General features: G+C 61.9%; 57 protein-coding genes (1 of these 57 only partly in view). 33 read left to right on the forward strand and 24 right to left on the reverse strand.

Annotated elements, in window-relative coordinates; genetic code table 11:
* Positions 1-149: 149 nt before the first annotated feature.
* Positions 150-1,526, reverse strand: coding sequence for a spinster family MFS transporter (locus AC2ETI_RS19640; RefSeq protein WP_020971108.1), 1,377 nt, complete (start codon positions 1,524-1,526; stop codon positions 150-152).
* Between the two features lie 52 nt (positions 1,527-1,578).
* Positions 1,579-2,454 carry an SGNH/GDSL hydrolase family protein gene (locus AC2ETI_RS19645; protein WP_052740988.1) on the reverse strand — a complete coding sequence of 292 codons (876 nt, stop codon included), beginning with the start codon at positions 2,452-2,454 and terminating at the stop codon, positions 1,579-1,581.
* A 137-nt stretch (positions 2,455-2,591) separates the two neighbouring features.
* Between AC2ETI_RS19645 and AC2ETI_RS19650 the strand changes: the two genes are divergently transcribed.
* Positions 2,592-3,875: a PucR family transcriptional regulator gene (locus AC2ETI_RS19650; RefSeq protein WP_029256487.1), complete on the forward strand. Its 1,284-nt coding sequence runs from the start codon at positions 2,592-2,594 to the stop codon at positions 3,873-3,875.
* 373 nt (positions 3,876-4,248) lie between these two features.
* Entirely contained in the window at positions 4,249-4,977 is a 729-nt protein-coding gene (locus AC2ETI_RS19655) for a YdcF family protein (RefSeq protein ID WP_019745734.1), read from the forward strand.
* A 74-nt stretch (positions 4,978-5,051) separates the two neighbouring features.
* On the opposite strand, the gene AC2ETI_RS19660 is transcribed toward AC2ETI_RS19655, so the two are convergent.
* From AC2ETI_RS19660 to AC2ETI_RS19675, 4 genes are all read right to left on the reverse strand, one after another.
* Positions 5,052-6,659 (reverse strand): DHA2 family efflux MFS transporter permease subunit, encoded by a 1,608-nt coding sequence (locus AC2ETI_RS19660; protein WP_483634371.1) that lies wholly within the window; start codon positions 6,657-6,659, stop codon positions 5,052-5,054.
* 105 nt (positions 6,660-6,764) lie between these two features.
* Positions 6,765-7,223 (reverse strand): MarR family winged helix-turn-helix transcriptional regulator, encoded by a 459-nt coding sequence (locus AC2ETI_RS19665; protein ID WP_020971103.1) that lies wholly within the window; start codon positions 7,221-7,223, stop codon positions 6,765-6,767.
* A gap of 71 nt (positions 7,224-7,294) precedes the next feature.
* Positions 7,295-7,726 carry a MarR family winged helix-turn-helix transcriptional regulator gene (locus AC2ETI_RS19670; protein WP_019745731.1) on the reverse strand — a complete coding sequence of 144 codons (432 nt, stop codon included), beginning with the start codon at positions 7,724-7,726 and terminating at the stop codon, positions 7,295-7,297.
* A 145-nt stretch (positions 7,727-7,871) separates the two neighbouring features.
* Positions 7,872-8,540 carry a DsbA family protein gene (locus tag AC2ETI_RS19675; protein WP_483634283.1) on the reverse strand — a complete coding sequence of 223 codons (669 nt, stop codon included), beginning with the start codon at positions 8,538-8,540 and terminating at the stop codon, positions 7,872-7,874.
* A 139-nt stretch (positions 8,541-8,679) separates the two neighbouring features.
* Between AC2ETI_RS19675 and AC2ETI_RS19680 the strand changes: the two genes are divergently transcribed.
* Positions 8,680-9,507, forward strand: coding sequence for a helix-turn-helix domain-containing protein (locus AC2ETI_RS19680; RefSeq protein ID WP_020971101.1), 828 nt, complete (start codon positions 8,680-8,682; stop codon positions 9,505-9,507).
* Here the strand turns inward: AC2ETI_RS19680 and AC2ETI_RS19685 are convergent.
* Positions 9,494-10,489 carry an ABC transporter substrate-binding protein gene (locus AC2ETI_RS19685; protein WP_019745728.1) on the reverse strand — a complete coding sequence of 332 codons (996 nt, stop codon included), beginning with the start codon at positions 10,487-10,489 and terminating at the stop codon, positions 9,494-9,496. The genes AC2ETI_RS19680 and AC2ETI_RS19685 overlap by 14 nt on opposite strands.
* A 6-nt stretch (positions 10,490-10,495) precedes the next feature.
* On the reverse strand, positions 10,496-11,890 hold the full coding sequence (locus AC2ETI_RS19690; RefSeq protein WP_029537154.1) for an MFS transporter: 1,395 nt from the start codon (positions 11,888-11,890) through the stop codon (positions 10,496-10,498).
* Between the two features lie 119 nt (positions 11,891-12,009).
* Here AC2ETI_RS19690 and AC2ETI_RS19695 point away from each other — a divergent pair, with 119 nt between their 5' ends.
* The gene (locus AC2ETI_RS19695; protein ID WP_019745726.1) at positions 12,010-12,672 is read left to right on the forward strand and encodes a TetR/AcrR family transcriptional regulator; all 663 of its coding nucleotides are present in this window, start codon (positions 12,010-12,012) and stop codon (positions 12,670-12,672) included.
* A 6-nt stretch (positions 12,673-12,678) separates the two neighbouring features.
* Here AC2ETI_RS19695 and AC2ETI_RS19700 read toward each other — a convergent pair whose 3' ends face one another.
* A complete protein-coding gene (locus AC2ETI_RS19700) occupies positions 12,679-13,899 on the reverse strand; it encodes an SfnB family sulfur acquisition oxidoreductase (protein WP_483634284.1) in 1,221 nt (406 codons plus the stop codon).
* A 98-nt stretch (positions 13,900-13,997) separates the two neighbouring features.
* Here AC2ETI_RS19700 and sfnG point away from each other — a divergent pair, with 98 nt between their 5' ends.
* Entirely contained in the window at positions 13,998-15,122 is a 1,125-nt protein-coding gene (gene sfnG / locus AC2ETI_RS19705; protein WP_024487492.1) for a dimethylsulfone monooxygenase SfnG, read from the forward strand.
* 12 nt (positions 15,123-15,134) lie between these two features.
* On the opposite strand, the gene AC2ETI_RS19710 is transcribed toward sfnG, so the two are convergent.
* Positions 15,135-16,661, reverse strand: a complete 1,527-nt coding sequence (locus AC2ETI_RS19710) for an aldehyde dehydrogenase family protein (RefSeq protein WP_046380070.1) — start codon at positions 16,659-16,661, stop codon at positions 15,135-15,137.
* A gap of 127 nt (positions 16,662-16,788) precedes the next feature.
* Between AC2ETI_RS19710 and AC2ETI_RS19715 the strand changes: the two genes are divergently transcribed.
* A complete protein-coding gene (locus tag AC2ETI_RS19715; protein WP_007730792.1) occupies positions 16,789-17,931 on the forward strand; it encodes an acyl-CoA dehydrogenase family protein in 1,143 nt (380 codons plus the stop codon).
* 9 nt (positions 17,932-17,940) lie between these two features.
* Positions 17,941-18,633, forward strand: coding sequence for a GntR family transcriptional regulator (locus AC2ETI_RS19720; protein ID WP_019745722.1), 693 nt, complete (start codon positions 17,941-17,943; stop codon positions 18,631-18,633).
* A gap of 9 nt (positions 18,634-18,642) precedes the next feature.
* Here AC2ETI_RS19720 and AC2ETI_RS19725 read toward each other — a convergent pair whose 3' ends face one another.
* The gene (locus tag AC2ETI_RS19725; RefSeq protein ID WP_019745721.1) at positions 18,643-19,263 is read right to left on the reverse strand and encodes a TetR/AcrR family transcriptional regulator; all 621 of its coding nucleotides are present in this window, start codon (positions 19,261-19,263) and stop codon (positions 18,643-18,645) included.
* 116 nt (positions 19,264-19,379) lie between these two features.
* Between AC2ETI_RS19725 and AC2ETI_RS19730 the strand changes: the two genes are divergently transcribed.
* The 3 genes from AC2ETI_RS19730 to AC2ETI_RS19740 all read left to right on the forward strand — a co-directional run bounded on the left by AC2ETI_RS19730 (position 19,380) and on the right by AC2ETI_RS19740 (position 22,825).
* Positions 19,380-20,249, forward strand: coding sequence for an oxygenase MpaB family protein (locus AC2ETI_RS19730; RefSeq protein WP_046379458.1), 870 nt, complete (start codon positions 19,380-19,382; stop codon positions 20,247-20,249).
* A gap of 104 nt (positions 20,250-20,353) precedes the next feature.
* Complete coding sequence (locus tag AC2ETI_RS19735) at positions 20,354-21,493, forward strand: serine hydrolase domain-containing protein (protein ID WP_483634285.1); 1,140 nt, start codon at positions 20,354-20,356, stop codon at positions 21,491-21,493.
* A 237-nt stretch (positions 21,494-21,730) separates the two neighbouring features.
* Positions 21,731-22,825: a GGDEF domain-containing protein gene (locus AC2ETI_RS19740; protein ID WP_046379456.1), complete on the forward strand. Its 1,095-nt coding sequence runs from the start codon at positions 21,731-21,733 to the stop codon at positions 22,823-22,825.
* A 9-nt stretch (positions 22,826-22,834) separates the two neighbouring features.
* Here AC2ETI_RS19740 and AC2ETI_RS19745 read toward each other — a convergent pair whose 3' ends face one another.
* Positions 22,835-23,047, reverse strand: coding sequence for a helix-hairpin-helix domain-containing protein (locus AC2ETI_RS19745; RefSeq protein ID WP_020971089.1), 213 nt, complete (start codon positions 23,045-23,047; stop codon positions 22,835-22,837).
* Positions 23,048-23,079: 32 nt separating this feature from the next.
* Positions 23,080-24,510: an MFS transporter gene (locus AC2ETI_RS19750; RefSeq protein ID WP_092764819.1), complete on the reverse strand. Its 1,431-nt coding sequence runs from the start codon at positions 24,508-24,510 to the stop codon at positions 23,080-23,082.
* A 63-nt stretch (positions 24,511-24,573) separates the two neighbouring features.
* Between AC2ETI_RS19750 and soxR the strand changes: the two genes are divergently transcribed.
* Positions 24,574-25,014 (forward strand): redox-sensitive transcriptional activator SoxR, encoded by a 441-nt coding sequence (gene soxR / locus AC2ETI_RS19755; RefSeq protein ID WP_020909439.1) that lies wholly within the window; start codon positions 24,574-24,576, stop codon positions 25,012-25,014.
* A 12-nt stretch (positions 25,015-25,026) separates the two neighbouring features.
* Here the strand turns inward: soxR and AC2ETI_RS19760 are convergent, their stop codons facing one another.
* The 3 genes from AC2ETI_RS19760 to AC2ETI_RS19770 all read right to left on the reverse strand — a co-directional run bounded on the left by AC2ETI_RS19760 (position 25,027) and on the right by AC2ETI_RS19770 (position 27,214).
* A complete protein-coding gene (locus AC2ETI_RS19760) occupies positions 25,027-25,833 on the reverse strand; it encodes an ABC transporter ATP-binding protein (RefSeq protein WP_020909438.1) in 807 nt (268 codons plus the stop codon).
* A gap of 14 nt (positions 25,834-25,847) precedes the next feature.
* Positions 25,848-26,552: a FadR/GntR family transcriptional regulator gene (locus tag AC2ETI_RS19765; RefSeq protein ID WP_019745713.1), complete on the reverse strand. Its 705-nt coding sequence runs from the start codon at positions 26,550-26,552 to the stop codon at positions 25,848-25,850.
* Positions 26,553-26,653: 101 nt separating this feature from the next.
* Positions 26,654-27,214, reverse strand: coding sequence for a TetR/AcrR family transcriptional regulator (locus AC2ETI_RS19770; RefSeq protein WP_003943195.1), 561 nt, complete (start codon positions 27,212-27,214; stop codon positions 26,654-26,656).
* Between the two features lie 158 nt (positions 27,215-27,372).
* Here AC2ETI_RS19770 and AC2ETI_RS19775 point away from each other — a divergent pair, with 158 nt between their 5' ends.
* The 6 genes from AC2ETI_RS19775 (at position 27,373) to AC2ETI_RS19800 (ending at position 33,403) form a co-directional block, all read left to right on the forward strand.
* A complete protein-coding gene (locus AC2ETI_RS19775) occupies positions 27,373-28,344 on the forward strand; it encodes a phosphotriesterase family protein (RefSeq protein WP_019745711.1) in 972 nt (323 codons plus the stop codon).
* A 3-nt stretch (positions 28,345-28,347) separates the two neighbouring features.
* Positions 28,348-30,003: an AMP-binding protein gene (locus tag AC2ETI_RS19780; RefSeq protein ID WP_483634286.1), complete on the forward strand. Its 1,656-nt coding sequence runs from the start codon at positions 28,348-28,350 to the stop codon at positions 30,001-30,003.
* 250 nt (positions 30,004-30,253) lie between these two features.
* Entirely contained in the window at positions 30,254-31,645 is a 1,392-nt protein-coding gene (locus AC2ETI_RS19785) for an MFS transporter (protein ID WP_050656979.1), read from the forward strand.
* 68 nt (positions 31,646-31,713) lie between these two features.
* Entirely contained in the window at positions 31,714-32,388 is a 675-nt protein-coding gene (locus tag AC2ETI_RS19790) for a TetR/AcrR family transcriptional regulator (RefSeq protein WP_446695455.1), read from the forward strand.
* 38 nt (positions 32,389-32,426) lie between these two features.
* Positions 32,427-33,059, forward strand: a complete 633-nt coding sequence (locus tag AC2ETI_RS19795) for an HAD family hydrolase (protein ID WP_483634287.1) — start codon at positions 32,427-32,429, stop codon at positions 33,057-33,059.
* Positions 33,060-33,115: 56 nt separating this feature from the next.
* Positions 33,116-33,403, forward strand: coding sequence for a putative quinol monooxygenase (locus AC2ETI_RS19800; RefSeq protein ID WP_019745706.1), 288 nt, complete (start codon positions 33,116-33,118; stop codon positions 33,401-33,403).
* A 52-nt stretch (positions 33,404-33,455) separates the two neighbouring features.
* On the opposite strand, the gene AC2ETI_RS19805 is transcribed toward AC2ETI_RS19800, so the two are convergent.
* Positions 33,456-34,976 carry an AMP-binding protein gene (locus tag AC2ETI_RS19805; RefSeq protein WP_092764811.1) on the reverse strand — a complete coding sequence of 507 codons (1,521 nt, stop codon included), beginning with the start codon at positions 34,974-34,976 and terminating at the stop codon, positions 33,456-33,458.
* Positions 34,977-35,080: 104 nt separating this feature from the next.
* Between AC2ETI_RS19805 and AC2ETI_RS19810 the strand changes: the two genes are divergently transcribed.
* Positions 35,081-35,794 carry a TetR/AcrR family transcriptional regulator gene (locus AC2ETI_RS19810; protein ID WP_019745704.1) on the forward strand — a complete coding sequence of 238 codons (714 nt, stop codon included), beginning with the start codon at positions 35,081-35,083 and terminating at the stop codon, positions 35,792-35,794.
* 90 nt (positions 35,795-35,884) lie between these two features.
* Here AC2ETI_RS19810 and AC2ETI_RS19815 read toward each other — a convergent pair whose 3' ends face one another.
* Positions 35,885-36,361 (reverse strand): MaoC family dehydratase, encoded by a 477-nt coding sequence (locus AC2ETI_RS19815; protein WP_003942878.1) that lies wholly within the window; start codon positions 36,359-36,361, stop codon positions 35,885-35,887.
* A gap of 158 nt (positions 36,362-36,519) precedes the next feature.
* Between AC2ETI_RS19815 and AC2ETI_RS19820 the strand changes: the two genes are divergently transcribed.
* The 12 genes from AC2ETI_RS19820 (at position 36,520) to AC2ETI_RS19875 (ending at position 48,734) form a co-directional block, all read left to right on the forward strand.
* A complete protein-coding gene (locus AC2ETI_RS19820; RefSeq protein WP_020909431.1) occupies positions 36,520-37,341 on the forward strand; it encodes an SDR family oxidoreductase in 822 nt (273 codons plus the stop codon).
* The gene (locus AC2ETI_RS19825) at positions 37,338-38,141 is read left to right on the forward strand and encodes an enoyl-CoA hydratase-related protein (protein WP_019745702.1); all 804 of its coding nucleotides are present in this window, start codon (positions 37,338-37,340) and stop codon (positions 38,139-38,141) included. The genes AC2ETI_RS19820 and AC2ETI_RS19825 overlap by 4 nt, the downstream gene beginning before the upstream one ends.
* Positions 38,128-39,348 carry an acyl-CoA dehydrogenase family protein gene (locus AC2ETI_RS19830; RefSeq protein ID WP_019745701.1) on the forward strand — a complete coding sequence of 407 codons (1,221 nt, stop codon included), beginning with the start codon at positions 38,128-38,130 and terminating at the stop codon, positions 39,346-39,348. The genes AC2ETI_RS19825 and AC2ETI_RS19830 overlap by 14 nt, the downstream gene beginning before the upstream one ends.
* A 1-nt stretch (position 39,349) precedes the next feature.
* Positions 39,350-40,132: an SDR family oxidoreductase gene (locus tag AC2ETI_RS19835; protein WP_483634288.1), complete on the forward strand. Its 783-nt coding sequence runs from the start codon at positions 39,350-39,352 to the stop codon at positions 40,130-40,132.
* Complete coding sequence (locus AC2ETI_RS19840; protein WP_483634289.1) at positions 40,092-41,159, forward strand: phosphotransferase family protein; 1,068 nt, start codon at positions 40,092-40,094, stop codon at positions 41,157-41,159. The genes AC2ETI_RS19835 and AC2ETI_RS19840 overlap by 41 nt, the downstream gene beginning before the upstream one ends.
* Before the next feature lie 45 nt (positions 41,160-41,204).
* Complete coding sequence (gene fabG, locus AC2ETI_RS19845) at positions 41,205-41,963, forward strand: 3-oxoacyl-ACP reductase FabG (RefSeq protein ID WP_020909429.1); 759 nt, start codon at positions 41,205-41,207, stop codon at positions 41,961-41,963.
* 34 nt (positions 41,964-41,997) lie between these two features.
* Positions 41,998-43,191, forward strand: coding sequence for an acyl-CoA dehydrogenase family protein (locus AC2ETI_RS19850; protein ID WP_483634290.1), 1,194 nt, complete (start codon positions 41,998-42,000; stop codon positions 43,189-43,191).
* Positions 43,188-44,285 carry an acyl-CoA dehydrogenase family protein gene (locus AC2ETI_RS19855; RefSeq protein ID WP_021345810.1) on the forward strand — a complete coding sequence of 366 codons (1,098 nt, stop codon included), beginning with the start codon at positions 43,188-43,190 and terminating at the stop codon, positions 44,283-44,285. Before AC2ETI_RS19850 ends, AC2ETI_RS19855 begins: the two co-directional genes overlap by 4 nt.
* 31 nt (positions 44,286-44,316) lie before the next feature.
* On the forward strand, positions 44,317-45,300 hold the full coding sequence (locus AC2ETI_RS19860; RefSeq protein ID WP_003943088.1) for an NADPH:quinone oxidoreductase family protein: 984 nt from the start codon (positions 44,317-44,319) through the stop codon (positions 45,298-45,300).
* A gap of 80 nt (positions 45,301-45,380) precedes the next feature.
* Positions 45,381-46,580 (forward strand): acetyl-CoA C-acyltransferase, encoded by a 1,200-nt coding sequence (locus tag AC2ETI_RS19865; protein ID WP_029256469.1) that lies wholly within the window; start codon positions 45,381-45,383, stop codon positions 46,578-46,580.
* Entirely contained in the window at positions 46,577-47,362 is a 786-nt protein-coding gene (locus AC2ETI_RS19870; RefSeq protein WP_483634291.1) for a RhlG family 3-oxoacyl-ACP reductase, read from the forward strand. The genes AC2ETI_RS19865 and AC2ETI_RS19870 overlap by 4 nt, the downstream gene beginning before the upstream one ends.
* Before the next feature lie 172 nt (positions 47,363-47,534).
* Positions 47,535-48,734: a DUF4185 domain-containing protein gene (locus AC2ETI_RS19875; protein ID WP_483634372.1), complete on the forward strand. Its 1,200-nt coding sequence runs from the start codon at positions 47,535-47,537 to the stop codon at positions 48,732-48,734.
* A 38-nt stretch (positions 48,735-48,772) separates the two neighbouring features.
* Here the strand turns inward: AC2ETI_RS19875 and AC2ETI_RS19880 are convergent, their stop codons facing one another.
* The 6 genes from AC2ETI_RS19880 to AC2ETI_RS19905 all read right to left on the reverse strand — a co-directional run bounded on the left by AC2ETI_RS19880 (position 48,773) and on the right by AC2ETI_RS19905 (position 54,108).
* A complete protein-coding gene (locus tag AC2ETI_RS19880; RefSeq protein ID WP_037133531.1) occupies positions 48,773-50,812 on the reverse strand; it encodes a YhgE/Pip domain-containing protein in 2,040 nt (679 codons plus the stop codon).
* Between the two features lie 133 nt (positions 50,813-50,945).
* Positions 50,946-51,542 carry an SRPBCC domain-containing protein gene (locus AC2ETI_RS19885; protein WP_019745691.1) on the reverse strand — a complete coding sequence of 199 codons (597 nt, stop codon included), beginning with the start codon at positions 51,540-51,542 and terminating at the stop codon, positions 50,946-50,948.
* Positions 51,539-51,916, reverse strand: coding sequence for an ArsR/SmtB family transcription factor (locus AC2ETI_RS19890; RefSeq protein ID WP_019745690.1), 378 nt, complete (start codon positions 51,914-51,916; stop codon positions 51,539-51,541). The genes AC2ETI_RS19885 and AC2ETI_RS19890 overlap by 4 nt, the downstream gene beginning before the upstream one ends.
* Before the next feature lie 62 nt (positions 51,917-51,978).
* Positions 51,979-52,662, reverse strand: coding sequence for a GntR family transcriptional regulator (locus AC2ETI_RS19895; protein WP_019745689.1), 684 nt, complete (start codon positions 52,660-52,662; stop codon positions 51,979-51,981).
* A gap of 36 nt (positions 52,663-52,698) precedes the next feature.
* On the reverse strand, positions 52,699-53,475 hold the full coding sequence (cuyB, locus tag AC2ETI_RS19900; protein WP_232253260.1) for a cysteate racemase: 777 nt from the start codon (positions 53,473-53,475) through the stop codon (positions 52,699-52,701).
* 129 nt (positions 53,476-53,604) lie between these two features.
* Positions 53,605-54,108: a PASTA domain-containing protein gene (locus AC2ETI_RS19905; RefSeq protein WP_019745687.1), complete on the reverse strand. Its 504-nt coding sequence runs from the start codon at positions 54,106-54,108 to the stop codon at positions 53,605-53,607.
* Between the two features lie 130 nt (positions 54,109-54,238).
* On the opposite strand from AC2ETI_RS19905, the gene AC2ETI_RS19910 reads away from it, so the two are divergent.
* The 3 genes from AC2ETI_RS19910 to AC2ETI_RS19920 all read left to right on the forward strand — a co-directional run.
* Complete coding sequence (locus AC2ETI_RS19910) at positions 54,239-54,943, forward strand: type 1 glutamine amidotransferase (RefSeq protein WP_029537140.1); 705 nt, start codon at positions 54,239-54,241, stop codon at positions 54,941-54,943.
* Between the two features lie 119 nt (positions 54,944-55,062).
* Positions 55,063-56,232, forward strand: coding sequence for a glycoside hydrolase family 183 protein (locus tag AC2ETI_RS19915; RefSeq protein WP_019745686.1), 1,170 nt, complete (start codon positions 55,063-55,065; stop codon positions 56,230-56,232).
* 22 nt (positions 56,233-56,254) lie between these two features.
* A protein-coding gene (locus tag AC2ETI_RS19920; RefSeq protein WP_019745685.1) for a helix-turn-helix transcriptional regulator crosses the window boundary here: on the forward strand, positions 56,255-56,430 show its 5' end (the start). The gene runs 1,087 nt beyond the window's last position; only the first 176 of its 1,263 coding nucleotides appear in the window; the start codon lies at positions 56,255-56,257; the stop codon falls past the right edge of the window.

Raw genomic sequence — 56,430 nt, forward strand, 5'->3', positions numbered from 1 at the left:
CCCCCCCCCCCCCCCCCCCCCCCCCCCATCCCCTCCCCCCCCCCCCCCCCCCCATTCCCCCCCCCCCCCCCCCCCCCCTCCCCCCCCCTCCCCCCTCCTCCCCCCCCCCCCCCCCCCCCCCCCCCCCCCCACCGCCGTGAACTCCTGGGTCAGGCCTGGCTCAGCTCCGCTTGCATACGCGCGGCGTCCTTGCCGACAGTGCGAGTGGCTAGGTAGATGAATACCGCAGTGAGCGCCAACATGATCGGCACGAGATACATGGCCGAGTTCAACCCGTCGCCGGCGTACTGAGCCAACTTCCCGGTACCGGCATCGGCAAGCGCACGCTTGGCGAACCAGTCCGAAATCGCGCCCACGGCAACTGGTCCCGAGAATCCGCCGAGAAGATACATGGCAGCGAAGAACAACGCCGTCGCAGTGCCTCGGAGCCTGGGAACCACGACGTCGTGAATGGCAGGGTAGACGCTGATGTAGAAGCCGTAGGCCAACAACCACCCGGCCGAGAACAAGAGCGTGAACATCACGACGTTCCCGCCGTGCTGCAACAGTGCCAGTGCCGTCAAAGGTGCTGCCAATGCCGAGGTTCCGACACCGATCATCAACCGTGCGCGCGGTGAGCGTGCGCTGGCCTTGTCAGCGTAGCGAGCGCCGAGAAGCAATCCGATGAGGCCCGTGATTCCGACGATGATGCCGGTGACCGATGCCGCAGCAGTCAGTTTCAGGTGGTACTGGCGCATCAGAAGCGGGACGACAAACGAATTCACTGCGTAGGCGGCGAAGTTGAACGTCAGTCCGGCAAGGATGAGCCAACGAAGCGTGGGAATTGCGAGCAGACGACGGATCGGACGGGTGATCGGTGCCTGTGAAACAGCGGCTGCGCGGGCCTCCGGACTTTCGGAACCACCACGAACCGGATCTGCCATGCGGTAGAGCACGACTGCCAGCAGGACACCGGGAATCGCCGCGAGGAAGAACGGTGCACGCCAGCTGTCGAATGCCTCGGCGATCTTGCCGACGGTGAAGTAGGCGAGCATGAGGCCAATCGGCAAACCGAGCATGAAGACACCAAGTGCGCGTGAGCGTCGTTCTGCCGGGTAGATATCACCGATCATCGAGTTGGCTGCGGGTGTAAAGGTCGCTTCGCCCACACCGACGCCTAGACGCGCGAGGATGAACAGCACATAGCTGCCGGCGGCACCGGTTGCTGCCGTCAGTCCGCTCCACACCAGGAGTCCGATCCCGATGATCTTGGGACGGTTCTTCGTGTCGGCCAACCGGCCCAGAGGCAACCCTGCGACTGCGTAGACGAGGGTGAATGCAGAGGTGATCAATCCCAATTGCAAGTCGCTGAGCGAAAACTCGTTCTTGATCGGCTCGGCAACGACCGAGGGGATCGCCCGGTCGAAGAAGTTGAGCATGTTTGCGAGAAACAGTGCGACGAGTGTGCCGCCGAGAAGTTTGTCGCGTGTTCCGACAGGGGCGCCGTCGATGGACGGCAGCGGCGGAGCGTCTCGTTGAATTGACATGATTGTTCCACCCTTTTCGCGAGTGCTGAATGAATTGTGTTGGGGGAGAGGCTCAGGACAGAGCGTCGGCGACGGTTTTGCCGATCGCCTGCATCCCGGCCGCAGTGGGATGCAGTGGAACCGCCGGCTGGGTAGGGACGATTCCGGTGTAGTAAGCAGTTGCAGGGTCAGTGCAGATGTCATGCCCGGCAGTGGCTTCGGTGATGTCGATGTACTCGACGCCGTGACGGGCCGCCGTTGCTGCCATGACCGTGTTCCCGTAGTCGATCACACTCTGGAGATAGTCGGCGTCGCGCGGCCAGAACGGCTGGGTGCCGGGGCATCCGTCGGCGGCGATGTATGTTCCGTATCCGATCACGACGATGCGCGCCGAGGGCGCTCGGTCGCGAACCGATTCGAGCATGGAACTCCAACCTGCGGAGGCATTTTCGACCAACTGTCGCTGTTGATCGACGCCGCCTGCGGTGAACTTGTCACGGCAGGACGTTCCGGTGGGTTCGGGGAGCGGGTTTACGCAGCTCAGAACTGTCGGGAACAACGAGATGTCGTTGGCGCCGATTGTGATGGTGACGAGGTCGGTATCGGGCCCCAATGCTGTTTCCTGCGGCGGTACTTGACCGGAGAACGTCGATTGTGCGGTGTCCGTGACGTTGGCGGATCGCGCCGACGAGCAGGTCACATCCGTGAGGTGAGCGTCGAGTCTTTGCGCCACCACGGAAGGGTAGTTGTCGAGTGATCGTAGGCAGCCCGGCGCCGATGAATCTTGTTCGGCGACCAGCGGGCCGGCCGCCGCGGAATCGCCGAGAGCGACGTATTGGATGGGGCTGGCATGCGTTTCGGCATGTGACACACCGGTCCCGAGTGCCGCGATCGAACCGGCAGCCACGACGCCTGCCAGAATGGCTGCGCTGTGCGTTTTCCACGTCACTCGAGGCTCCTATTTGGTCGAAGGTGGGACTTCCAGGTACGCCGCTGATTGTGAATTCGAGAGTGGCGTGGGTTACATAGTGATAGGAAAAAGGCAGGTCGGCCTTGTGGTGGCAATTCAATTCTGTGGAGGGTTTTGTGTCAGGAAACAAAGATCTGCCGTTCGAACCGATAGTGGTTGGCGGCAGATCTCTAGCCGACCGATTGGCGCAACGCACCCATCCGCTGGTCAATGCGACGGTCGATCTGGTCCACCGCGACGTCACCTTCTACCGCTTGCTTCCGGACGAGGCGTTGCGTAACGACGTGACGACCATCGTGAGGCGAAATTTGGAACTGTTCATTTCGATGCTCCGGACGGGCGCAGATCTGGCGCCCGAGTTGCTCGCCGACATCAGCGAATCGGCTCGTCAACGGGCGCAGGAATTGGTTCCGCTCAGTGAGGTGCTGCGCGCATATCACCTGGCAGCAGGGTTGTGGTGGGAGACGATCAGCGAATGGGCGGTCCCGGAAGACGGTGTTGCACTTGCCCGCACCGGACGACTCCTGAATGCATACACCGCGGCCTCCACGTCCGCGGTTCTTGCCGGCTACGGTTCCGACCACGCCACCCAGACGGACGAGGATTCGGCGCGAAGGTCCCTGTTCGTAGCACTTTCGACGGGTGTCGACGTGGATCGGGTCTCCGACGAGGTGGGGATCAGGTTGGCGCGCCTGTACTGGGTGGTGGCTCTGCACGTCGAGCGGAATGACGACGAGTCCTCGACCGAGGTGGACACTGCCGTCGCCGAGCGGAGGAAGGTGCGCCACCTGCAACGAGAGCTCGATCAGGTGGGGCGTGACAAAGCCCTCGGGGTGCTCGGGAGCAGCGGCGGAGCCGTACTGATTCCCATTGTGGAATCGGAACCCGCAGAGGGAAACTGGGCGTCGAGTCCGCAGTATTTGTCATTGTGTCGACGTTTGGGTGATCTCGAGAAGGTCATCGGTGCATCGACGGTTGCCGCTGTACACGTCGCGGCGCCCACGGCAATTCCAGCGGCGGTCACGCAGGCGCGCGAGGTGCTGAACGTTGCCCGAAAGTACGGACGCACCAGTGGGGTCGTCCGTCTCGAGGATCTTGCAGTGGAGTATCAACTGACCCGCTTCAGTGCTGCGCTGCCGATACTCGCAGATGTGTTGTTGCCGTTGGAGTCCGATAGCGCGGTACTCGAGACGCTCGAATCTTTCATCGACTCCGGATTCGATCGAGCCGCCACCGCCCGGCAGCTACACGTACATCCGAACACAGTGGTGTACCGCCTGCGAAAGGCGAGTTCCCTGACGGGACTTGACCTGTCGTCTCCGAAGGATCTTGTGCAAGTCACCATGGCGCTGGGAGCGCGTCGCGCAATCGGTATGGAGGCGGACTCTTCCCAAACGTGATGCGTCTGTGGTTCTCGGTGAACGAGCCGGAGGGCTGGCGATCGGGTGGGGAGACATGGCGAGGCGCCGTATGTCGGGCCACCCACACACGGTTCGGGTGGTCCGCCCGTCGAGACCCGGCAGAGCTTGTCGGTTTCGCGAACCCTGAATTGATCTTCGACACCTCGGCCGGGACGGGACGGGGCAGGAACACCTGGATGCAACATCGTGATCTGTGACAACGAATTGTTGCCGTTCCGCGTTGTCAACCTTCTCGATGACTCTGCTGCTCAGATAGGTAATGCGGCGGGCGCGTCGATACGAGATGCTGGTAGATGACGGTTTCGAACCCGAATTGTTGCCCAATATTTATGTTTAGTCTGTGTGACGGTCAGTGAACAGTAAATTTGAGTCAAATGATGCAACCGTGGCGAAATGTTCGCTACCGTGTGCTGGACAACCGACAATCTGGGGGTTCGGCTACATGGCAAATGTTCGCAGGTCTGTGACGAAGGGATTGATCGCTGCTTCGGTGATCGCCGCAGCTGGCGTGGGCCTTTCGCCGGCGACAGCGAGCGCCGACATCACACCGACCACGGTCGTCAACGGTATCTTGTCGACTGTCGGCGGCTGCCAGACGCCGGTGCGGTCTCTCATCCTTGCGTGCACGGGTGCTGAGACGCTGACGCGCCAGTCGCCCGTGCTGCTCGACCTCAACCCGGTGGGTACCAACATCGTCGTCTTGGGCGCCGGCCTCTTCGACGACGGCACGATGCGTCCGATGCTGGTCGACCGACTTCAGGCGGCGCTGCAGCTGGCTCGTCAGTACCCGCAGTCTCCGATCATCACGAGCGGTGGGGCCCCGAAGGCCGGAGTGACGGAAGCCAGGGCGATGCGCGAGTGGCTCGTCGCCAACGGCGTCGACCCGGGCCGGATCACCGAAGAAGGAACGTCGTGGTCCACGGTGGAGAACGCGCTCAACTCTGCGCGGATTCTCGCCGATCGAGGAGCAACGGGCGTGGTTGTGGTCTCGAGCGCCAATCACGTGGAACGCGCGATGGTGGACTTCCGGGTTGCAGTTCTCGGCCGGATCCCGGTCGCAGGCGTGATCGCTGCGACCTGACGCACCCAGCTGCCCATACAGTTCCGCGTACCGCCGGAATCACCCGGACGGTACGCGGAACTGTTTCTGGGTTGCTACTTTCGTCGTTGCAACTCGTCGTCACCTTCGGTCAGAAGCGCAAGTTCGGCATCGACGGTGTCCGAATCGATCTCACCGGGAACGGCGATCTTCGCCAGGAGTTGCTCGTCACCACTTTCCGTCCGAAGCGCCTTCTCCCTGATGAAGGCGATCGCGATCAGACTCAACAGAGCCAGGATTCCGGCGATGAGGAAGACCCGTGCGGTGGCATCGCCGTACGCAGCGCGGACCACATCCTGGATCGCTTCGGGTAGTTCGTTGAGGTTCGACAGCCCTGCGCCGGATCCTCCGGACGCACTCAGATCGACCCCGATTGCGCTGAGTCCCTTGGTCGTAAGATCTGCAACGTGAGTGGAGAGCACTGCGCCGAGGACGGACACGCCTGCCGCGCCGCCGAGTGAGCGGAAGAACGAGACCGTCGAACTTGCGGTGCCGAGATCGCTAGGCGCGACGGTGTTCTGAACTGCGAGAACAAGATTCTGCATCACCATGCCCATCCCGGCGCCGAGCACGAAGAGGACCAGTCCGACCCAGAACATCGGCGTCGCGTGATCGATGGTCGAGAGGAGGAAGAAGCCTGCCGACATTGCGACGGCACCGGCGATCAGGAAGCCCTTCCAGCGCCCGAACTTCGTGATCATTGCCCCGGACAGGCCGGCGGAGAGCATGGAACCGATCACCATGGGCAGTGTCAGAAGACCTGCGGCAGTGGGAGAGTAGCCGCGGGCAATCTGGAAGTACTGACCCAAGAACACTGCTCCGCCGAACATTGCGACGCCGACGGCGATGCTTGCCAGCGTTGCCAGCGTGGTAGTCCGATCTCGGAAGAGGCGGAGCGGAATGATGGGTTCCTTGACCTTGCTTTCCACCCACAGCGCTGCGGCGAGCAGCACGACGCCGAGTCCGACGAGGAAGAACGACATCGCAGAAGCCCACTCGAAGTTCTTACCTGCCAAAGTGACCCAGATCAAAAGAGTGCTGACACCGGCGGCAATGAGGGTTGCACCGACGTAGTCGATGCTGACGTCCTTCTTGACGATCGGGAGGTTCAACGTACGCTGCACGACGATCAATGCGATGACTGCCAGCGGCACGCCGACGAAGAACGTCCAGCGCCAGCCGAGCCAACTAGTGTCCACGATCAGGCCGCCGATCAGTGGGCCGGCGACTGTCGCGACGGACATGACGGCTGCGATCGGTCCCTGGTATCGGCCACGCTCACGCGGGCTGAACATCGCCGCGATCACGATGATCACGAGGGCTTGCAAGCCGCCGAGGCCCAGTCCCTGAACAGCGCGGAAACCGATCAGCATGCCGACCGATTGCGACATGCCCGCAAGGATCGAGCCGATCGTGAACAGCGTGATGGACAGCTGGACCAACAGCTTCTTACTCACCAGATCCGAGAACTTGCCCCAAATGGGAGTTGTTGCGGTGGAAGCCAACAGCGTTGCCGTCACGACCCAGGTGTACTGATCCTGGGTGCCGTGTAGTTCGGTGATGATGGTGGGGAGTGCATTCGAGACGATCGTCGATGACAGGAATGCGACGAACATGCCGAGTAGGAGCCCGACAAGTGCCTCGATCTTCTGCTTGTGGGTCATCGGCGCATCGGTCGATGACTGAGATGGTGGAACGTCGGTAGACGTGAAAGAACTCATGAATGTCCTTGCATCGGAGAATGATTCGATCTGATCGTGCAGCGTCGGTCAGTGCGCCGCGTGGGACTCTGGGCAGGTCGAGCGTCGTAGTCGATCGAGTGCACATGCGACGTCGACGGCATCCTCTTCGGTCCATCCGTCGAGATGGTCGATGAGTCGCTGCGCCTGGGCGCGGCGATGGAAGACCAGGGTCTGGACGCCGAGTGGAGTCAAGGACAGGAGCGATGCCCGTCCGTCGTCCGGGTCCGGTCGCCGCTGAATGTATCCACAAGATTCGGCGTGTGTGATCTGTCTGCTCAGCGTCGAGACTGTCACTCTCAACTTTTCCGCCAGATCCGTCGATCTCGTGGAATCTGCGGCCGACAACTGCGAGAGGAGGGCGCCCAGTGGGTCCGGCAACATGCCGGGGGACAGTTGGCGTGAGCCGGTCGACGAAACCTCGCGGTGGCGCCGGACTAGGGCGCGAAGGTTGTCGAGGATTGCCTCGGCACTGTCGTGAGTGATCACGGCCACCCCCTCGAATAGTTGATATTTGCAACTATAGATCAAGTTGGTTGCACTGCACAACTACTTTGTTGTCAGTCCTCGGAACTGCCCAGTCGGTGCAGCAAGGCCGTCAGCGTGGTGATGTCGTCAGTTTCCCATTTTGCGAGTCGGGCGCGCCAACGATCGATCTGATGATTACGGATCGTCGTGAGCTTCGTCCGAGCCTCAGGGGTCAGGGTCACCAGCTTCGCGCGAGCGTCGTCGGGGTCGGGGATCCGTTCCACCAGGCCGAGCCGAGCTGCGGCATCAATTTGCCTGGTCAGGGTGGACTTCTCGATATCGAGCGTGGAGATCAAGTCGGACATTCGCACGGCATCGGAACGGTTCAGGATGACAAGAACCGGGTAGAGCGCCGGATCGAGTTTGGGATGAATTGCACGCGCATAGGTGCGCGCCTGGGCGCGTCCTCGTTGCCACATGTCGGCAAGTTCCATCTCCAGGCCCGTGATCGGATCTGAAACCACTGTCGTTCCCCTTTGGTGCGATTCGTTCGGTGTTCATCAAACCAGAAGGGGGGCCGGAGTGATTTGGGTGAAGTCACGCTGAGCGAAAGGTACGTTCGGCGTACTGAAGGCGCTGAACGTACCTTTCGCTCGGAAAGTGGGTGGGTCAAGCCACCGCATACGCCCGCACGCACGTGTTCAGGTCGCGGGTGAGATCGGCTGCTGTACTGGTCGGAGAACCGAATTTCACGACGGACCCGTCGCTCCCGTGGAACAGCAGCGTCGGAAACGAAGTGGCGCCGAGCCTGCGTGCCCGGACGAAATCGGCGTGGGCGGCGTCCTTCGAATCTGCGGTGAACAGGGAAGACACTGCGGCAGATGGGTCGAGCCCGAGCGATTTCGCTATGGCGCGGTAGGTCTCGGGATCGGAGAGGCTGCGACCGTCTCGGTAGAACGCGGTCTGCATGGCCTCCGCGATGTCGAGTGCGCGTGTCGGATCCTCTGTGCGAAGCGCGGCGAGTCCGATCGCAGCATCCGTCGAATCCATGACGAACCGCCCGTCAGACGCCAGTTGTGAATATCCGTCACCGAAAACGGCGCCGGTCTGGGCTGCGATGGTGGCATTGGCTGATTTCAGGTACGGAGCCGAAGACATGGGTGCGACGCGTTCACCGGTGAACAGTCCGCCGCTGACCACGGACAAGTCGATGGAATCGGCATTTTGACGGACGAACTCCGTCAACGCAGGGCCGAAGCCGAAACACCACCCGCAATAGGCGTCGAAGACGTAGGTGAGTTGCGTCGTGCCTGCTGTTTTCGAGCCTGTCGATTGCACTGTTGATTCCTATCCGAGCGCGAACTGATTGATACTCTGACGGTATGTCGCATTCGGGTATTCGGTCACGGTGAAGATGAGTCCCGAACTAGTGAAAAACAGACAAGTACCCGTCCGGGACGTCGGGTACGCGTCTTCGGTGGCTGACGCGACCGAGATCGAAGTACTCAGCCTGGACACCATTCGCATCAACGGGGGTAGTGCAGAGTTCGTCGGCCCCCAACGCCCGCAGTTTCACTTACTCGCACTGGTGACCGAGGGTTCGGCGCTACACACCATCGACTTCGTCAACTACGCGGTGAGCCCGGGGACCGTGTTCTGGGTCAGACCGGGGCAGGTGCAACAGTGGGGGCGAATCCAGGATTTCGAGGCGATGGTTGTTCTGTTCACACCCTCGTCGCTCGATGCCGTCAGCCAGCAGTTGTTGGACGGGAACGCTCACAGTCGGCAGGCAGCGTGGCAGTTGTCCGGCGAGAACCTCGAGACCATCAGCGCAGGTATGAAACACCTGAACTTGAATTACGGTTGTCCGGATACTTCTGCGCCGGTCGTTCGCGCGGCCATTCTGCGGCACACGTTGACGGCAATTCTGTTGAAACTGACCCACCTCGGTGGACAGGAACAGAGTTCCGTGCTGGCACACAATGACGTGTTCGAAAGGTTTCATGCCGTTGTGGAACGTGACTTCGCCACGGTCCGTTCGGTTTCGGAGTACGCCAACAAGATCGGGTACTCCGAGAAGACTGTATTGCGGGCTACCCGAGCTGCTGCCGGAATGACGGCAAAGCAGTACATCGATCAGCGTGTGGTGCTCGAAGCGAAACGTCTGCTGTCTTTCGGCACGGACACGGTCACCCAGGTGGCGTCGAAGCTGGGGTTCGACGATTCTGCGAACTTCACAAAATTCTTCGCCACCCGGGTGGGTGTTTCTCCGCTGACCTTCCGTCAGGACGTCAGAGCGCGCTGAACGCCGCCCATCGCGCGTCGGCGCTGTCGAGGGTTCCGATGCTGTTCTGCCCCTTGCCATGTGCGATGCCGTCCAGATCCTGGATGATCCAGTAGATGGCAAAAGGATGGCTGCCGAACCAGAGATCGCCGCTGACGTCCAATGCGTGCGCCGGGTCGGGTGTCAGGTTGTCGAACAGTGGAGTGTTTCGCACGATGGATGCGTCGTACTGCTGCCCGGAAAGTACGGCGACGGTCTGCGCCGCATGCTCGGGTAGGAGTTCAGGTGAGACGGGCGAAATCGTGCCGGTGTCTTGATTGTTGGTCGCGTTGACTTCCGATACCGGCCTGGTGAATCCGGCCTCGGTGACCAGTGTGGAGATTGGAGTGGTCGGTGGCACGGTGAACAGGTTTCCGCTGTAGCCGAGAAGGATCGCAAGGCTCTGGCCGGCAGCCGCGGACTTGACGTCTTCGAGGCCGGATTCCAGCTTTCCGATCATGGCGGTTGCTTCGCTGCCTCGATCGAGCTGTGCCCCAGCTTGTTCGAGCACGTCACGCCACGGCGCCGAGTACGGGAGGACCAAGGTTGGCGCCACGGAATTGATCTGCGCGAACAGGCTCGGTAGTGGACCGGCATTGCTCATCAGGATCTCATCGGGTTCGACGGACGCGATCTCTTCGACGGCGGGGTTGGCGAAGAAAGTCGGCTTGTCGAGAACTTCGACGCCCTGCTCGCGCAGAATCGACTTGGCGACGTCCGATCGCAGGGTGCTGTAGACCACGGTGGGCTTCACGCCGAGTGCGAGTGCACTCAGCCCCGCGTACTCGTCGAGCGCGAGAATGCGCTGCGGTGAGGCCGGAACTTCGACGGTGCCGAGTTCGTGTGTGACGGAGCGAGTTGCAGAAGCGGTTTCGGACTCGGCGGAGCTGCTGCACGCGCTTGCGCCGGCAACGGTGAGGAGAAGCGCCGAGACGATGCCGAATGCGGTTCGGGTGGTGAACATCTGAGGTCAACGATCCATTCGTGGGAAGAAGAAGGACAGGAGGGTGCCGGCCAGCAGTAGGCCGGAGCAGACGAAGAGGGCTTGGGAGTATCCGGAAACCAGTGCTTCGGTCGGTGCGCTGTCCGAACGCGCCGTCGAGGAAGCGGCGACGCTCACGAGAACGGCTAGTCCGAGTGAACCGCCGATCTGACGCGATGTGCTCAGTAGCCCTGATGCCATGCCGACTTCTTCGGGGGGAGCGTCGGCGGTGGCGACGTTACTGAGCGGCATGAACGACAGACCGATGCCGATGCTTGCCAGAAGCGAAGGCACCAGGATGACGGCCCAGAAGGGACTGTCGAGGTTCATGGTCGAAAACATGAAAGTCCCGATTGCGGCGACTGCTGTTCCGACTACGAGCAGCGGTCGAACTCCGTAGCGCGGAAGGAGTTTGGTGGACGCGAGGATGCCGATCACCAGGCCGAAGCAGAAAGGCAGGAAAGCCAGACCGGTGGTGGTCGGTGAATAGCCCAACCCGCGTTGCAGGAAGAGTGAGACGAAGAAGAACGCGCTGAATTGGGCCGCACACACCAGGCACATGATGGCGTTGGCCAGTCCGATTCGGGGTCGAAGCAGGGTGGACAGTCGTACCAGTGGTGTGGCGCAGCGGCTTTCGACTACGACAAAGGCAGTCAGCAGGGCGACCGTGAGTGCGAATCCACCCAGCACGTAACCCGAAGTCCAGGAATGTGATTCAGTGGCGATCACTGTGCCGACAAGGGCGGTGATTCCGGCCGTCGCCAAGATGGCTCCGGGGAGATCGAGGGAGCCACCTCTGGCGGCTTGGCCGGCCGGCAGGCCACGGGCACCTGCGACCGCGGCGATCAGGGCCACCGGTGCGCCGGCGAACATCACCCATCGCCAACTGAGCCCTTCGGTCAAAATGCCGCTCAGGACGACACCGAGTGCGCCGCCCAGTGCTGACGACATTGCGCCGATGCCGAATGCCTTGGCTCTGGCGCGTCCGGTGGGAAAGGCCTGACTGAGGGCGGCGAGCCCGGCCGGCGCGATCAGTGCAGCGCCGACGCCTTGAAGCGACCGAGCTCCGACAAGCATTTCGGCGGACACGGAGAAGGTGCCGACGATGCTGACGAGGGCGAACAGCAGAAGCCCGGAAACCAGAACTCGACGAGTGCCCATCACGTCGCACAGACGACCGCCGAGAAGCAGCAGCCCGCCGAAGGCGAGGGCGTACGCGTTGACGACCCAGGACAACCCGGCGTCGGAAAAGTTCAGCGATTCCTGGATGTCTGGCAGCGCGACGTTGATGACCGACATGTCGAAGGCCACCAGGAACTGCGCTGCCGCGGCGGCTGTGAGGACCAAAGCCGGTGCGGCTACCGCTCGAGTTGTTGTTGTCATTGCAGGTACCTAATTTGTATACGCGTTCTCATAAGTAGTTAGGTTTACCTTGCTGACGACTGAGATGCAAGGGGTTCCCCGGGCGAGAGCGTCGTAGCAGGGGCGCGCACAATCGACGGATGGCCGAAAAGATGGAACCGAGATCACCGCGGCTCGGACGTCCCCCGACGATCACGTCGGAGCAGATAGTCGACGAGGCGAAACGGCAACTCCAGTCCGGCGGCGCCGACGCGTTGAGCATGCGAGCGTTGGCGAAGTCGCTCGGCACCACGCCGATGGCGCTGTACCGGCACGTGGGCGACAAGGAAGAGCTGATCAGCGCGGTTCTCGATGTGTACTCACAAGATCTCGGCGCGCTGGTCCTGCCGCAGGATCAGGTCGAACGGCTTCGCACGATCTTCACCGCGATCTTCGAAACGCTGGCATCGGAGCGCTGGATCATCGAGTTGCTTCAGCGAGGTGGGCGCGGCGGGGGCGGCGCTGTGGTCTTGGTCGATCGGGCAATGGCCGCGTGTGTCGAACTCGGCATGTCCCCGCGCCGCGCACTGTTGGTCTATCGAGCGCTGTGGAACTACACACTCGGTGCACTGCTCAACATCTACGACACCACCACACGACCGGAAGGCAGTGTGTCACCTCTCGCGGTCAAGATCCGAGAAATCGGTCCCGAGAAACTGCCGGTACTCAGTGAGGTGCTCGAGGACTGGCCGGGAGGGACGACGACTGAGAGTTACCTGGAAGGTCTCGAGGTCTTGATCAGCGGATACACAAATTCCGACTGAGAGTGTTTACAGCAGCCCGTGCCTCGGTGGGATTGTCCCCGACAGCGTCCAGCGGCCGATGTGTTGGACCTTCCACCTCGTCGGATCGTGCAGAGTATGCGTGCGTGCGTCACGCCAGAATCGCGAGAGGTTCGCTGATTCGCCCGCGCTTCTCGTGCCACCGATCTCGAACAGCGTGCTCGTGGCCGCCAATGACGCCCTGGCACCGACCACTTTGGCAGTTGCAGCGTCGATGGATGCTCGGGCCGTGGAGTCCTCGGTGGGATTACGACGCGCCACGTCGATCGATCGCGCCGCTTCCGCCAAGAGGGATCTGGCAGCGCGAACCTCGATTGCCGCTTCGCCGGCGAGTTGAACGAGCAGTGGATCCTCCACCGCTGTATCGACTTTCGCCTCGAAGAAGGGCCGCGCCTTTGCTGCGAGTTTCACGGATTCACGCAATGCGGCCGACGCTATGCCCGTGTCGATCGCGGCGTGCAGAATCTGGGCCTGTGCCCCGTAGGTGGTCGGGTGAGTGAACAACGATGTGAAGGGTACGACGTTGAACCGCGGCACCGACACGGATTCGAGTGTCACGGTTCCGCTCGCAGTTGTCTTCTGCCCCATGCCATCCCAGTCGTCGACGATCGACAGTCCGGGAGTACTCCGGGGTAGGTAGACCGCGGATTTCACCTGTGCGCCGGTCTCGGTGAACTGATCCGCATTGGCGGCACGTACCACGATCCAATCTGCGAAAAGTGCTCCTGTGCAATAGAATTTTCGACCTTCGAGCACAAAGTCTTCCCCGTCGGGGGTGAGAGTGGTGCCGTCGATGTCGATGGTCTTGTTGCCGCGCTCGCTCTGGGCGTTGGCGAACTGCTTACCCGACAATGCTTCGCCGTAGAAGAACTGCTTCTGCTCGTTAGACCCCTGGTACCGGAGCGCTTCCAGGAAAGTGAAGTGGCTGTGCGGAATCTGCGCGATGCTGGGATCGCCCTCGGCGAGTAGGCGGAAGACCTCGGCCAACGTCTCGGTGCTCGCGTCGATGCCACCGAACTCCTTCGGCACCGAGAGCCCCAGCAGACCGGACTGCGCCAGGGTGCGAACCTCGTCGTGGGGAAGGAGGCGCTGCGCATCGCGGACGCCGGCACCTGCCGCGAACTCGTCGGACAGCTGTGACGCTACCGAGAGCGCCTCGTCTTCACTGGTGATGCGGTGCGCGATCTCCTGAATGTCCACAGCAGTCATGCTGCCACCGTTTCACAGTTGCAGCACCCGCCCAACACTTACAACCTGTGTGATCGCTACCCTGGAAACCCCCGGGAACTGCATGTTTGCTGGATTTCATGTCTACTGAACGTATCGCCGACGAGATCAAGTTCGCCTACTGGGTGCCCAATGTCAGTGGTGGTCTGGTCACCTCCGACATCGAGCAGCGGACCAGCTGGGACTACGAGTACAACAAGAAGTTGGCGCAGACCGCCGAGAACAACGGCTTCGAGTACGCCCTGAGTCAGGTTCGTTACGAGGCGAGCTACGGTGCCGAGTTCCAGCACGAATCCACGAGTTTCAGCCTTGCACTGCTCCTGGCCACCGAGAAGCTCAAGGTCATCGCCGCCGTGCATCCCGGACTCTGGCAGCCGGCAGTGTTGGCGAAGCTGGGCGCTACCGCTGACCACCTGTCGAACGGTCGATTTGCCGTCAACGTCGTCAGTGGTTGGTTCAAGGACGAGTTCACTCATCTGGGCGAGCCGTGGCTCGAGCACGACGAGCGCTATCGGCGTAGCGCCGAGTTCCTTCAGGTTCTTCGCAAGATCTGGACCGAGGACGACGTCGATTTCCGCGGCGACTTCTACCGCATTCACGACTTCACATTGAAGCCGAAGCCTCTGAACACCCCGGAGCGCCCCAATCCCGAACTGTTCCAAGGCGGTAACTCGGCGGCAGCCCGTGAGAACGCCGGTCGCTATTCGGATTGGTACTTCAGTAACGGCAAGGACTACGACGGCGTCACGGAACAGTTGGTCGACGTCCGCCGTGTTGCTCGCGAGAACGATCGGGAGGTGAAGTTCGGACTCAACGGGTTCATCATCGCCCGCGACACCGAGGCCGAAGCAAAAGACACGCTGCGCGAGATCATCGCCAAGGCGAACCGTCCCGCAGTCGAGGGTTTCAAGAATGCAGTCCAACAAGCCGGCGCGTCGACCTCGTCCAAGGACGGGATGTGGGCAGATTCGACATTCGAGGACTTGGTTCAGTACAACGACGGCTTCCGCTCACAACTGATCGGCACGCCGGAACAGATCGCCCATCGGATCGTCGAATATCGCCGTCGCGGTGTCGATCTGATTCTCGGCGGATTCCTGCACTTCCAGGAAGAGATCGAGTACTTCGGGGCCAAGGTGCTCCCGCTGGTTCGTGAACTCGAAGCAGCCGACAGTGACGAGCAGGTGCTCGTCACCGCCGGCTGATCGCCTGGCCTCTCAGGACTTTGCGTGGCGCTTCGCCAGCATCCAACGAGAGATCTTCATGTCCCGAGCTTTTCGTTCGATGGTCAGCAGGTCCAACGGAGCGCTGAATTTCTGAACGGCCAGTGATTTCACACTGCTGAACTCACGCAGCCCATCGGCTCCGTGGATACGCCCGAACCCGGAATCGCCGACCCCGCCGAACGGCAGGGCGGCGATTCCGGCGAATCCGAGAACCGAATTGACCGTGACGACACCGCATTCGAGCTTCTCGGCAATCGCTCGACCCTTCGACGAACTCTTGGTGAACACCGAGGCGCCCAAGCCGTACTTCGACGCATTGGCACGCTCGATCCCCTCGTTCATGTCGGCGACCTTGTTCACCACGACGCTCGGGCCGAACGTTTCCTCGGTGATCGCCGTGGAATCCTCCGGAACATCCGTCAGGATGATCGGATCGATGAACGGACCGTTGAACGAATCAAGTCCGCCGAGTACAGCTTTCGCGCCGCGACCGAGAGCGTCTTCGATCTGGCCTCGGACTATCGCAGTCTGCTTTCCCAGCGTCATCGGCCCGTAGGTCGAGCTGTCGGTGGCGCCGGCGTGGGCGTCCTGAAGCGCGGCGGTGAGCTTGGACAAGAAGGCGTCGTACACGGGCGCTGCGACGTAGATTCGTTCGACGCCGGCACAGGTTTGTCCGCCGTTGCCCACTGCCCCGAATGCAGCGAAGCTCACGGCCGCATCGAGGTTGGCGTCGGAGTCCACCAGCATGGCGTCCTTGCCGCCGCATTCGGCGACCAGGGGAGTGAGGGTGTCCGCGCAGGCGGCCATCACGCGCTTTGCGGTAGCCGTCGAGCCGGTGAATGCGATCTTGTCGACACCGGACGAACACAGAAGTGCACCGGTTTTTCCGTCACCGGTAATGGTCTGCAGGACAGGGTGTCCGGGTGCGGCGATGTTCCACAGCCGGGCCAATTCGACGCCGACGCCTGGTGAGAGTTCGCTCGGTTTGAAGACGACAGCGTTGCCGGCGGCCAGTGCGTAGCCGATCGAACCCATCGGTGTGTACAGCGGATAGTTCCAGGGGCCGATCACACCGACGACGCCCATCGGCCGGTAGCCGACGGATGCAGACTGGTTGGCGCTGATCAGTCCTGCACCGACGCGTCTGCGGCGCAATACTTTCTGTGCGTTGCGTGCCGCCCAGTCGAGATGTTCGACGGCCAGCATGACTTCGAGAAGGGCGTCGTCGCTGGGTTTTCCGGTCTCGGCGGAAATGATCGCCGCCATCGATTCGGCGTGAGTGGCGATCGCGGCGCGGAAACTGCCGAGCACCTTCCGGCGGCCTTGGAATCCGAGTTGATCCCACCACTTCGACGCCGTGCGTGCTGCGGCGACCGCTTTCTCGATCTCTTGCTGATCTGCAATGGGGTGCTGCGCGACCACGGAATCGTTGCGAGGGTCGAGGCTCGCGAAGGTGTGATCGTCCGTTTTCGGATCTGTCGACGTGGACGTGCTCTGGCGGCCGAGCTGTTCTGTCATGTTCTTCAGATCCTCCACATGTCGGTGCATCACATATATGTGATGTGATTTACTGTGCTGGTAGTCACAGTATGCGTCGGACCGGGCTCCGACAAGCCTCCAGCCTCATCTCACTCGGGAGTTTTCGATGTACATGGATTTCACGCAGGAGCAGTCTGATTTCGCCAAGTCGGTAGCGTCGTTCTGCAAGAAGGAAAGTGGTACCCGTGAGCAGCGAGACCTGCTGACCGATCATGGCGCCCATAATCACAACCAGGCGTTCTACGAGAAGATGGCGGAATTGGGATGGCTCGGGCTGACCGTCCCGGAGGAATACGGCGGATCTGCCGGAAGCACGGTCGACCTGTGCATCTTCCTTGAGGAAGCCGCCAAGGGCATGGCGCCGATCGGTGGACTGGGCCCGACCGTCATCACCGGGGCTGCATACGAGAAGTTCGGCAGTCCGGCCCAGAAGGAGGCAGTGCTCGGCGGGATCGTCCGTGGCGCGTCTCAGTCGATCTCGATGTCCGAACCCGAAGCGGGCTCCGACGTGGGAAATTTGAGTTGCCGCGCCGAGAAGGTCGACGGTGGGTGGCTGATCAACGGCCAGAAGACGTGGTGTTCCAACGCGCACTTCGCCGAGAACATCCTTCTGGTGGCTCGCACATCCCGAGGTGAAGGCAAGCATGAGGGTCTGACGATGTTCCATGTCCCGGCCGACATCTCCGGATTGAAGATCAGTGGAATCGACACCATGGGCGGCAAGGAGGTCAACGATCTCTACTTCACCGACACATTCCTGCCCGAGGACGCGGTGGTTGGGGAAGTCGGCAACGGCTGGCGTCAACTCATGGCCGGACTCAACATCGAACGCCTCATCCTCGCGGCGATGATGCTCGGGACCGCGCAGCGCGCTTTCGACGACACCCTCGAATTCGTCACCACGCGTAAGCAGTTCGGCCGTCCGGTCGGATCGTTTCAGGCGCTTCGCCACCGGATCGCGGATCTCGCCACGGAGATCGAATGCGGCCGTCTGCTGGTCTACAGCGTTGCCCGAATGGTCGACGCCAACCCGACCAAGATGTTCCCGCGGGAAGCGTCGATGGCCAAGCTGAAGCTGACCGAGACCGCCAAGAAGGTCGCGCTCGAGGGGATGCAGATGATGGGTGGGTACGGTTACGCGACTGAGTTCGACATGGAGCACCATGTGCGAAAGACTCTTGTGTCCTCCATTTATGGTGGTACCAACGAGATTCAGCGAGACATCATCGGCAAAACGTACGGACTGTGAGGATCGGTTGTGGCAACGTCTGCACGCACTCGGAGGGCGACATCTGAGCTGAGGAGACGGCCACAGTTGTCGGAGGACGTGGCCAACCACGTTCGTAACCTGATCATGTCCGGCGCTGTGCGTCCGGGCGAGTTCGTCAGATTGGACGAAACCGCAGCCGACCTCGGTGTCAGCGTGACGCCGGTGCGAGAAGCCCTCGTCGCATTGCGCGGCGAGGGAATGGTCGAGTTGGTTCCGCATCGCGGCTATCTCGTCTCGCCCCTCAGTCGCCAAGACATCGAAGACATCTTCTGGTTGCAGGGGCAGATCGCAGTCAAGCTGGCTTTGCGGGCGATGGACACCATCACAGCTGATCAACTGGTGGAACTCACGGAACTCAACGCCGATTTGCGAGCGGCGGTGGACGCCTCGGATGCAGCTGCGATCGAGCAGTGCGAATTCGAATTCCACCGCTTGATCAATCGCGCTGCGGGTGGTGCGAAGCTGGCATGGTTCCTGTTCGGCGCGATTCGGTACACCCCTGCTCGTCTCTACGCGACGGATCCAGGCTGGGGTGAGCTTGCGGTATCGAGCCACGACGCTTTGATCGAGGCGTTCGAGAAGCACGATCGAGAACAGGTGGACGCGCAGATGAGTCTGCAGTTCTCCGACGGCGCTGCTCGACTTCTCGCTCACCTCGACAACATCGGGATCTGGGACTGAATCAGGAGCTCAAGACGGAGGTAGGGCGGGAGCGAGCAGGATCGCTGCACATTCGGCGACCAGTTCTTCTTCCGTCACGTCGATGTATCCGTCCAGCCATGCACTGAGGGTCTGCGCCAGGCCGCCGACCAGGAAGGTTGCCGTCAGCGTCAAGTGGCCGCTGTCGTTCAATCGGTAGAAGGTCTTGGCGTTGGCGGCCAGGAGACCGATGAATATCGTCGTCGACGCTCGCCGTTTCTCGGCCAGGACAGGGCTCGTCAGGGCGCTGGAGAACAGTAGACGTCCGCGACGGGGATCCTGCGCGATCGTGCGGACGATGTTCGCGATTCCGGCGAGCGCCTTGCCTCGTTCGGTCTCGGCGGCGTCCACCGCGGCCTGGGTTGAAACGGCGATGTCCGTGATGACGGTGTCGTAGACGGCCGACATCAGAGCATCACGATCGGTGAAGCTCTCGTAGAAGTACCGCGCCGCGACACCGGCCTTCTTGCACACTCCGCGGACCGTCAGTTCGGGCTCGGCGGAGCCCATGAGTTCCAGACCGGCCTCGATCAGCGTCTCTCGTCGTTGGGCTACGCGGAGCGCGCCGTCGACGCCACCGTACGAACGCGGTTGGTCATTCATGAAGACCATCTTTGCATCCCGAGATTGCTTGACATCTCGGCATTTCGGCGTTTCACTCATCTGAGAACATGCGTTCGCAGATATCGACTCGAAGGGGTTCTGCCATGACGGTGAGTAGGGATTCGATGGACGGGCGCGAGGAAGCGGTGACGGGCGGCATCGGAGCGGTCGGCGTCCAGGCGGTCGACATCGACGCCGAGGTCGAAAAGGCGATGTCCGGGCTCGGACTGTTGGCCGCCGGCGCCAACGTCATCATGCAGTTGGCGCGCCCGGCGGTGGGGTACGGCGTGTATGAGAGCAAGGTCGAGACGGGTCGGTTGGATCGGCATCCGGTGAAGCGAACCCGGACGACGCTGACGTATCTCGCCGTCGCGAGCCTGGCGACGGACGAAGAAAAGAAGCTGTACCGACGCGCAGTCAACGGCTCTCACAAGCACGTTCGCTCCGATGAGAACAGCGCGGTCGAATACAACGCGTTCGATCCCGAGCTGCAGTTGTGGGTAGCCGCCTGCCTGTACCGAGGCTTCGAGGACGTCTACAAAATCTTGTACGGGGATCTCGATCCGGTCACCCAGGATGCGTTCTATCAGCGAAGCGCCACGTTCGGTACAACCCTTCAGATGCGACGCGACATGTGGCCGGCGGACCGGGATGCGTTCGAGGTCTACTGGAACGAGAACCTCGGCAAGGTGGCGATCGACGAGACGATTCGTGAGCATCTCTACGGGATCGCGTCGGCGACCTTCACGCCGAAGCTGTTGCATCCCGTGGTCGGTCCGCTCAACCGATTTGTCACCACCGGGTTCCTGCCCCAGGCCTTTCGTGACGAAATGCGGCTCCCGTGGTCGGTGCGTCAGCAGCGTAACTTCGACCGATCCATGCGCGTCGCCGCGCTGGTCAATCGGTTCAGCCCGAAGATTCTGCGGATGTTCCCCTATAACTTCTATCTCTGGGATCTGCGTCGGCGCATCGCCAAGGGAATCCCGTTGGTCTGAGCCGACTCTGACACTTGAAGTGATTGACACCACAGGCGAATCGGACACATACTCGACATAGTTGAAGTTGACGTCAAGTTTTAACTTTCCTGTGGAGGCTGTCAGTGGCGAACGTCGAAGGCGTATGTGACCAGCGATTCTCTGGCTTGAAGGAGGCGCTGGCACACAATCTCGATTCCGGCGAGGACGTCGGGGCAGCGATCGCACTGACGATCGACGGCGAATCCGTCGTCGACATGTGGGGCGGTTGGGTCGACGTCGAGCACACTGCTCCTTGGGCCCGCGACACCGTCACCAACGTCTGGTCCTGCAGTAAGACCGTGACCGCACTGGCCGCGCTCATGCTCGTCGACCGCGGGTTGCTGGATCTCGATGCCCCGGTCGCGCAGTACTGGCCCGAGTTCGCAGCAGCGGGTAAGGACCGTATTCAGGTCCGGCAACTGTTGTCGCACACTTCGGGTGTTTCGGGGTGGGATCAACCGTTCACCTTGGAGAACATTTGCGACGACGAATACGCCACAGCCCGGTTGGCGACGCAGGCCCCGTGGTGGGAGCCGGGTACCGCATCCGGATATCACGCCCTCAACTACGGCCACCTGATCGGCGAGGTCGTCAGGCGCATCGACGGTCGAACCCTCGGCCGCTTCATCGACGAGGAAATAGCCGGTCCGCTCGATGCTGATTTCCGCCTGGGCTTGCCGAAGTCGGAATACGGGCGAGTCTCGAATGTGATTGCGCCACCGCCGTTGCCGATAGACATCGCGGCACTCGGGATGGACAACATCATGGTGAAGACCTTCACCGCGCCGCCGGCCGACGCGACAGGTTCGTGGACCGACGGGTGGCGAGCCGCCGAGATCGGTGCGGCCAACGGTCATTCGAATGCGAGGGCGCTCGCAAGGATCCAATCGGTGATTGCGTGCGGGGGCAAGGTCGGTGACGTTCGCCTGCTGTCGGAAGAAACGATCGACAAGATCTTCGAGGAGCAGTCGTACGGGGTCGACCTCGTCCTCGGTGTGCCGGTCCGCTTCGGCGTCGGATTCGGATTGCCGACGCCGGAGTCCGTCCCGTTCATTCCGGAGGGGCGAATCTGCTTCTGGGGAGGTTGGGGTGGCTCGCAGATCATCATCGACACCGAGAAGCGCATGACCTTCTCGTACGTGATGAACAAGATGGGGCCGGGCCTGCTCGGTTCCGAGAGATCGGCGCAGTACGTATCGGCTGCCTACGACGCACTGAGCTGATCGATGTGACTGCGTTTGATCGATATGACAGGGAGGGCGAAACGCTACTCAAATCCTTGCTGAGTAGTAGCCGGCGGGGCTGGTTGTAGGCTCGATCGCTAATCCGGCGGAACGGTTGGTTCGTCCACTGCAGCTGACTATGCTGCCGGATATGCCAGTGTGCTCCGGGGGGAAATCAGCTTGTCCGCTACGTCGAAGTATGCCCGAAAGTTGCAGACCTGAATCGGCTGACCGGCGATGAACGGTTTCGTCGAAGTTGTCATGCGCTGGTGGCAGTTGCCGGACCAGTTCCATAGTTTCAGCAGGTACCTCGAAGATCGTGGGTTCTTGACTTCCTGCCGGGCGCTGGTCGGCGGAACGGCACTCTGGATGGGGTTGGTGCTGCTGTCGGCGCGATTCAGTGACGTCGGTCCGCAAGGTACGTTCTGGCGAGCGGTCAATCTGACGGTTATCGTGTTGTGCCTCGGCGCTGCCCTGATCTGGTGGCTGTTTCCGCCGACGCCGCTGTGGTCGTACACCTTTGTCGTGGGTTCCGACGCTGCGATTGCGGCGGCCGCCGCAACCGACTCGGAACCGCTGGGACGGCTCATCGCGTGCGTCGTGTTTGCGTCGATCGGCGGCTATATTGCGTTCTTCCACAATCCGAAACTCCAAGTCGGTCACTTGGTCTTCGCCTCGATGGTCACGGTGTTTTCGGGGTGGACTTTGTTGTTCGGGCCAGCAGCGGACGTCGGCTTGGGGTTGGCGAAAATCGCGGTCGTGATGGCCACCATCATTGTGATTCCCGTGGTGTCCCAAATTGTCTTGGCAGTTCTGGGATCTGACGCCACTACTTCCGACATAGACCCGTTGACCGGTCTGCTCAACCGTCGCGGGCTTTCGCGTCGGGTGAAGGATCTGATGGGGCCTCCGGTGACCGAGGCCGACGCGGTTCTCGTGGTGGTGATCGATCTCGACCGATTCAAGACGATCAACGACGTTCACGGCCACGACGTGGGGGACAGCACGATCCTGCGAACGGCGCTGCGTATTCGCCTGTGGACAACCAAAGCTGCACTGACCGCCCGCGTGGGTGGTGACGAGTTCGTCGTGGTCGAGCGGGTGCCGGTCAGCGTGATAGCGAGGCTGGAAGGACAGATCCGCTCGGCAATGGACGGGGCGACCGATGATCCACCGACGAGCGCGAGCATCGGAATGGCGGTCCGCACCGCGCCCCGGCATCCGGGTGAGTCCGTCGACGAAGTCTTTGCCGAACTCTTCCGCGTCGCGGACACGGTGATGTACGAAGCGAAGCGCGAAGGTGGCAACCAGGTTCGGGCGAGCCTGGTCTGATGTGAGAGCTCAGTCGGCGAAGCTCAGGCCGCGCTCGGCGAGTGCTTCACGCAGAATCCTCAGAGCCTTCGGTCCCATCCCGTGCAGAGCGCCGAGTTCCTTCTCGGACACGGACGTCAATTGCGCGAGATGGGTGTAGCCCGCTCCGATCAGCGCGCGCTGTGCGGGAGCTCCCGTTTTCGGGAAGTCGGTTTCCACTGTGCCCGGATCCGGTTCTGTCACTGGCCAACTCCTCCGTGTGGGTTTTCCACAGTTTAGCGAGCGTCGTGAACGATTTCGGGGCTGTCGATTTTGTCGGGCGTTCGCGGAAGTGCGCGAGCTGCCACGGCAATGCCGATGATCGCGATAGCGGCGAAGGTGAAGAGAAGCAATTGCGCAGAACGAAGCGTCGACGGTTCGCCGATGTTCACCAGCACTCCGGCCAGGGCTGCGCCGAAGGCATTTGCGATCAGCTGAACGGTGTTGATGGCAGCGGAGGCACGCGCACCTTCTCCGGGATCGGTGACCGAGGTCATCGCACCGACTGCAAGATGGGGCCAGGCGATGCCGATTCCGACACCGGCGACCAGCAGTCCGATCACCCACGCGACCATCGCACCGGCGCCGGCGTGTTCGGTGAGAAATGCTGCCATGATGCCCAACCCGATCGCGACGAGGATCGGACCGCTGACAACGATTCGTCGCACGATACGAGGGGTAGTCGCCGAGGCGCTCGGGATTTCGCCGAGAGTCCAGCCGAGAGCGAGTGCGGCCCCGAGGAATCCGGCCGCGAGCGGTGCCAGTCCGGCAAGTCGTTGGCCGAAGAGTGGAATGAACGTCTCGACGGTCGACGCAACAGCGAGGACGACGATGGTCAGGTACACCCATTTGAGCGACGACGCGTTGAACGTCGACGGCGGTAGTACGCCGTGGCGCGAGCGACGGTCAGCGGCGACAAAGGCGATCAGTAGCAGCACAGCGGCGAGAACCATTGCTGCGGTCACAGCGAGGTTGGACAGAATTCCGGCAACGCTGACCAGCAAAGCTGCCGCAGTCAGCAATGCCAGTGAGAGGACCGGCACCGGGCTACTGGTGGTGCTGCCCGGTTCATGTGCCGGTAGCGCGCCGGGGACGAGAGCTGCGACTGCGATCGTCGCGATGACCAGAACGCCGAAAGCCCATCGCCAGGCTCCGAATTGAGCAAAGACGCCGCCGATTGCAGGGCCGGCGAAGGTGCCGACTCCCCACATTGCCGAAACCAGCGCGGCCCCGCGGGTCCACAGATGTCTGGGGAGCGCGGCATTGATGACGGCGTAACCGAGACCAGCCAGGAGGCCACCTCCCGAACCCTGGATCGTGCGGCCGACCAACAGCAATTCCATGGTCGGGCTGACCGCACAGACGACGGTGCCGAGCGCGAAGATCGCGAGGCCGATCAGGTAGGCCCCGCGCGGTCCCCTGGCGGCGAGGACGTTGGTGACCAACATCGAGGAGATGACGGAAGCGATGAGGAAGACCGTCGCGGTCCAGGCGTAGTACTGCTGACCGCCGATGTCGTCGATGGCAGTCGGAAGCAGGCTGGTCGTCAGGTAGACGTTGGTCGCGTACAGCGCGACGCCGCCTGCGAGGACGGTAGCGGTGCCGAGGTATCGACCGCTCAGGAGCTGCCGCCAGGTTCCGGCGGGAGCATCGGTGGGGGAGTGCATGGTGTCGAAGGTAGAATCTCAAGTGCGCTTCAGGTCAATGTCGCGCAGCCATTGGGAGGCAGAATGATCCGTAAGAGTGACGAACTTCTCTCGATCGGTGAGGTATCGGCGCGCACCGGCGTCGCCGTGTCGGCGGTGCGCTACTACGAAACACTCGGTCTGGTTCCTGCAGAGCGGACGGCAGGAAATATGAGGAAGTTCCCGCGCCACTCGATCCGGCGGGTGTCGCTCATCCAGTTGGCAGTCAGGTTCGGGATACCTCTGGCCGAAGTTGCCGAAGTATTCGGGTCGTTGCCGCAGGGGCGAACTCCGACGAAGAAGGACTGGCGCAAGATTTCGACGGAGTGGAATCAGCGCCTCGAGGATCGCAAGCAGGCCATCAGCCGGATGCAGGACGAACTGACGGGCTGTATCGGCTGTGGGTGTCTGTCACTCAAGACATGCAACCTGCTCAACCCTGGAGACGAACTGGGCCGGGAGGGGCCCGGCGCCAGACGTCTCTGAAACTACTGTCGGTCAAACTCTTTCGCGTGGCCGCGACTGAGCATTCCACCGACCACCACGACGCTCGATCTCGATGGGATGCGAGAAGCACTCGCTGATGTTCTGGGTGGTGATCACATTCTCGGCGAGGCCGCTGGCGGTCACGACGCCGTCCTTGATCAGGAGAGCATGTGTGGTGGTGCTCGGAATCTCTTCGATGTGATGCGTCACGAGGATGCTGGCAAGTGACGGGTTCTGATTGCGGAGATCGTCCAGAGCCGTCAAGAGCTGTTCGCGCGCAGCAAGATCGAGCCCGGTCGCCGGTTCGTCGAGCAGGAGCAGGCGTGGTTCCACCATGAGTGCACGGGCGATCAGGGCTCGCCCTCGTTCGCCCTGGGACAAGTTGGGCCACAGTGCGTCCGAACGCGGACTCATCCCGAGTAGATCGATCAGTGCGTCGGCATGAGCCTCTTGCTCCGGCGTCGGTGACCACCGCGGCATTACCTCGGTGGTGTTGGTGAGGCCGGTGATCACGACGTTGCGGACGGTGATCGGAATTCCGATCGTGTGGCGCGGGTTCACGTGCCCGATGTCCATCCGCAGTTCCCTCATGTCGACTCGGCCCAGCTTGTGCCCGAGGACGTAGACGGAACCGCGAGTGGGGTGGGCGGTTGCTCCGAGAAGGCTCAGTAGGGTGCTCTTGCCTGCACCGTTCGCGCCGAGGAGCACCCAGTGTTGCCCGGGTTCGATCGAAATGTTGATGTCTTTCAACAAGTATCGGCCGTCGCGGACGAGATCCACGTGTTCGGTCGACAGAACGGTGCCATTGGGGTGTTGCACGAGAACTACCTCTCTTAGGCGTCGAGCACACGCAACCGCCGTAAGACGGTGTCGATATTTGCTCGGGTTGCCGCTACCGCGGCTTCTGGGTCGGCGTCTTGAAGGGCCTCGACCAACTGATCATGGGCATGTGAGGTGTCGGGGACGCCGGCCTCGTGGGCCATCATCTCGACGAGGGATTCACGAAGGAGTGGACGCACCGACGTGAACAGCGAGAGCAGAACCGCGTTTCCGGACAACCGAACGACTTCGGTGTGGAAGTCGAGGTCGACGTCGACGAACTTCTCGACGTCACCCTCGAAATGACTGTGTCGCATGGTCAGTCGCCGCCGCAGGCCGTCGAGGTCCTCGGGTTGTACCCGCTCCGCGGCCAGTCTGGCGGCCTCGATCTCGAGTGCGCGACGGACTTCGAAGACCTCCAGGATGCGTGAGCGTCGAAGTAGCTTGGTGAATTCGTCGACGTGCTCGAGTTCAGACGCGGCAGCCACGAAGGTGCCGACGCCGTGTCGGACTTCGAGTAGTCCGTCGCGAGCGAGGAGGCGGATTGCCTCGCGAATCGAGGAACGCCCGACACCGAGTTCGACGGCAAGGGCCGCCTCGCTCGGTATGCGCTCGGACGGCGCCCACGTTCCTTGCCTGATTCGCCCGCGAAGCAACTGTTCGAGTTGCGGCACCAGCGGACCACTGCGAAGTGTGAATCCTGTGTGGTCGTCGGACACGGCTTGCCTCTCGTGGGGGTACCGACAGCGTAACAACTCATCAGACGTCTGAGGACTCGGGTGGGCCGTGTGTCGGAGCAGTGCTCACGCAGTCGATACCGTCAGTTACGGGTGACGCCGAGGAGCAGTGCGATCAGGTCGAGGGCCGTCTCGATCTCCGCCTTTTCCCGCCCGAGTAGAGGGGCGTAGAGGTGTACGTCGCAGATGCGAACGAGAGCTTCGCCCAGCACTTGCGGCGAGAGCGTGATCGTCAGTTGGCCGGCGTCGACCTGGGACTGCAAGATTTCGGCGGTGATGGAGGCGGAGATCGATTCGATGGAGCCGGGCATCATCGCGAGTTTGATGAACACCATTGGTTCGCGTTTGGTCAGCGCTCGCAGTTCGGTCGACGATTCCACCGACCGCATGACGCGTCCGAAGACGTCGAGGATGTACTCCGGACCTTGCCCCGACGCCTGTGACATCGCCTTCCGGTATGTCCGTTCGGTGGCCTCGGCCAGCACTGTTCCGAGCAGTTCGTCGCGATTGCCGACCCAGCGGTAGAGCGTCGCGCGGCCTACTCCGAGACGTTCGGCGAGCAGTGACATGTCGAGTGGTTCCTCCGCGAGGTACATGCTCGCGGCGGTGTCGATCGCGCGTCGGCGTTCGAGGTCGGTAGGCATCGGGACATTCTCTCCGGTTGTCCGGTACTGCACAATTTCGGCGGTCGAACAGAGGTGGGCTTCGGGTGGATCGAACCTATTGACGAACCAAGCGACGTGAGACACACTAGCTCATTGTCTCATGTTAGTGATGGCGATCACAGTCAGGGGTTCGATCGATGAGTTCAGTACAAACCGTTCGTGGGCCGGTGGACACAGCCGATCTGGGAAAGGTGTTGATGCACGAGCATGTCTTCGTTCTGGGGGAGGAGATGCGTCAGAACTATCCCGACTACCCGGAGCCTTGGGACGAGGAGGCTCGAGTAGCCGATGCGGTGACCAAGCTGTCCGAACTGAAGTCGCGAGGGATCAGCACGATCGTCGATCCCACGGTCATCGGACTCGGTCGCTACATCCCGCGTATTGCGCGGATCAACGAGCAGGTCGATCTCAACATCATCGTCGCCACCGGCGTCTACACGTACAACGACATTCCGTTCCAATTCCATTACACCGGTCCAGGTTTGCTGTTCGACGTGCGCGAGCCGATGGTTGATCTATTTGTGAAGGACATCAAGGACGGCATTGCCGGCACAGACATCCGCGCGTCATTCCTCAAGTGCGCCATCGAAGAACCTGGTCTGACTCCCGGTGTCGAGCGTGTGATGCGAGCGGTCGGTCAGGCGCAGGTCGAAACCGGGGTACCGATCACGGTTCACACGAACCCGCACACGGAATCGGGCCTCGTTGCGCAGAAGGTTCTGGCCGAGGAAGGTGCAGATCTGAGCAAGGTCGTCATCGGGCACTCGGGTGATTCGACCGACCTGGACTACCTGTGTGCACTTGCCGATGCGGGTTCGCTACTCGGGATGGACCGTTTCGGTCTCGATGTTCTGCTCCCGTTCGAAGAGCGGGTGAACACCGTCGTGGAACTGGCCCGCCGAGGCTATGCCGAGAAAATGGTTCTGGCACATGATGCCTCGTGCTTCATCGACTGGTTCTCGAGTGAGGCCAAGGCAGCCGCAGTGCCGAACTGGAATTTCACCCACATCAGCGATCAGGTCATTCCCACGCTGCTCGAACGTGGCGTCACCGAAGATCAGATCAACACCATGCTGGTGGACAATCCGCGTCGGTACTTCGAGAGCTGAGTTATGACCAACGTGTACGAGAGCAAGCCATGGCTCGCCAATTACGACGCCGACACTCCGCCGAATGTGGACATCGAGCATGTCAATGCCCTCGCGATGTTCCGTGCGTCGCTGGAGCGCGATCGCACCGCCCCGATCATCAGGTACTTCGACAGGACCGTCAGCTTTGCCGAGCTCGACGAGATGTCGGACGCGCTTGCGGTAGCCCTCGCCGTGGACGGAATCGGGTTCGGCGACAGAGTTTCCTTTGTCCTGCAGAATGTTCCGCAGTTCGTCATCGCGACGGTCGCAGTCTGGAAACTCGGCGCTGTCGTCGTTCCGGTCAATCCGATGTACCGGGACCGTGAGCTGTCCACCGTACTCTCGGACAGCGGCGCGGTAGCAGTCATCTGTCTCGAGTCCTCGGCCGAGACCGTGGCGACTGCGTCCGAGGGCACCGAAGTGCGACGGGTCATCACTACGTCGGAACAGGATTTTCAGTCGCGCGACGATGAACGGATCTTCGGTTCGGCGTCCAGGATTCGTCATGATGGATTTCCGGACCTATTGGAACTGATCGAGGCTCATCGAGGACAGAAGCCCGAGAAGGTCGATCTGTCCCCGGAAGACCTTGCCTACCTTCCTTATACGTCGGGGACGACCGGCCCGCCGAAGGGGTCGATGAACACGCACGCAAATGTCGTGTTCGCAGCGCAGATCTATCGGGACTGGTTGGGGCTGCGCCCCGGCGGCGCGATGTTCGCGGTGGCGCCACTGTTCCATATCACCGGGTTGGTCGGGCACGTCGCGGCTCCACTCCTGGCCGGCGCGCCCACGATTCTGACCTGCCGATTCCATCCCATCGTTGCAGCGGAGTCGATTTCGGAGCATCGGGCTACCGCGATCATCGGAGCGATCACCGTATTCATCGCGTGGACGGACAGCGCCGCAGTCTCGAAGGAATCGTTGAGCTCTCTCGAGTCGGTGTATTCAGGTGGCGCGCCGATCCCGCACGCGGCGTTGGAAGCGTTCCGGGCGAAGTTCGGTCACTACATTCACAACGGCTACGGGCTGACCGAGACGAACAGCCCGGCGATCGTGGTGCCGAATTCGCGTGAAGCGCCGGTAGATCCGGCGTCGGGGGCCGTTGCTGTCGGCGTTCCGGTATCGAATACGTACGCCGAGGTGGTGGACGAGAACGACAGGCCGGTACAGATCGGGGAGTACGGCGAGATCGTGGTCTCCGGTCCCCAGGTTGCACTCGGATACTGGAACAAGCCGGACGAGACCGCACATGCGATGCCGGACGGGCGTTTTCACACCGGCGACATCGGATTCATGGACGGCGACGGTTGGTTTTACATCGTCGACCGGATGAAGGATCAGATAAATGCCTCGGGCTTCAAAGTGTGGCCACGCGAAGTGGAAGATGTTCTCTACGAACACCCTGCCGTACGAGAGGCTGCCGTCGTCGGTGTCATGGATCCGTATCGCGGCGAAACCGTGAAGGCCTTCGTGTCTTTCAAGGACGGTGCCGAGGCGACCACCGAGGATCTGGTCGAGTTCTGCAAGGAAAGGCTTGCAGCATACAAGTATCCACGCATCGTCGAGGTCATGAATGACCTGCCGAAAACAGTGAGCGGCAAGATTCTTCGTCGTGAACTGCGGGTACCGAACTAGATCTGCCTGACAAACGAATTGCCGGCCGCCGACAAGGTGAGCCGGCCATTCGTCGTGGTGATCGGCGAGCATCGATAGGGGATTTAGTCCCTTATGCGGCAATGCATTTCAGTGATTGACATCACTCTTTTTGTATCGCAGACTGATCGCAACGCCACCGAGTTGAAGTTGGTGTCAGTTTCTACTTCTGGCCCGGTTTCACTTCTCAACTCCCGGCGCGACGAGCGTCCGACCCATCGAGGAGTAACCCATGACGAGATCGGCAGTGGATTCGAACACGCAGGCAGGGGGCCTGTCCGATCAGGAACGGAAGAAGAAGAAAGCGCACCGCAAACTTCTCGGCGCGGGACTGCTCGGCAGTTCCATCGAGTGGTACGACTTCTTCTTGTACGGAACGGCTGCGGCACTGGTCTTTCCGCATGTGTTCTTCCCCGATTCATCCGCACTGATGGGCACATTGCTCTCGTTCAGTACGTTCTGGGCCGGCTTCGTTGCCCGCCCCATCGGCGGTTTGGTCGCCGGACACTTCGGCGACAAGTACGGACGCAAGCCCGCCGTCGTCACCTGCCTGTTGCTGATGGCTGTCGCGACATTCCTGATCGGCGCGATTCCGAGTGCGTCGGCAATCGGCGTCGTCGCTCCGATTCTTCTGGTGACACTGCGATTCATCCAAGGTCTCGCCTGCGGTGGCCAGTGGGGCGGAATCGTCCTTCTCCTCACCGAATCCGCGAGTCCCAAGAAGCGTGGATTCTCAGGCACTTTCGGTCAGATGGGTGTCTCGTTCGGTGTAGTGCTGGGCAACCTGGTCTTCCTCGTCGCGACCGCGACCATTTCCAACGAAGCATTCCTGAGCTGGGGTTGGCGGGTTCCGTTCTTCGCCAGCGCGCTGCTCTTCCCCGTGGTTCTGTACATCCAGACGAAGGTCGAGGACACGCCGGAATTCCTCGAGTTGCAGGAAGACGCCAAGAAGAACCAAAAGGATGTCGTCGTTCAGGCTCCACTGGCGCAGGCGCTCAAGGATCACTGGCGCAAGATCCTGCTTGGCTGCGGACTTCTGGCCGCCACCAATGCACTGTTCTACATCAGCATTGCCGGCGTACTCAGCTACGGCACAACTGAACTGGGGTTGAAGCGGAACTCACTGCTCATCATCTCGCTCCTGAGCGCGTTGCTGACAGTCGGCGTGGTGCTGTGGTCCGGGAAGATGTCCGACAAGATCGGTCGTCGTCCGATGATCCTGATCGGCGCCGCGGCGATCGTGGTCTGGGCATTCCCGTACTTCTGGTTGATCAACACCAAGTCCCTGCCGCTGTTCTTCATCGCAGTCACGGTCGGCAGCGTGTTCCAGTCGATGACCTACGGGCCTATCGCGGCATACATGGGTGAACTGTTCGCACCCAACGTGCGCTACTCGGCAGCATCGTTGGCCTACCAGTTGGCTGCGATCACGGTCAGCGGCGGCACCCCGTTCATCATGACAGCACTTATCGCGAAGACCGGAACCACGACATGGGTTGCCGTGTTCGTGGCACTCATGGGCTTGGTGACCTTCTTCAGCGCTTGGGTGCTGAAAGAGACCAATCCGAAGGAAGTTCGGGACGATCCGAACGCAATTCCGGGCGCGCACCTCTACGCCAAGTAATACCTTCGGTCTCGAACAGGCGCCCGCTATCGGTCACCGGTAGCGGGCGTCTGACGTATAACTGGAGCATGGCTGCAGCACGCACAGGCTCCGAAGATGCTTCGTCGACAGTGTCACGGGAACTCCCCTCCACTCGGCGTGGTTTGCGTACGCGTCGAGCGTTGATCGATGCGGCTCGCACCGTCTTCGAACGGACCGGTTATCTGGACTCGCGTCTGATCGACATCACGGTGGAGGCGCAGTGCTCGGCCGGTACGTTCTACACCTACTTCGCAAGCAAGGAGGAGATCTTCGCGGCTGTGATGGAGCTGGCGCGCGAAGACATGATGCATCCGGGCATGCCGCACACTCCGAAAGGAGCGGATCCCGCTGAGGTCATCGCGGCGAGCAACCGCGCGTACCTCGAGGCGTACCGACGTAACGCGAAGCTGATGGGACTGCTCGAGCAGGTCGCAAGTATCGATCCGGAGTTCCGGGTTCTCCGCCTCGAGCGTGCTGACGCGTTTGTTCGACGCAACGCGCGCAGTATCGAGAAGCTGCAGAAAGCCGGTCTGGCGGACGCGAACCTGGATCCGCTACTGACGTCTCGGGCACTCTCCGGGATGATCAGTCGACTTGCGTTCGGGTACTTCGTATCCCGCGGCGGCGAGGACGGCGCCGCCGGAGTGACCTTCGATGGTCTGCTCGATACGGTCAACCGGTTGTGGATCAACACTTTACAATTCTCGCTGCGCCAAAACTGATGTTGACGCCGGGTTCATGTTTGGTGTCTGATGGAGCAATGACACCTACGCGTACGGCAGTGCTCGTCGATTTCGGTGGAGTTCTCACCTCCAGTGTTCTTCAGGCCTTCGAAGATTTCGGGGCCTCGCTTGGGGGAGACCCACGACTTCCGTTGACGCTGCTCTCCCGCGACGACGTCTCGAAGAGGCTGCTCTCCGATCACGAATCCGGAAAGATCGACCAGGAGGCCTTCGAGGCCGGATTCGGAGAACGTCTACGAGCGCACGGCGCAGTCGTCGACAGCGTTGGATTGGTCGACCGTATGCAAGCCGGGCTGATTCGAGACGAGGAGATGGTGCGTCTGCTCGCGGACGTGCGGGCGGCGGGACACCCTGTTGCGCTCGTGTCCAATGCTTTCGGGCGTGATTGTTATTCGGGTTTTGTCCTCGAGGACCTGGCCGACGAAGTGGTGATCTCCTCGGAAGTCGGGATTCGTAAGCCCTCCCGTCAGATCTACATCATCGCGTGTGAGCGCCTGGGCGTCGCGCCCGAAGATGCCGTCATGATCGACGATCTGCAACAGAATCTCGACGGTGCGGCACGATTGGGGATCGCCGGCATTCTCCACACCGACGCGGAAAGCACTCGCAGGCAATTGGCATCGACGTTCGGACTACTGCCCACGCTGTGAAACTGTAGGTTTCTCGGTAACACTCGAATACTGCTGGAACACTTTTGGAGGAACGAATGATTGCTGTCATCGCGGATATCACCGTCAAGGACGGAAGCGGCGAGCAGTTCGAAGCCGTAATCGCCGAACTTGCGGAGAAGGTGCGCACGGAGGAGCCCGGAACGGTTCTGTATCAACTGATCCGATCGAAAACGGATGCGAATTCCTACAAGTTCATGGAGCTGTATCAGGACGGTGCTGCCATCAAGGCTCACGGAACGTCCGAGCATTTCCAGGCTGCAGGAAAGGCGATGGCGCCCTTCCTCGCCGGCGCCCCGCAGATCGAGTACTTCGACGCTCTCTGAGCGAGTGAACAGGTGAGCCCCGGCGAAATCTGGCCGGGGCTCACCTGTGTTTTCAGTTCTGCTTCTGGGCGAGGAGTTCGGTTCGGTCGATCGATCGCTTGAGGATCTTTCCCGTCGAACCCTTCGGGAGTGCGTCGATGAACTGGACGACTCGGGGAATCTTGTAGGCGGAGAGACGTTCCCGAGCCCACGAAGTGACGGCGTCTGCCTCGAGGTCGGAGCCTGGACGCACGGCCACCACTGCGGCAACTTCCTCCCCGTAGTAGTCGTCGGGTATGCCGATCACTGCGGCTTCGATGATGTCGGGGTGCTGGTAGAGCACCTCTTCGACCTCGCCCGGATAGACGTTGTATCCACCACGGATGATGAGGTCCTTCACTCGGTCGACGATGCGAAGGTCCCCGTCGGGATCGGTCTCACCGAGGTCTCCGGTGCGGAACCATCCGTCGTCGGAAAGAACGGCGGCGGTGTCTTCAGGGCGCTTCCAGTAACCCTTCATGACCGTCGGTCCTTTGATGAACACCTCGCCCACTGTGCCTGCCTCGCAGACATTTCCGTCGTGATCACGCACCTCGACCTCGGTGCGCGGTACGGCGCGGCCGGTGTATCCGATCTTTGCGACGCGGTCGATGCTGTTGAAAGTCCCGAACGCGCTCGTCTCGGTCAGGCCGTAGCCCTCGAGGATCGTGCAGTTGAACCGTGCTTCGAAGGCGCGAGCGACTTCACCGGGAAGTGATGCGCCACCGGAGATTGCGATCCTGAGTTGTTCGAAGTCGGAGCTGTCCACGTCGGCGGCGGCGTGCAGCATGGCATTCCACATGGTGGGGACACCGGCCATGATGGTGAGCTTGTCCCGGCGGACCAGGTCGAGCATGGCAGCGGGGTCGAACCGGGCGAGCAGGGACAGTGATCCGCCGCCGGTGAAGGTTGCCATCATGACCGAACCCTGGCCGAAGATATGGAAGAGCGGCAGTCCGGTTCCGGTGCGGTCCGAAGGGTTTCCGCGGCTGCTCTCGGCGCCGATCTCACCGGCGGACAACAAATTCCCGACGGTCAGCTGAGCGCCCTTCGGGCGTCCGGTGGTGCCGGAGGTGTAGAGAATCGCCGTTGTGTCTGCTGCGTCACGGTCGACCACAGTTGCGGGTGCATGATCGGCCTTCGCCGATTCTTCGGTGAGTGTCCACACCGGGACACCGCGCGCACTCCCTGCATCCTGGACTGCGGGACCGAGTTGATGCCACGCGATGGCCAGGGAAATCTCCGCGTCGTCCAGAACGTACTCGACTTCGGGTTGCGCCGACATCGTGTTGATCGGTACCACGACACAACCTGCGGCCTGAATTCCCATGTACGCCACGACGAATTCCGCTACCGACGGCGCCGCTAGGAGAACCCGATCGCCTACGCTCAACCCGGCATCGCGAATGCGGCCGGCGAACGCCAGGGATGCGTCGTGGAGCTGCCGGTAAGTCCAGTGTTCATCCGTGCCGCGGATCGCAGTGCTGTTTCGAATTGCGATGTTGTCCGGAGTGACTTCCGCGTGACGGGTCACCGGGTCGAGAACGCTAACCATGGTTCTGCCTTTCGGGAGGAATCGACCGATTGTGTGTCCTGGGTCTCACCAGAGCGTACACTTGAATCCGGCGTCAACATCGAGTCTGCTGGGATTGTCCCGAAATGATGTTGGCTCGGAAGGATGGGGAGCGCACCGTGCTCGATGACGAATCGCGAATTGCCGCCCTGCCGGTGGCTCCGCCTGCGCTGCTCCGAGATCGGCCGACCACCGAGCGGGGAACCCGCACGCGCGCAGCGCTGATTGCCGCTGCCCGCACGGTATTCGAGCGTAGTGGCTATCTCGATGCCCGTCTGATCGACATCGCCAAAGAAGCCGGCTGCGCGACGGGATCGTTCTACACCTACTTCGCGAACAAGGAAGAGGTCTTCGCCGCCGTCCTCGAGGTCGCGCGAGACGACATGATGCACCCGGGCATGGGACGCGTGGCGGGCGCAGACGATCCGTACGCCGTGCTCGAGGCAAGTAATCGAGCGTATCTGGCGGCGTATCAACGCAATGCGAAATTGATGGGGCTGATGGAGCAGGTTGCTCACATCGACCCGGAGTTCCGGAAGTTCCGCAGCGAGCGTGCCAATGCGTTCATACGCCGTAATGCCCGCGGGATTGCAGATCTGCAGAGTCGTGGTATCGCGGACACGACGCTGGATCCAATGACAGCGTCAATTGCTCTGTCCGGCATGGTGAGTCGGCTCGCCTACAGTCTGTTCACCCTCCATGAGGGTGAGGTGGACGGGCGTTCGCCGGAGTTCGATCAGATTGTCGCCACGGTGACAGACCTGTGGGCTAACGCGCTGAAGTTCCCTGACCGATCCTGAAGCGGCAGGTCGCCCCGGCCGTATCGACGTTCGAGCGGCCGGGACGTGCCGAGTCTTGTTTCAGCTTTTCTCTAGTCAGCTTTTCTCTGTTCAGCTTTTCTCGACGACGCGAGCGACGGATTCGGCCACGACGACTGGCTTGTCGGAACCTTCGCGCTCAACCACCTGGCTCATCTTCACCTGGATTCCGCCGGGCAACTGCTCCGCGGACACGACGGTTGCACGCATGCGGACCCGGGATCCCACGGGAACGGGAGCGGGGAAGCGAACCTTGTCGTAGCCGTAATTGAGGCTGTGGGCGAAGCCGTCGAAGTGGATGAGTTGGTAGGAGAACTGTGGGCCCAGCGAGAGGCTGAAGAGTCCGTGCGCGATCGTGCTGCCGAGCGGGCTCGATGCGGCTCGTTCCGGGTCGACGTGAATCCACTGATGATCGTTTGTGGCTTCGGCGAACGCGTTGATGCGCTCCTGGGTGATGTCGTACCACTCCGTCGGGCCAAGTTCCTGGCCGATGAGCTTCTCGAGCTCGGCGAAGGTGGACGGGCGGACGGGCAATTGGTTTTCAGTCATCGTTGATCCCTTTACTCGCAGTTCAGGAGGACGGAACGGGCCGTTCGGGTGACCGTCGCGATTCGACGGTTGAAACTGACGCCGGATTCAACTATACATGAGGGGAGACGTGGATCACTGTCAGCGCGTAGGTATGACGCAAGCGAGAGGAATCGCTCATGAAGGTTGCCCAGAAGGTAGCAATTGTCACCGGTGGCGGCGGGGGGATCGGCGGTGCGTTGGCGCAGCGACTGGCCGCAGAGGGCGCTCGCGTCGTAGTAGCCGACCTCGACGGGGCGGCAGCTTCGGCAGTGGCAGAGGCGATCAACATGGAGCATCCCGGCGCAGCAGTGTCTGCGGGTGGCGACGTCTCCGACGAGACGGTCATTGCGGGCCTCATCGCGCAGGCGGAAAAGGAATTCGGCCCGGTCGACCTCTACTTCGCCAATGCCGGCGTCACCGGAGGCATGGGCCTCGACATCAGTGAGGACGTCTGGGACACGACGATCGACGTCAACGTTCGCGCCCACATTCGTGCCGCCAGGCTCCTCGTCCCTGGTTGGACCGAGCGCGGGGAAGGCTACTTCATCAGCACTGCCTCTGCTGCCGGCTTGCTCAGTCAGGTCGGGTCCGCCGCGTACTCGGTGACCAAACATGCCGCGGTCGCGTTTGCCGAGTGGCTCTCGATCACCTACGGAGATCAGGGCGTTCGCGTCAGTTGCCTGTGTCCGATGGGTGTCAACACCAAGCTTCTCTACGAAGGCGAGAACTCCGGCGATCCGGTCGGCAAGGCCGCAACCGGGGCCGTGCTTGCGGCAGGCAATGTTCTCGAGCCTGCTGAATGCGCCGAAATCGTTCTTGCCGCAGTAGATGCCGAGGAATTCCTCATCCTTCCGCACAAGAACGTTCTGGACATGTACCGGCAGAAGGGCGCCGACTACGACCGTTGGCTGCGCGGGATGCGCCGGTACCAGGCGTCGCTGCTCGCGGGAACGCGATGACCGAGGAACTCGTCCTCTCCGAGCAGAGAGGAGCGGTGCTGGTCCTGACATTCAATCGGCCCCGCGTTCTCAACGCGTGGACCAACGAGCTCGAAGATCAGTACTACGACCTTTTGGCCGCAGCAGACGAAGATCCCAGTGTCCGAGCAATTGTTGTCACCGGCTCTGGTCGAGGATTCTGCTCGGGGGCTGACCTCGGCAATTTGAAGAACGTCGGCGACGTCTCCGAAAGTGATCTTGTCCGACCACGGGACCGTGATTTCCCGACCACCGTTCGCAAGCCGCTGATCGCTGCCGTCAACGGCGTCGCCGCAGGGCTCGGAATGGTCGAGGCTCTGTACTGTGACGTTCGTTTCGGTTCGAGCGCAACGCGATTCACTACCGCGTTCGCACGTCGAGGCCTGATTGCGGAGTACGGCATCTCCTGGATGTTGCCCCGCTTGGTCGGTCACAGTCGCGCAGTCGATCTTCTGCTTTCCAGCCGGATGGTGGATGCCGACGAGGCGTACCGTATCGGTTTGATCGACCACCTGGTCAGCGGCGGTGACGTTCTGGATGCGGCGATTGCTTACGCCGAGGACATCGCGGCCAACTGCTCGCCGACGTCCCTCTCCGTCATCAAGTCTCAGATGAGTGCCGACGCACACTCGACCTTCACCGATTCCGCCAGGCGTGCGGAATCACTGATGCTGAATGCATTTCACGGCCCGGATGTCGTCGAGGGCGTCAACAGCCATCTCGAACATCGAGCCCCCAATTTTCCTTCCCTCTCTGTCAGGAGTTCACATGTCAGTGTTTGAGTTCTCGGATCGCACCAAGAAGTACCAGGCCGAACTGCTCGATTTCATGGACAAGCACGTTTACCCGGCCGAAGCGGTCTACGAAGAGCAGATGCGTGAGTCCGGTAACCCGCACTTCCAGCCGCCGATCATCGACGACTTGAAGAAGGAAGCCAAGGCGCGCGGGCTGTGGAACCTCTTTCACCCGCATCCCGAATGGGGCCCCGGGCTGACCAACCTGGAATACGCACCGCTCGCGGAGATCATGGGCCGCAGCCACCTGGCTTCCGAAGCCACCAACTGCGCCGCTCCGGACACGGGAAACATGGAGGTGCTCACGCTCTTCGGCACCGACGAGCACAAGGAGAAGTACCTCAAGCCGCTTCTCGAAGGCGAAATCCGTTCTGCTTTCGCGATGACCGAGCCCGAGGTTGCCAGTTCCGACGCCACCAACATCCAGCTTCGTATGGACCGTGACGGCGACGAGTACGTACTGAACGGCCGTAAGTGGTTCGCTTCCAACGCTTTGCACCAGAACTGCAAGGTTCTGATCGTCATGGGCAAGACCGACTTCAATGCCGCCACCCACCGTCAGCAGTCGATGATGGTCGTTCCGATCGATGCTCCCGGCGTCACGATCCTGCGCAACCTGCCGGTCTTCGGCTACCAGGACCGCGAAGGACACGGCGAGATCACTTTCGAGGACGTGCGCGTCCCGGCCAAGGACATTCTCGCGGGCGAGGGCGAAGGATTCGCGATCAGCCAGGCCCGCCTCGGCCCCGGCCGCATCCACCACTGCATGCGTGCAATCGGAATGGCCGAGCGCGCACTGGAACTGATGTGCAAGCGCGCATCCACCCGCATCACCTTCGGAAAGCCTGTCAGCGACAACGCGAATATCCAGGACTGGATCGCCGAGGCTCGTATCGACATCGAGATGGTTCGACTCCTCACGCTCAAGGCCGCACACATGATGGACACGGTGGGCAACAAGGAAGCGCGCACCGAGATCGCAGCCATCAAGGTTGCAGCGCCGAACATCGCGCTCAAGATCATCGACCGCGCCATCCAGGTTCACGGCGGCGGCGGCGTCACGGACGACTTCCCGCTCGCGATGGCTTACGCCCACATGCGCACCCTTCGCCTGGCTGACGGCCCGGACGAGGTGCACAAGCGCGCCATCGCCAAGCAGGAACTGCGCAAGTACCGCGAAGTCAAGGCGAACTGACATGGCAGGACTGGATCTCACCGGTAAGACGGCAATCGTCACCGGCGCATCGCGGGGCATCGGCCTCGCGACCGCGCAGGCGATTGCGGCGGCGGGCGGAAACGTCGTACTGACTTCGCGCTCACAGGAATCCGCAGATGCGGCTGCCGCGCAGGTGAACGGCAACGCGATCGGCGTCGGCGCTCACGCGACGGACGAGGATGCTGCCAGCAAGTGCGTCGAGCAGACGATCGAGCGTTTCGGCAGTCTCGACATCTTGGTGAACAACGCGGGCACCAACCCGTCGTTCGGGCCGATCATCAACCAGGATCACTCGCGCTTCGCCAAGACCTTCGACGTCAACGTGTGGGCTCCAGTCCTGTGGACCGGCCTGGCAGCGCGGGCCTGGATGGGCGAGCACGGTGGTTCCGTGGTCAACACCGCCTCGATCGGCGGCATGGCGTTCGAGGCCGGGATCGGTACGTACAACGCGTCGAAGGCTGCTCTGATCCACATCACCAAGCAGTTGGCGCTCGAGTTGTCACCGAAGATTCGTGTCAACGCCGTTGCTCCGGGAGTGGTGAGAACCAAACTCGCCGAAGCTCTGTGGAAAGAACATGAAGAAGCGGTGTCCGCGTCGACCGCTCTCGGACGCATCGGTGAACCCGAGGACGTGGCCGCTGCCATCGCCTTCCTGGTTTCGGATGCAGCTCAGTGGATCACCGGCGAGATCATGACCATCGACGGTGGCCAGTTGTTGGGTGATGCACTCCCGTTCCGGCTGGGAGCGTCCGTCGGTGGCTAGCGTCGGAGTAGTGGGACTCGATACCGAAGCGGTCACCGGGTGGATAGCAGGCCTGGGGATCGACTTCACCGGGCCGTTGTCCTTCGATCGAATCGGCCTGGGGCAGTCGAATCTCACGTACCTGGTTCGCGATCAAGACGGCAATCGCTGGGTGCTACGACGCCCACCGCTGGGGCACCTGCTGGCCTCGGCTCACGACGTGGCGCGTGAGGCTCGAATCCTGAGCGCTCTCGAATCCACCGACGTGCCTTCGCCGCGAGTATTCGGGTTGACCGAGGATCCAGCCGTCACCGAAGTTCCGCTGCTCCTCATGGAATTCGTGGACGGCGAAGTGGTGGACCGAATGCCTCTTGCTGAGGCGTTGTCGGAAGATCGTCGCCGGGCAATCGGAATCTCGCTCGCTCAGACGCTGGCGAAGATACACGCCGTCGACCTCGGGAAGGCCGGTCTCGACGACCTGGCAAGCCACAAGCCTTACGCTGCACGGCAGCTGAAGCGCTGGGGCGGACAGTGGGAACAGTCGAAGACGCGGGAATGCCCTGACCTGGACGATCTCACCCGACGTCTCATTGCAGCTCAGCCGGCTCACACCGAAACCACGTTGGTGCACGGCGACTTTCACCTACGCAACGTGATCACCTCCGCTGAGAACGGCGAAGTTGTCGCGGCCCTCGACTGGGAACTCTGCACACTCGGTGATCCGTTGGCCGATGTCGGAAGCTTGTTGGCGTACTGGCCGGCGGCAGGGGAGGACACTGGTGGCGATTTCCCGGCGTCAGCGCTCCCGGGATTCCCTTCGCGAGAGGAGATCTCCCGGATCTATTTCGAGGCCACCGGACGGGATCCGGCTGCGCTGAAGTTCTGGCACACCTTGGGGCTGTGGAAGATCGCCGTGATCGCCGAGGGCGTGATGCGTCGCGCCCGCGACGAACCGCAGAATGCCGCCGAGAGCGGAACTCCCACAGTGGAACGTATTGACGCCTTGGTAGCCAAAGCCAGGGAAATTGCAGATCAGGCCGGGATCTGACGAGATCGTCCGGTGTCCGTCGAATCACGAAATTATGGAGGGCCAGTGAGCCAGGAACGTAGAACCGCAATTGTCACGGGTGCAGCACGCGGAATCGGTGCGGCAGTGGCCAAGCGACTGTCGGAAGACGGCTTTGCCGTTGCCGTGCTGGACCTCGACGAAGCAGCGTGTGCCGGAACCGTCGACGCGATCAAGGCCGCAGGCGGCCAAGCACTGGCCGTGGGCGCTGACGTCTCCGACGAGGCTTCGGTTGCTGCAGCGGTGGATCGTGTGGCCGCAGAACTCGGTGCACCTACCGTGCTGATCAACAATGCCGGCATCACTCGCGACAACCTTCTGTTCAAGATGAGCGTCGCCGAGTGGGATTCGGTGATGAACGTCCATCTGCGCGGAGCGTTCCTCATGTCGCGTGCGGTGCAGAAGTACATGGTGGAAGCGAAGTTCGGCCGCATCGTGAACCTCTCGAGCACGTCGGCTCTCGGCAACCGCGGACAGGTCAACTACTCCGCAGCCAAGGCCGGCATGCAGGGATTCACCAAGACATTGGCCTTCGAATTGGGCAAGTTCGGCGTCACCGCCAACGCCATTGCCCCCGGATTCATCGAAACCGAGATGACCGCCGCAACGGCAGAGCGCATGGGAGTCGGCTTCGAGGACTTCAAGACCGCTGCCGCTTCGCAGATTCCGGTCAACCGCGTCGGTCAGCCCGAGGACATCGCGCACACCGCGTCGTTCTTCGTCAGTGAAGGCGCGGGCTTCGTTTCCGGTCAGGTCGTCTACGTCGCCGGTGGACCCAAGGACTGACCGTCCGCTCACCGCTCGAACCGAAGGAATGGGCATGGCTTTCGACGAAGAGGCAGTATCGCGTGATCTCACCGAAAAGGTGAACACGCTTCTCGCGGAGAACGATCCGAACAGTGTGTCGGTATCGGATTTCCTCGGCGCACGATTCGACGCCGGACTGGCGTGGGTTCATTTCCCCGAAGGTCATGGGGGACTCGGTGTACCGCAGAGCTTTCAGCGTCAGGTGAACGCTCAGCTGGAGGCCGCCGGCGCACCCGGCCCGGCCACCGGCAAGAACGGGATCGGACTCGGCATGGCGGCACCGACCATCGCCACCTTCGGTACCGAGGAGCAGAAGCAGAAGTTCCTGCGCCCGTTGTGGACTGCGGAGACGGTCTACTGCCAGCTGTTCAGTGAACCGGGCGCAGGGTCGGACCTCGCGGCCGTCGCTACCCGCGCCGTCCTCGACGACGACGACTGGATAGTCAACGGGCAGAAGGTATGGACGTCGGGCGCGCAGAATGCGCAGCTGGCGATTCTCGTGGCCAGGACCGATCCGTCACGTTCCAAGCATGCGGGTCTGAGCTACTTCATCTGCGACATGACCGACCCGGGCGTCGATGTCCGGCCGCTGCGTCAGATCACCGGCGAGGCCGAATTCAACGAGGTATTCCTCACGGACGTCCGGATTCCGGACGCCAATCGCCTCGGAGCCGAAGGCCAGGGGTGGAAGGTTGCGACCACCACCCTGAACAACGAGCGTGTTGCCATCGGTTCGGGCGCACCGCGTGAGGGAGGCATGATCGGAAAGGTCGCTCAGGCCTGGCGTGACGAGCCCGAGCTGCGTAATCCGGCAATGCACGACGAGTTGATGCGGCTCTGGACCGAATCCGAAGTTGCGCGTCTGACCGGTGAGCGACTGCGCCAGCAGCTCGCCGCCGGCCAGCCCGGCCCCGAAGGCTCGGGAATGAAGCTCGCGTTTGCCGGTTTGGCCCAGCAGATTTCGGGTTTCGACCTCGAGCTGCACGGCGAAGCCGGTCTGCGCTACGACGACTGGACGCTGCGTCGACCGGATTCCGTCGACTTCACCGGGCGCGAACCCGGATACCGGTACCTGCGAGCCAAGGGCAATTCGATCGAGGGCGGAACGTCGGAGATCCTGCGCAACGTCATCGCAGAACGTGTACTCGGGTTGCCGCCCGAGCATCGCGTCGACAAGGACATCGCCTGGAAGGACTTACCCCGATGAGCGCCGATCTGCTGTACTCCGAGACCGAACAAGATCTGCGAGCCAGCGTCAGACGACTGCTGAGCGAGCGGGCCGGCGCCGACACCGTGGTCACGGCGTACGACGACGTGTCCGCCGACTTCACCGGGCTGTGGAAGTCGCTGGCGTCGGAACTCGGTTTGGCGGGACTGCTGGTACCCGAGGAACTGGGCGGGGCAGGTGCGTCGACGCGTGAGGCGGCGGTCGTGATGGAGGAGATCGGACGTGCGGTCGCTCCCGTTCCGTTCTTCACCAGCGCGGTGCTGGCGACGACGGCGTTGCTGAAGGCCGGCGAGACCGAGGTGCTCGGTCAATTGGCAGCGGGGGATTCGACGGCTGCTCTGGTCGTCCCGTTGTCCACTGCACCAGGAACTTTCACACCTACTGTCAAGGTAACGGCGAGTGGACTCGTCGGCAGCGTCACGACGGTTGCCGGCGTCGCCGAGTCCGATGTTCTTGTTGTTCCGGTTGCCGGTGAGAGCGGCCTGGAGCTGCATACAGTTCGGATTGCCGACGCTACCGTCACGCCGGTTCTGTCCCTGGACATGACGCGCCGATTGGCGGACGTCGAGTTCTCGGGGTCGTCGTCGGTCCGTGTCGACAGCGGCAATGCGGCGCAAGCGGTCGAGGAAGCGTTGCTCTGCGGAAGCGCACTTCTGGCGTCCGAACAGTTCGCTGTAGCTCAGTGGTGCCTCGAAACGACTCTCGCGTATGTGAAGGAGCGCAAGCAGTTCGGCCGGGCGATCGGTTCGTACCAGGCGATCAAGCACCGCCTCGCCGATCTCTGGCTCGAAGTCAGCTCTTCGGGAGCGGCAGCACGATATGCGGCGGACACCTATGCGCGCGGCGACGCCGATGCGGCGATCGCAGCGACGGTGGCCCAGGCATTCTGCAGCGGCGTCGCGGTTCATGCTGCGGAGGAATGCGTCCAACTTCATGGTGGTATCGGAATGACGTGGGAGTATCCGGCGCACCTGTACCTCAAACGGGCGAAGAGCGATCAGCTGTCGCTGGGAACCGCGTATCAGCATCGGGCGCGCCTCGCCGAGTTGGTCGACCTCCCGATCTCGTCCTGAAACTCACCCCCTATCTGTCTGGAGAATTGCTGTGAAGGCTTGGCGCGTCAACGAACTCGGTCAACCCCGCGATGTGCTCGCGTTGGAGGAGACCGCGGATCCCACCCCGAATGCGACGGAGATGTTGGTCAAGGTGCTGGCGGCTCCGGCCAACTTCCCCGACGTCCTCATGTGCCGGGGTGAGTACCAGATCAAGCCGCCGCTGCCCTTCACACCCGGTGTCGAACTGTGTGGTGAAGTGGTCTCGGTCGGTGAATCGGTGACCAAGTTCGCAGTGGGGGACCGGGTGATCGGTAATCCGAGTCTGCCGTCCGGCGGATTCGCCGAGTACTCGGTACTGGATCAGAACAACACGTTCCCGGCGCCGTCGGCTCTCGACGACGCGGAAGCATCCGCTCTGAGCATCGGCTATCAGACAGCGTGGTTCGCTCTGCATCGCCGCACCCAACTGCTCGAGGGTGAGACGTTGTTGGTCCACGCTGCTGCGGGTGGTGTCGGTAGTGCGGCAGTGCAACTCGGCAAGGCGGCAGGCGCCAAGGTCATCGGTGTGGTCGGCGGCCCGGACAAGGCCGAGTACGCGCGCAAGCTCGGCGCAGACCTCGTCGTAGACCGTCACAGTGAGGACTTCGTGGCAGCGGTCAAGGAGTTCACCGGCGGCAAGGGCGCCGACGTGGTCTTCGATCCGGTCGGCGGCGACGCCTACGCGAAGTCCACCAAGTGCATCGCCTTCGAGGGACGGATCGTCATCATCGGCTTCGCCGGTGGCACGATCCCGCAGCCGGCACTCAATCACGCTCTCATCAAGAACTATTCGATCATCGGACTGCACTGGGGGCTGTACAAGGCCTACAACCAGCAGGCCATCGACGACTGCCACGTCGAGCTCACCAGGCTCGCCGATGCCGGCTTGGTCAAACCACTGATCAGTGAGCGGTTGTCGTTGACGGACGTTGCCGACGGTATCGGTCGCCTCGGCGACGGCACCACTGTCGGTCGCGTCGTTTTCCAGCCCTGATTCTTTGCTGTGCGCCTTTATTAACCCCCGGCGGTTAATAAAGGCGCACAGCACTTCGTGTTCGACGAAAGGTTTCCCCGATGAGGCAAGCTGTCATCGTTTCCACCGCCCGTACCCCGATCGGTAAGGCGTACCGCGGCGCGTTCAACAACACTCAGGCTCAAGAGCTTGCTGCACATGCTATTTCGAATGCAGTTCAGCGCGCGGGCCTCGAGGGCGGCGAGGTCGAGGACGTCATCCTCGGCGCCGCGCTGCAGCAGGGATCTTCCGGCGGCAACGTCGCACGGCAAGCGGTGCTGCGGGCCGGGCTTCCGGACTCGGTTTCCGGAATGACGATCGATCGTCAGTGCTCGTCCGGGCTCATGGCCATCGCGACCGCAGCAAAGCAGATCGTGGACGACGGAATGCAGATCGCGGTCGGCGGCGGAGTCGAATCGATCTCGTTGGTCCAGAACGATCATATGAACAACTTCCGCGCGGCTGATCCGTGGCTGAAGGAAAACAAGCCGTCGATCTACATGCCGATGCTGCACACGGCCGAGATCGTCGCCGAGCGCTACGGAGTGACCCGCGAGCAGCAGGACGAGTTCGCGCTCGTCTCGCAGCAGCGAACCGCAGCAGCTCAGAACGCAGGTCGGTTCGATCTCGAGATCGTCCCGCTGCCCTCGATCAAGCAGGTGCAGGACAAGGAGACGGGTGAGATCCGCAGCGAGTCCGTGACGCTGACCCTGGACGAAGGCAACCGCGCTTCCACCACGTTGGAAGGGCTGTCGAGTTTGCGACCGGTTCTGGCCGACGGGACTGTCAGTGCGCATTCCTCCATCACTGCGGGCAACTCGTCTCAGCTCTCGGACGGTGCCTCCGCTTCGGTGCTGATGGAGGCAGGCGAGGCGGAACGCCGCGGGTTGGCTCCTCTCGGTATCTACCGTGGGATGGCTGTCGCGGGTTGTGCTCCCGACGAGATGGGCATCGGACCGGTGTTCGCGATTCCGCGTCTGCTGGATCTTCACGGACTGAAGGTCGACGACATCGATCTCTGGGAACTCAACGAGGCCTTCGCCTCTCAGGCCCTGTACTGCCGCGACAAGCTCGGGATCGATCCCGAGAAGTACAACGTCGACGGCGGCGGTATTTCCGTCGGCCATCCGTACGGAATGACGGGTGCTCGTCTGGTCGGCCATGCTCTGCTGGAAGGAAAACGGCGCGGAGCCAAGCTCGTGGTGGTGACCATGTGCATCGGCGGCGGCATGGGTGCTGCCGGGCTTTTCGAGGTCGCATGAGCTTGATCGAGGGACTGTTCGACGTCAGTGGCAAGACCGTTGTGGTCACCGGTGGATCACGCGGCATCGGATACATGATCGCTCGTGGATTCGTCGAAGGCGGAGCGACGGTCGTCATTTCGGCCCGAAAAGCCGAAGCCTGTGACGAAGCCGCGCGAGAGCTTTCGGAGTTCGGCACCTGCATCTCGCAACCGGCCGATCTGTCCACGGACGAGGGGATCGAGAGCCTCGCTGCGAAGGTCGCCGAGATTTCGCCGACGCTCGACGTACTGGTCAACAACGCCGGTGCCACGTGGGGAGCTCCCGTCGACGATTTTCCGGCTGCCGGCTTCGACAAGATTTTCGACATCAATGTCAAGGCAATCTTCCTCTTGACGCAGAAGCTGTTGCCGCAGCTGCGTTCTGCGGCCACTGCGGAAGATCCCGCGCGCGTGATCAATATCGGATCGATCGACGGACTCGTGGTGTCGGGGTCGGAGAACTTCTCGTACGGAGCCAGTAAGGCTGCGGTGCACATGTTGACGCGCAAGCTCGCGGCAACGCTTGCGGGGGAACAGATCACGGTCAATGCCATTGCGCCGGGCCCGTTCCCGTCGAAGATGATGGCATTCCTCCTCGAGGACGAGCAAAGTGCAAAGGCTGTGGCGGACTCGGTCCCGTTGGGCAGGGTCGGAACTCCCCAGGATGCTGCAGGTCTTGCCATTTTCCTGGCTTCACGTGCCGGGGCTTATCTGACCGGCGCGGTGATTCCACTCGACGGCGGTGCGAGCGGAGCGCGCTGACCTACTGACTGATCTTCTCTGTCCGAAAAGGCCTGAAAGTCTGAACTGCTATGACTTTCAGGCCTTTTCGCGTCTTTGTCTGATTGGGTTATCTGTGACTGCAGTTGCTAGATTGTCCGAGGTTCGGGGGAACGACGACGACAACACCAACAATCCCGGCCATGGGGGAGTCATGTTTCGCGCGGGGAGATCGTTGGGGGTGTTCGGGGTAGTTGCTGCTCTGGCAGCTGCTGCCGTCACGGCGGTGGCTTCGCCGGCGATGGCTGCGCCGGGATGCGTCGGAGTCAGTGGCGTCGGTAGTAGTGGAGGTCCGGCCAATGCGGCGCCGTGGCTCAACGGCAACACCGGAGGGTTGCCAGGTCTGTCCGGTCGTACTACCGCGGTCGAAAAGATCACCGGCACATACAGTCCCAACAAGACGGTTGATCGCTTCAATGTCCTGGGAACCGACCTGGGCATCATGTGGGACAACGGTGCGGGGCAGATTCTGACCGCTTTCGGCGATACCACCGGGCTCAGTCGTAACCCCACCTGCGACGGTTTGGTGGGCGAGTGGCGAAGTAATGTGCTCTTCCGCAGCTCGGATCGGGTACTCGCCGACGGGATGCGCATCGACAGCGCGCCGAAGGACGGTACCGGTCAGGCGCGTGAGATCATCTCCGGTCTGAAGATTCCGGGCGTCGAGGCTTCCAGTATCCCTACGAGCGGCATAGCAGTGAACGGTGTGCAGTATCTGAGCTACATGTCGGTGCGCAACTGGGGCGAGGCCGGGCAGTGGAGTACAAACTACTCACAGATTGCCACCTCCTCGGACAACGGCGAGACGTGGACCATGCGTCCGGAGACGCTGCGCCCCAACATCGGTGGGGTTCTTCCCGCGGGTGTCGCCCCCGTCGCCGGTAGCGAGAACTTTCAGATGAGCTCGATGGTGAAGGACGGCGGGTTCGTCTACAACTACGGAACCCCCGCGGGACGATCCGGCGAGGTTCGACTTTCTCGCGTGCCCGAGGGGGCGATCCTCGATCTTTCCGCCTACGAGTACTGGAACGGAAACGGCTGGATCCGAGCTGATCCCGCTGCGGCCGTACCCGTCATGGGCGGCCGCATCGGGGAGATCTCCGTTCAGTACAACGAGTTCCTCGGCAAGTTCGTGGCGATGTACGCCGACGCGTTCAGTTCGATCGTGATGCGAACCGCTCCCAGTCCGGTCGGTCCGTGGACGGCACCGGAAACATTGGTCAATCTGGTCGAGGTTCCCGGTATCTACGCTGCATACATCCACCCGTGGTCCAGTGGTTCGGATCTGTACTTCCTTGCCACCACGTGGGCCGACTACAACGTCATGTTGATGCGTACGACGCTCGTTCGCTGATCCGACTCACGTTTGCGCTGACTCAGGTTTGCGCCGAGTTACATTTGCGTTGGTTGGAGGTACACGATCTCCTCGGTGATCGGCGCGTCGTCATCGGCGTCGGTCGGCGGTTCTTGTCGGCGGCGCCACCAGATTGTGAACAGGACGGCTCCGATCACCAAGGCAGCCAGAGCGATTACCGCCACCCAGAATTTCGGGCCGTAGTATCCGACAAGGACCATGCGCATGGCGTTGCGCGCCCACGTGAGTGGCATCAGAGCGTGCAGCCACTGCAGAACCGTCGGCATCTGTTCGATGGGGTATACCGCGCCGAAGGCGAAGATCTGAATCATCAAGGCGCCCAAAGCGATGAAGGTTCCGTTGACGGCTCCGAACACAACGGTGAAGAGCCTGCCCGAGCTGACCGCGGCGGCACCCACCAGGATCATCACTGCGATCATCGCCAGAACACTAGGTGGTTCGACGTTTGCCACGGTCAGTGACACCACCGACAACACGAGCGCCGCGACCAAGGTGACCAGGGCGGGAATGCGGTAGCGGCGCAGCCCCTCACGCACCACGCTGGTGTGCGAGTTCAGTGAACGTCCGCGTCGTGGACGGACGACGAACCACGTGAGAATTCCGCACAGGAACAGTGCCACCGAGATCACGGCAGGGACGGCTCCCGGTCCGAAACCGGCTGCGGGATAGTTGTTCCGCGCGTCGACGGCAACCGGGGACGAGAGCAGATTGGCTGTGGTGGCGCGTTCGTCGTCCGAGAACTGCGGCACCTGGGCGGCGCCGTCGGACAAACCGGTGGCGAGTTCTGCGCTGCCCGCGTCGAGTTCGCCGACGCCGGCCGATAGCTGCCCGAGACCGTCACGGAGCGCAATACTTCCGGTGTCCAACTGCCCGAGGCCGGTGGAGAGTTCCTGTGCGCCGGTAGCGAGTTGGCCTGCGCCGTCGGACAGTTGGCCTAGTCCCGTGTTGAGTTCACCTGCACCGGCCGCCGCGGCAAGAAGCCCGCCACGGTAGTCGCTGCTCGGATCGGTGAGTTGGCGCGAGATCTCCCGCGCACCGTCGCGAAGCTGGCCGAGCTGACCGATCACGTCGTCGTCCGACGGTTGTGCAGCCAGGGAAGCCCGCAGTCCACCCAGGGCTTCGACGAGTCCGGCGGAGACCGGATCAGCCGAGTTTCGAAGCATCGACGTGAGGGCGTCGATCTGACCGACGACGGCGTCCGAGGACCCCGCGAGGTCGAGTACCGGGGTGGTGACCATGTCGACCACTTCGCTGATCTGAAGGGCTCCTGCGCCGAGTTCGTCGGTTCCCCCGACCAACTGGTTGAGTCCGCTGCTCAGCTCGCCCGAGCCTGCAGCAGCTTCGTTCGCTCCAGCAGCCAGCTCGCCGGCTCCGGCGGCCAGCTCCTTGCCGCCTTGATTCGCTTCACCCATGCCGGTGGCGAGTTCCTTGCTTCCGGCGTAGAGCTCGTTGGTTCCGGCGAGTGCCTCGGAGGATCCGTCGGAGAGTTGTTGCGCGCCAGCGGCTGCTTCACCGAATCCTGTTCCGAGTTCACCCAACCCGACCAGCACCTGGTCGATGGACTGCTCGCCGATCGACTCGGAGACCGCCGAGCGCACCTGAGCGATGATGCTTTCACCGACCGGGCCGGCGACCAGACTGTTGTAATCGTTGTACAAGACGTCGAGTTCGGCCTTGCGGCCCGAACCCGATGCGGCACTGGCCACGTCTGCGCTGAAAGTCTTGGGAATGACGACCGAGAAGTAGTAGGTGCCGTCGTTGACGCCGTCGGCGGCTTCCTGTTCCGAGACGACCTTCCATGCAACGTCTCCGCTCTCGACGAGCGCGGCAACAACTTCATCGCCGGCTTGCAGACGTGTTCCGTCGAGTTCTGTGCCGGCATCGGCGTTGACGATGGCGACGGGCAAGCGGTTGACCGTGTCGCCCGGATCCCACAGTGCCCACATGTAGAACGCCGCAATCGACAGCGGTGCGATGACGAGGACAGCGAGAACTGTCCGGATGATGTGCGTGCGTCGCGTCGTGGCCGCGTTGTCGACTACGGGTTGTGGCGCCATGTGGAGCTCTCTTCTCGTGGACCGAAGCAGTTGTGGCACGAAAGAAAGCCACCAAAACTGCTGGACATACGTCCAGCTCGGTCACGATACAAAGCAAACGGCCATCCTGTGACCGTTTTCGAAGAATTGGGCGTTATCGGCCGCCGTGCTCTGCCTCGATCTTTGCCCACTCCCACCCGCGGAAGTTGGCCAGACGAAGCTCCTCTGCTTCGTCGAAGGTGTACCACTCGGTGCTCGGCGCATCAGGGAGAGTGCCGCGCAAGTATTCGCCCAGGTAGTGAAGTGGGCCTTCCCAGCCGGTTCCGACGCCGTAGCAGCCGGTGTCCGGGTCGTTGCGGAAGACATCGGCGACGGAGGCGTGCTCCAACTCGAGCCAGGTGGCGTCGGGGCCGTCTGCAGTCAGCCTGATCTCGACCTGATCGCTGTATCCGCGTTCGCCGGGCGGTGTCCACTGCAGTCGCAGCAGGCGTGGGGCGTCGCAGGCCAGGATCTCGCCACTTGCCTGGCCTTCGAAGGCGTACGAGCCGCCCACCTGGAAGTCTCCGCTCACCGGAAGGAAGAAACGGTTGATGCGGTCAGGGGTCGTGATGGCGTCCCAGACGTCGTCGACCGACGCGTTGTAGCGGCGCTTGAGTACGGCAGTTCGAGCCGCACCTTCTGCGATGTCGCGGTTGCCCATGCTCCGCTCCACCGCGGTGAGGCTGGTGTCCTGGTTCGCGATCTCGGTCATTGTGAGTCTCCTTCGTCGGAAGAATTCGATTGTGAAGATCTGCTCCGCTCGGAGCCGCGTCGTTTCCCTCGTGCGAGTTCTGTGGCCAATGCGTCGAGAGGACCGCTCCAGAACTGCCGGAATCCGTCGAGCCATTGGTCCACTTCCTGCAATGGCGCGGGCTCGACGGCATAGAGACGCCTGGTGCCTTCGCTGCGGACTGTGGCGAATCCGTTTTCTCGGAGCACTCGCAGGTGCCCGGACGCGGTCGGTTGCGAGATTCCGAACTCCGCTGCCACGACTTCGGCGATCTGACCCGCCGAGCGCTCGCCGCTGGACAGGATTTCCATGATTCTTCGCCGAACTGGGTCTCCGAGAACGTCGAACGCATGCACCAGTCATTTATATCGGCAATGGCCAATATAGGCAAGCGCCGAAACTTGTATTCGGGCGTCGGTCAGTCCGAGAGCGCGAACTCGTCGGCGTCGAAGAGTTCACCGATCAGCCCGCCGAGATGGCGTCGATGTTCGGCCGACAGTGTCGCTGCCGCCTCGGCATCGTGGTCTGCGCACAGCTCGATCAGCTTGTTGTGATGGTCGACGGAGTCCTGGCTGCCGAGAAGGCTCGAGAACTTGCGGTAGTAGATGCGGTGAATTTGTGGGTGAACCTGGTGAATCAGCTTCTTCAACAGCGGATTTGCCGCAGCGTCGATGATGACGCTGTGTAGGCGATCGTCCGCGGTCAGCGCTCGGCCTATGTCGTTTCGCTTGACGGCAGCGGCGAAGTCTTTGTTGGCGGAGCGCATCGCCCCGATCATCTCGTCGGTGAGGTTCGGTACAGCGGTGACGACGGCCAGTTGGTCGAGAGCTTCGATGACTGCGAGTGTTGCCTCGACGTCGCCGCGGTCGAGGGTGGTGATGCGTGTGTACGCACCGGGCTTCGCTTCCACGAGTCCGGTGTCGACCAGCCTTGCGAGCGCTTCGCGGACCGGAGTTCTGCTCAATCCCAGATACTCGGCGAGTTCGCTGTCCTTGATCTTCGAGCCCGGCGCCAGTTCACCGGTGACGATCGCTTCGCGAATGCGTTCGAGAGCGATGTCGCTCATTCGTGCTCGCTCAACCGGTTTACCGCCACGCAACATACTGGATATCGTACTCTGCACGTTGCTTGTCGCAGGTCAGCCCAGGTCGGCCAACGACGCGTGTTTCCGGGCATCCGCAACGCGTAGGAGCAGCGCGCGGGCGAGAATTGTTGCCGGATCGATGATCTGACAGGTTGTGGCGTCGGCGGGCAGTCCGAGCGGAATCTCGGTGCATCCGGCCACGACGACCTGCGCGCCCGATTCGACGAGAAGATCAGCGGCCCTGACGAGTTTGTCGGTGGTCTCGTCTCCGACGTTGCCACTCTTGATTGCTCGGATCGCCGGCATCACCAGTTCGTCCTGGATCGCAGGTCCTGGCACCAGGACGTCAATCGAGTATTCCGACAGCCATTGTTGATACAACCCGGTGCGGACCGTCCCCGTGGTGGCCAACAGTCCGACGGATGTGACGGCGGGTGAGAGCGTCCGGATGTGCCGAGCAACTTCGTCGATCATGTGGACGACGGGAAGTCCCAGTTGGGATGAGATGGCGGGCAGGAAGGCGTGGGCGGTATTGCATGGGATGGCGAGCGTCGTTGCGCCCGACTCTCGGAGGACGCGCGCACCTCGGAGCAGCCAGGGGGTGGGGTCCGGGCCGTCCTCGGTGAGTGCCAATGTCCGGTCGGGAACCGTGGGATCGGCCCAGATGACAACTTTGGGGTGCTCCTGATCCGTCGAACCTGGCGTCAGGGCAACGAGTTTGGAGTAGAAGTCCGCAGTAGCGGCCGGCCCCATGCCTCCGAGTATTCCGATGACGGGTTCGCTCATGCCCGCCGGAGAGTTGGCGCGCTGCCGTATTCGTTGCACCTTCATGTTGCAATCCAACCTTTCGCATCCAATATATTGGATACTCGTAATGTTGACTACAGTGAAGGAGGTTGAAGGTAGTTGTCAAGTAGGGCGCGGCGTTCCCGGAATTGCGAAGTTCGAGATCTCGCTCGATCAGCAGGGGTTGGGTTCGCCGATCTTGACGGCTGAGAGCACGGCTTCAATTTCACCGAAAGGGCTTCCGGCAGAAGGTGTCTGATCGACAACAATCCAGTTGGAATCGACCAGTTGGCGTCGACCCGCGCCAGTTGCGTCAGCACTTCTGGAGAAGAAGACTCCGGCCGACTGAATGGTGTCCTGCGCGTCTTGAAGATTCATGCACACGACGTTGGGCATGATCGCAGGAGTTGCAGGGGGCGTCACTTCTGCGGTGACTGGGGTGGTGGCCAGTGGAGTATTCGTCGGACCGGCCACCGAGGTGGTCAATGGAGCCTGAGTCGTCGTGGGTTGAGTTGTCGAGGTTGCAGTGGTGGTCGCGGTGGATGTTGATTCGGCCTCGCTGTCGGTGCTTGTTCCTGAGCATGCGGCAAGTGACGCCAAGGCGAATGCGCTGAGTCCGATGCGAACGGCAGTTGAGGACGGGCGAATCGATGTCGAAAAGAGTTGTGGTGCGCGCACAGACGTTCCTTGTCGGTAAAGGGGCGATGAAAAGGGGAGATTCGAGTCAGAGCACATCCGACGCCGTCGATGTGCCTTATGTCGAATAGAACCATAGGCTTTCGGCACCGGATTCGAGAGGAATTGCCTAATGCATTTTCTGGAACTACGACACGCGCAGTGTGAACCCCCAGCGGCGTATTCGCCTGTCCTGGAGAGCTACGGAGATGTGCAGACCGTTCTTCTGGGAACCGACCCGCTTCCCGCCCATCGACGGTTCGACGCCGTGATCGTGATGGGCGGGCCGATGGGCGTCGGCGATCAGGGCGAGGTCGAGTGGTTGGCATCCGAGATCGAATACATTCGCGATCTGGTCGAGAACGACGTCCCGGTGTGGGGAGTGTGTCTGGGTTCGCAGTTGCTCGCCGCGGCGCTGGGTGCTCGCGTCTACACGGGCGCTGTGCCCGAAGTCGGAGTTGAGGAGATCACCTTGACTGTCGAGGGCCGGCAAGATCCCGTGTGGGGAGATCTGCCCTCCACATTTCCTGCAATGCAATGGCATTCGGATACCTTCGACATTCCGAACGGCGCGGTGCGGCTCGCTGGTTCTGCCAAGTATCCGAATCAACTCTTCCGATACAAGCAGAGTTACGCCGTTCAGTTTCACCTCGAAGCGTCCTCCGAGGTGGCGCGCGAATGGATGGAACTGGCCGAGTACCGCGACTCGCTGCATGCTTCACTGGGAGCGGACGGTCCGCGCATCTTCATGCATCAGTTGAGTGCTGCCGAGTCTCAGGGGCTCGAGATTGCCGCAGCGGTGATGGAGAAGTGGTTGAAATCGATCTCTGTTGAATAAGGCCGTTTTGTCCTGATTGACTGATTTACCTGTTACCTTGTGTTGTCGTGGGTGGATGAACCGATCCGGTCGAGCAAGACACCTCGTAGAGTCCGGATCTCCCCCGCGAAAGGGGAGCGATGCGCCGGATACGGAAGATATCGACAGCTGCAGTGACGTGTGTACTCGCGTCGACCGCGGTCTTGGGGGCGACCCAGGCTCATGCATCCCCGTGGGATTGCAACGTCACCGGCAGCTTGGATCAATCAGGTGGGCCGACCAATCCGATTCCCTGGCTCAACGGAACGGACGGGAAACTTCCGGAATTGCAGGGCCGCACCTCGGCGGTCGAGTACATCACCGGCGCGCTCAGCCCCAACCAAACCGTCGAGCGTTTCAACGTTCTCGGCACGGATCTCGGCATCATGTGGGACAACGGCGCAGGTCAGGTCCTGACAGCCTTCGGCGACACCGTCGGCATCGGATCTGACCCCCTGTGTTCCGGGGTGGTCGGTGACTGGCGCAGCAACGTCCTGTTCCGTAGCTCGGACGGAAATCTGTCCGACGGCATGAACATCGACTCCTCACCGACCGACCGGCCGAATCACTCACGCGAGATCATCGGAAGTCTGAAAGTCACCGGCGTCGAAACCAGCAGCATTCCGACGACGGGTATCTCGGTGGGTGGCGTTCAATACGTCAATTACATGTCGATTCGCTCGTGGGGAGGGTCGGGCGAGTGGGTCACCAACTTCTCGCAGATCGCGTCCTCGCACGACAACGGTGAGACCTGGCAGGTCGAACCGGCCTCGTCCCGGCCCAATCTGCCGTTGACGGGTAACGACAACTTCCAGATGGGTTCCTTTGTCAAAGACGGTGGTTACGTCTACAACTTCGGTACCCCCGCGGGACGTTTCGGCGAGGGGCGCCTCTCGCGGGTCAAGGAAGCCTCCATCGCGGACGTCGCGGCGTACGAATACTGGGACGGAAAAGCATGGGTCCCCAACAATCCCGCTGCCGCTGCAGTAGTTCTCGACGGGGATGTCAGCGAACTGTCGGTGCAGTACAACGACTATCTCGGCAAGTTCGTCGCGATGTACTCCAACGAGTGGGGAGCGCTGGTGCTGCGGACGGCGTCGGACCTGACCGGCCCGTGGAGTGCGCCCGACGTAGTGATCGGCACCGACGAGGTTCCGGGACTCTACGGCGCGTACATGCACCCCTGGTCACAGGGGCAGGACCTCTACTTTCTCGCCACCACCTGGTCCGACTACAACGTGATGCTCATGAAGACCACGCTGCACCAGTGAACCGGATGGTTATCGTTGAACGGTGAGCACCACCGACAATGCGCTACTGATCACCGCCCTTCGAGACGTGTTGGTGGGACCACTACCCGAAATCGGCCGACGATTTTCGACGTTGATCGCGGACATGGCGCCGCACACTTCCCTGGTGATCTTCACCCGTGAATGCACCGGTAGGCCGCGCAAGGTCGCCGGGGATCC

It is taken from the genome of Rhodococcus sp. MurmanLake-1 (assembly GCF_056945715.1).

Excerpts from the sequence above, each read along its gene's own strand:
- AC2ETI_RS19855 (WP_021345810.1), top strand. The coding sequence starts at position 43,188 with ATGAGCGCCGATCTGCTGTACTCCGAGACCGAACAAGATCTGCGAGCC.
- AC2ETI_RS19685 (WP_019745728.1), bottom strand. The coding sequence starts at position 10,489 with ATGTTCACCACCCGAACCGCATTCGGCATCGTCTCGGCGCTTCTCCTC.
- AC2ETI_RS19740 (WP_046379456.1), top strand. The coding sequence starts at position 21,731 with ATGAACGGTTTCGTCGAAGTTGTCATGCGCTGGTGGCAGTTGCCGGAC.
- AC2ETI_RS19835 (WP_483634288.1), top strand. The coding sequence starts at position 39,350 with ATGGCAGGACTGGATCTCACCGGTAAGACGGCAATCGTCACCGGCGCA.
- AC2ETI_RS19865 (WP_029256469.1), top strand. The coding sequence starts at position 45,381 with ATGAGGCAAGCTGTCATCGTTTCCACCGCCCGTACCCCGATCGGTAAG.
- AC2ETI_RS19700 (WP_483634284.1), bottom strand. The coding sequence starts at position 13,899 with ATGACTGCTGTGGACATTCAGGAGATCGCGCACCGCATCACCAGTGAA.
- AC2ETI_RS19820 (WP_020909431.1), top strand. The coding sequence starts at position 36,520 with ATGAAGGTTGCCCAGAAGGTAGCAATTGTCACCGGTGGCGGCGGGGGG.
- AC2ETI_RS19790 (WP_446695455.1), top strand. The coding sequence starts at position 31,714 with ATGGCTGCAGCACGCACAGGCTCCGAAGATGCTTCGTCGACAGTGTCA.
- sfnG (WP_024487492.1), top strand. The coding sequence starts at position 13,998 with ATGTCTACTGAACGTATCGCCGACGAGATCAAGTTCGCCTACTGGGTG.
- AC2ETI_RS19885 (WP_019745691.1), bottom strand. The coding sequence starts at position 51,542 with ATGACCGAGATCGCGAACCAGGACACCAGCCTCACCGCGGTGGAGCGG.
- AC2ETI_RS19770 (WP_003943195.1), bottom strand. The coding sequence starts at position 27,214 with ATGCCTACCGACCTCGAACGCCGACGCGCGATCGACACCGCCGCGAGC.
- AC2ETI_RS19895 (WP_019745689.1), bottom strand. The coding sequence starts at position 52,662 with ATGTTGCGTGGCGGTAAACCGGTTGAGCGAGCACGAATGAGCGACATC.
- cuyB (WP_232253260.1), bottom strand. The coding sequence starts at position 53,475 with ATGAAGGTGCAACGAATACGGCAGCGCGCCAACTCTCCGGCGGGCATG.
- AC2ETI_RS19750 (WP_092764819.1), bottom strand. The coding sequence starts at position 24,510 with ATGCACTCCCCCACCGATGCTCCCGCCGGAACCTGGCGGCAGCTCCTG.
- AC2ETI_RS19730 (WP_046379458.1), top strand. The coding sequence starts at position 19,380 with ATGGACGGGCGCGAGGAAGCGGTGACGGGCGGCATCGGAGCGGTCGGC.
- AC2ETI_RS19715 (WP_007730792.1), top strand. The coding sequence starts at position 16,789 with ATGTACATGGATTTCACGCAGGAGCAGTCTGATTTCGCCAAGTCGGTA.
- AC2ETI_RS19810 (WP_019745704.1), top strand. The coding sequence starts at position 35,081 with ATGATGTTGGCTCGGAAGGATGGGGAGCGCACCGTGCTCGATGACGAA.
- AC2ETI_RS19910 (WP_029537140.1), top strand. The coding sequence starts at position 54,239 with ATGCATTTTCTGGAACTACGACACGCGCAGTGTGAACCCCCAGCGGCG.
- AC2ETI_RS19805 (WP_092764811.1), bottom strand. The coding sequence starts at position 34,976 with ATGGTTAGCGTTCTCGACCCGGTGACCCGTCACGCGGAAGTCACTCCG.
- AC2ETI_RS19870 (WP_483634291.1), top strand. The coding sequence starts at position 46,577 with ATGAGCTTGATCGAGGGACTGTTCGACGTCAGTGGCAAGACCGTTGTG.
- AC2ETI_RS19775 (WP_019745711.1), top strand. The coding sequence starts at position 27,373 with ATGAGTTCAGTACAAACCGTTCGTGGGCCGGTGGACACAGCCGATCTG.
- AC2ETI_RS19875 (WP_483634372.1), top strand. The coding sequence starts at position 47,535 with ATGTTTCGCGCGGGGAGATCGTTGGGGGTGTTCGGGGTAGTTGCTGCT.
- AC2ETI_RS19800 (WP_019745706.1), top strand. The coding sequence starts at position 33,116 with ATGATTGCTGTCATCGCGGATATCACCGTCAAGGACGGAAGCGGCGAG.
- AC2ETI_RS19690 (WP_029537154.1), bottom strand. The coding sequence starts at position 11,890 with ATGACAACAACAACTCGAGCGGTAGCCGCACCGGCTTTGGTCCTCACA.
- AC2ETI_RS19725 (WP_019745721.1), bottom strand. The coding sequence starts at position 19,263 with ATGGTCTTCATGAATGACCAACCGCGTTCGTACGGTGGCGTCGACGGC.
- AC2ETI_RS19850 (WP_483634290.1), top strand. The coding sequence starts at position 41,998 with ATGGCTTTCGACGAAGAGGCAGTATCGCGTGATCTCACCGAAAAGGTG.
- AC2ETI_RS19660 (WP_483634371.1), bottom strand. The coding sequence starts at position 6,659 with ATGACCCACAAGCAGAAGATCGAGGCACTTGTCGGGCTCCTACTCGGC.
- AC2ETI_RS19825 (WP_019745702.1), top strand. The coding sequence starts at position 37,338 with ATGACCGAGGAACTCGTCCTCTCCGAGCAGAGAGGAGCGGTGCTGGTC.
- AC2ETI_RS19815 (WP_003942878.1), bottom strand. The coding sequence starts at position 36,361 with ATGACTGAAAACCAATTGCCCGTCCGCCCGTCCACCTTCGCCGAGCTC.
- soxR (WP_020909439.1), top strand. The coding sequence starts at position 24,574 with ATGATCCGTAAGAGTGACGAACTTCTCTCGATCGGTGAGGTATCGGCG.
- AC2ETI_RS19830 (WP_019745701.1), top strand. The coding sequence starts at position 38,128 with ATGTCAGTGTTTGAGTTCTCGGATCGCACCAAGAAGTACCAGGCCGAA.
- AC2ETI_RS19880 (WP_037133531.1), bottom strand. The coding sequence starts at position 50,812 with ATGGCGCCACAACCCGTAGTCGACAACGCGGCCACGACGCGACGCACG.
- AC2ETI_RS19795 (WP_483634287.1), top strand. The coding sequence starts at position 32,427 with ATGACACCTACGCGTACGGCAGTGCTCGTCGATTTCGGTGGAGTTCTC.
- AC2ETI_RS19640 (WP_020971108.1), bottom strand. The coding sequence starts at position 1,526 with ATGTCAATTCAACGAGACGCTCCGCCGCTGCCGTCCATCGACGGCGCC.
- AC2ETI_RS19840 (WP_483634289.1), top strand. The coding sequence starts at position 40,092 with ATGCACTCCCGTTCCGGCTGGGAGCGTCCGTCGGTGGCTAGCGTCGGA.
- AC2ETI_RS19780 (WP_483634286.1), top strand. The coding sequence starts at position 28,348 with ATGACCAACGTGTACGAGAGCAAGCCATGGCTCGCCAATTACGACGCC.
- AC2ETI_RS19915 (WP_019745686.1), top strand. The coding sequence starts at position 55,063 with ATGCGCCGGATACGGAAGATATCGACAGCTGCAGTGACGTGTGTACTC.
- AC2ETI_RS19695 (WP_019745726.1), top strand. The coding sequence starts at position 12,010 with ATGGCCGAAAAGATGGAACCGAGATCACCGCGGCTCGGACGTCCCCCG.
- AC2ETI_RS19710 (WP_046380070.1), bottom strand. The coding sequence starts at position 16,661 with ATGACAGAACAGCTCGGCCGCCAGAGCACGTCCACGTCGACAGATCCG.
- AC2ETI_RS19785 (WP_050656979.1), top strand. The coding sequence starts at position 30,254 with ATGACGAGATCGGCAGTGGATTCGAACACGCAGGCAGGGGGCCTGTCC.